Source organism: Lutibacter sp., assembly GCF_041562875.1.
Taxonomy (GTDB): domain Bacteria; phylum Bacteroidota; class Bacteroidia; order Flavobacteriales; family Flavobacteriaceae; genus Lutibacter.
In genome coordinates, this window is sequence record NZ_JBFFOE010000010.1 from 1 (window position 1) to 46,042 (window position 46,042).

Here is a 46,042-nt window from a genome sequence, read left to right on the forward strand (position 1 = left end):
ACTAAAAAAGCTGAACCTAAAGTTGAAGAAGTTGCACCAAAAGCAATTGTATCTGATGATTTAAGTTCAATGAGTGTTGCTGAATTAAAAGCTTTAGCTAAGGAAAATGGTATTGAAGGATACACTTCTTTAAAGAAAGCTGAATTAATTGAAGCATTAACTAAATAAAAAATTCAATTTTAAAACCATAACATCATGGCACATAAAAAAGGAGTAGGTAGTTCGAAGAATGGTAGAGAATCAGAATCGAAACGTCTAGGAGTAAAAATATTTGGTGGTCAAGCTGCAATTGCAGGTAACATTATCATCCGCCAAAGAGGAACTACACATCACCCAGGTGAAAATGTGTATATGGGAAAAGATCATACCTTACACGCAAGAGTTGACGGGTTGGTAAAATTCCAAAAAAAGAGAGATAACAAATCTTATGTTTCTATTGAGCCTTTTGAAGCTTAAGAAATAGATTTTTATAAAATTAAAACTCCCAAACGTAAAAGTTTGGGAGTTTTTTTATGTGCTTATTTTGTACATTTGTACGCGTATGTATTTTATATATAATATACTTGTTTTAATTGCTGGTTTTTCTTTAAGAATTGTAGCACTGTTTAATAAAAAAATAAAACTTTTTATTAAAGGTAGAGAACAAATTTTTCAAAAATTAGTCAGTGTTATTTCTAAGAACGATAAAGTAATTTGGTTTCATTGTGCATCACTTGGTGAGTTTGAGCAAGGGCGACCAATACTTGAAAAATTAAAAGAACAACACCCAACTTATAAATTTGTTTTAACTTTTTTTTCACCATCAGGTTATGAAGTTAGAAAAAACTATAAAATGGCAGATGCAATTTGTTATTTACCATTAGATACAAAACTGAATGCTAAGAAATTTTTGGATATTATTAATCCAACATTGGTTGTATTTGTGAAATATGAGTTTTGGCCAAACATTTTAAAAGAACTAAAAGTTAGAGAAATTAAAACGATATTGGTTTCAGGAATTTTTAGAGAAAATCAAGCTTTTTTCAAATGGTATGGCGGTTGGATGAGAAAATCATTAATAGCGTTTGACCATTTTTTTGTTCAAGATGAAAATTCAAAATTGCTACTAAACAATAGCAACTTTTTAAATGTTACTGTAAGTGGCGATACACGTTTTGATCGTGTTTATGAAATAACAAAACAAGATAATCAGTTATCTTTTATTGAAAATTTTAAAGATAATAAATACACTTTAGTTGCAGGAAGTACTTGGAAAGATGATGAAGAACTATTAATTGAGTATATTAATAATGAAGCTTCAGAAAATGAAAAATTTATTATTGCTCCACACAATATTAATTCAGACGCTATTCAAAAGCTTAAAAATTCCATAACTAAAAAGGTGATTTTGTTTTCAGAAAAAGAAAACTTAAATCTTACAACTTATCAAGTATTTATAATTGATACAATAGGAATTTTAACAAAAATATATAGTTATGCTAATGTAGCTTATGTTGGTGGAGGCTATACTAAATCAGGAGTTCATAACGTTTTAGAACCAGCAACTTTTGGAATTCCAATAGTAATTGGTCCGAATTATCATAAATTCAATGAAGTTAAAGAATTGATAAAAGAAGGAGCTTGTTTTGTTGTGAATGATTCTGAAAAATTATCCGTACTTTTAAAAAAAATATTTCAGTTGAAACAACACAGAGAAAAAGCAGGGAAAAGCGCTTTAAAATATGTAATTGATAAAACTGGAGCTACTAGTAAAATTTTATATTATTTAAGAAAATGAGAGAAAAATTAGAAAACTACTTTTCATTTGTATTTGAGAAAGAGTTGTTAGATGAGATTGAGCAAGTTGGCACTTATAAAAAACTTCGTGAAAATGAACTTTTAGTTGATTTAGGTGATAAAATGAAAGGAGTACCTTTATTACTTGAAGGAGCTATTAAAATAGTAAGAGAAGATAAAAAAGGTGAAGAAATTTTGCTGTATTTTTTAGAGCGAGGAGATACATGTGCTAGTTCATTTGCAAGTGCAATATCAAATGGGAAATGTGGTATTAGAGCAATTGCTGAAAAAGAATCTGAAATTATTTTTCTGCCTGCTTCAAAACTTGATGAATGGCTAGTTAAGTATAAAACGTGGAGAAATTTTGTAATTGATAGTTATAATATTCGTCTAAATGAAATGATGGAAACTATTGATACACTTGCATTTATGCGAATGGACGAGCGTTTGTATAAATATTTGAAAGACAAAGCTCAAATAATGAGAGAAATGTCACTAAACACAACGCATCAGGAAATTGCATATGATTTGCATACCTCAAGAGTTGTAATTTCAAGATTGTTAAAACAACTTGAAAATGAAGGTAAAATTAAGCTGAATAGAAATAGAATAGAAATTTTAGAATTTTAAATTCTGTGATATTTGTTACAAATCAGCATAATTTATATAATATTTTTAAAAGACTAACTAAAATTAATAAATTATGGAATTTATAACACAGCCTTGGGCCTGGTATGTTGCTGGTCCTATTATTTCAGTTGTTATGTTTTTGCTTTTTTTCTTTGGTGAACGTTTTGGAGTGTCATCAAATTTAGAAACTCTATGTTCTATTGGTGGAGCTGGTAAATTTGTTGATTATTTTAAAATTGATTGGAAGGAAAACATCTGGAATTTAATTTTTGTCGCAGGTTCTATTGCCGGTGGCTTTATAGCTTCTTATTGGTTATCACCAACAGATGTTGTTGCCCTTAATCCACAAACAATTCAAGATTTAGCGGATATTGGAATTGTAAATGCAGGATCCTCTTACTTACCTGATGAAATTTTTAGTATTGAAACCATGTTAACCTTTAAAGGCTTTTTTATTTTACTAATTGCTGGAATAATGGTTGGTTTTGGTGCACGTTGGGCTGGAGGATGTACATCTGGTCATGCTATTGTAGGATTGAGTAATTTAGAGATTCCTTCATTAATATCTGTTATTGGATTTTTTATTGGAGGTTTAATAATGACTTGGTATATTTTACCACTAATATTCTAAGATTATGAAATATATAAAATTTTTTTTAATAGGTATTCTTTTTGGAATAGTTATGAGCAAAGCAGAAATAATTTCATGGTATAGAATATATGAAATGTTCAAATTTCAATCATTCCATATGTATGGTATTATTGGTTCTGCTGTTTTATTAGGAATAATAAGTATGTTTCTTTTTAAGAAAAAAATGATTAAAACTTTTGAAGGTAAAGAAATTCACGTAAAACCCAAAAAAGGTGGAATATATAGGAATCTATTAGGTGGAATTCTTTTTGGTTTAGGTTGGGCTTTAGCAGGTGCTTGTCCAGGACCCATGTTTGTTTTAATAGGAAAAGGAGTCACTTCTATTTTAATTGTAATTTTTGGAGCAACTTTAGGGGCATTTCTATATGGTTTGTTTAAAGATAAAATTCCTCATTAAAACTTCATAGAGTATAAGATTAAAATAAAGTTAATGAAACTAGACGAGATTGTTAAAGCTAATTTTTCTAATTTATTCGAGGATAGTTTACTTCATGAAATTTGTATTAATGGTATTTTAAAATACGCAGAACCCGAAAAAATAATATTAGAAATTAGAAGAGAAATTACTTTTATTCCTTTAATTGTATCTGGTATTGTTAAAGTTATGCATAGAGATGGGAAAGGAAACGGTATTTTTTTACACTATTTGTTAGAAAATCAAACCAGTGCAATTGCTATTTCGTATGCTTTAGAAAATAAGAAAAGTGAAATTAGGCTTGAATCTCAAAGTAATATAACATACATAGCAATACCTTCAAAAGTAGTAGATTCGTGGTTTTTAAAATTTCAATCTTGGAGAGCTTTTTATTTTAAATTAAATAGGCAACAAACATCATTTTTAATTGAAACAATTGATGATATTGCTTTTACAAGTTTAGAGAATAGATTGTTGAAATATTTAGAATATACCAGCTTAATAAGTAATAACAATACAATAAGTAGGAAGCATTTTGATATTGCTCGTGATTTAAAAGTTTCAAGAGAAGCAATTTCAAGAATTTTAAAAAAACTGGAGAAAGAAGAAGTAATATCTTTAGGTAGAAATAAAATAACACTCAATTAATGGAGTTAAGAGATAAGTTTGGAAGAAGAATCAGCTATTTGCGATTAGCCATTACAGATCGCTGTAATTTACGTTGTCAATATTGTATGCCAGCTAACGGAATTGATATTGTAGATAGAAAAGAATTACTTTCATACAAGGAAATGTATAGAATTACACGTGTACTTTCTGAATTAGGTGTAAATAAAGTGCGTTTAACTGGTGGAGAACCTTTTGTTCGTAAAGATTTTGTGAATTTCTTAGAATCACTTTCTTTTAACGATAAATTAGATGAAATTAACATAACAACCAACGGAGCATTAATTTCAAATCATATAGAAAAATTAGAAGAATTAAATATCAATGCAATTAATTTAAGTATTGATAGTTTACAAAGAGAAAAATTTGCTAAAATTTCACGTCGAGATGTTTTTGTTGAGGTTTATGATACCTTTGAAAAATTAGAAAAAAGTAACTTGAAATTGAAATTAAACGTGGTAGTTCAATCAGGGTTTAATACTGATGAAATTATTGATTTTATAGAACTTTCAAAAAATAAAGACATTGCGGTTCGGTTTATTGAAGAAATGCCTTTTAATGGGAAAGGGCAACGGGATATGAAGGAAGAATGGAATTTTGAAAAAATTATACACCATGTAAAAGAACATTATTCAGAAGTGGAAACACTTCAAGATAAAAAATCTTCTACTTCACGAAATTTTAAAATACCCAACTACATAGGCACTTTTGGAATAATACCAGCTTTTACACGTACTATTTGTAACGATTGTAATAGAATTAGAATTACCGCAACCGGAATGTTTAAAAACTGTTTATTTGATGGTGGGGTTTTTAATGTAAGAGACTTTATGAGAGATGGAGCAAGCGATGATGAATTAAAACAGCTATTTATTGATACTGTTCATAAAAAACCTGAAAATGGTTTTATTGCTGAGGCAGCTCGCGGAAACAATGTTTCAGAAAGTATGTCTACAATTGGTGGCTAATATAAATGATAACAAATAATGAGTTTAATAACAGCAAGTGAAGCATTAGAAATAATTTTAAAAACTTCAGAAGATTTTGGGACTGAAGAAGTTAAATTTTTAAAATCATTAGGAAGAACTTTAAAGGAAGATATTGTAGCAGATCGTGATTTTCCACCGTTTAACAGAGTAAGTATGGACGGAATTGCAATTGATGTAGCAGCTTTTAATAACGGACAAAGAGCTTTCAAAATTGAAGCAGTTCAGGCGGCTGGAAGCGAGCAATTGACAATGCAAAACCCAACAAATTGTATTGAAGCTATGACAGGTGCAATATTGCCAAAAAACACGAATGCTGTCATTCAATATGAATTATTAACTATTGAAAACGAAATTGCCACCATAAATTTAGAAGCAGTAAAAAACCTTCAAAATGTTCATTTAAAAGGATTAGATAGAAAACAAGGTGACATTTTAATTTCTAAAAACAAATTAATTTCACCTGCTGAAATTGGTGTGTTTGCAACGGTTGGAAAAACAACTGTAAAAGTTGCAAAGCGGCCAAAAGTAATGATTATTTCTACGGGGAATGAATTAGTAGGAGTTTGCGAAACGCCTGAAGAACATCAAATTAGAAGAAGTAATGTTTACACGTTGGTTTCACTTTTAGAAAAATTGAATATTCAAGCAGAAACAGCACATATTTCAGATGATAAAAATTTACTTTTAAGTAAAATAAGTTCTTTTTTGAACGATTTTGATGTGTTGTTATTTAGTGGAGCAGTTTCAAAAGGAAAATTCGATTTTATCCCTGATGTATTAAATGAGTTAGGTGTAAAAAAATTATTTCATACCGTTAAACAACGTCCTGGTAAACCATTTTGGTTTGGAAAAAAAGGAAGTAAAACTGTTTTTGCTTTCCCAGGAAACCCAGTTTCAACTTTTGCTAGTTGTTTAAAATATTTTTATCCTTGGTATTATAAATCTATGGGTTTAAATTTTGAAAATAAAAATCAAGCAATTTTAACTGAAGATTACTTTTTTAAACCAGATTTAACGTATTTTTTACAAGTAAAAGTTACCTCAAAAGAAGGTAAAATATTTGCAACTCCAATTACTGGAAGAGGATCTGCAGATTTAGCTAACTTAGTTGATTCTGATGCTTTTTTGGAATTGCCAGATGATAGAAGTAATTTTACAAAAGGAGAAGCATTTCCTTTAATAACATACAGATAAAAACCGTCATTGCAAACGTAGTGAAGCAATCTCTAAATATGGAAGAAAAATTTTCACACATAAATAAAAAAAACCATCCAAAAATGGTAAATGTTGGGGATAAAAAAGTTACTAAACGGATGGCAACTGCAAAAGCAACCATGTTTTTAGGTGCTGAAATTATTTCTCATTTTGAACATAAAGAATTAACCACTAAAAAAGGACCGGTTTTTCAAACAGCTATTATTGCGGGTATTCAAGCTGTTAAAAAAACTTCAGAATTAATTCCAATGTGTCATCCGTTATTAATTAACGGTGTTGATATTGATATTGAAATTATTGACAATGAACATATAGAAATTTTTTGCACAGTTGCAATTGAAGGAAAAACAGGTGTTGAAATGGAAGCGCTTACAGGTGTAAATATTGCTGCATTAACGGTGTATGATATGTGTAAATCTATTTCTCAAAAAATGGTTATTAAAGAAGTTAAATTGGTCGAAAAATCTGGAGGGAAAAGCGATATAAAAAATGGGTAAACATCAAAAACACGCAAAACTAAAATTAAGAGATAACGATAATTTTGCTCCAAATGAAATTGCCTTTGTTGGAACAAAATGTGATGTTATTTCAAATTTGGTACATCAAGTTTCTGAAAATTTATTAAACTATAAATTAGCTTATTTTGATGCTTCACATAATAAGGATATAGAACCAAAACCTGTTGAAACTTTTGTATTTCATCATAAAGGAATGGCCGCTATTTCAATAAATTATGAAGTGAATAAATTCAATCAACGTGTTCAGTTTTCACAGTATGATTTTGTTTTTATTAATGGAAATCATTATGAAGGAGCGAAGCAAATTTTAATTTTAGATAAGGATAAAGAAGCTTCAGTTTTAAAAAGATTGGATCAGTTAAACAATATTCAGTTTGTTATAAAATTAACGGATGATGTTGATTTTTTCGATTTTTTAGAAGAAAAAAAACCTCAAATCAAAAATTTACGTTGTTACCATATCAATGAAATTGATAAAATATCAAAGCATATTGAAAATTTAATCAAAGAAAAAATAGCACCCATTCAAGGTTTGGTTTTGGCTGGTGGAAAAAGCACTAGAATGGGAATCGACAAAGGGACTTTAAATTTTTACGGTAAAAATCAGCGAGATGTAGCTATTGAGTTGCTAGAAAAAAATAAATTAAAAACATTTTTATCAGTTAGAGATGAGCAAGAAATTGAGATAGAGAATAAAATTACCGATAAATTTGTTGGTTTAGGTCCGTTTGGAGCTATTTGCTCGGCGTTTCAAGAAAATCCTGATGTTGCTTGGTTGGTAATTGCAACCGATTTACCTTTTGTGAATGATGAAGTAATTCAATTGTTGTTAAAACATAGAAACCCTTCAAAAGTTGCAACTGCAATTAAAGGAAAAAATCAACAATTTTTAGAGCCGTTAATTACAGTTTGGGAACCTAAAAGTTATACTTTATTGCTAAATTATTTAGCGCAAGGGTACTCTTGTCCAAGAAAAATATTGCTAAACTCTGATGTTGAAATTGTTGAAATTGAGGATTCATTTATAAGAAATATTAATACACCAGAAGATTTTAAAGCTGCTCAGAAAGAAATAAATGAATAAAACACTTCATATACTTAATGGAGATAGTTCATTACCTATTTTAGAGAACTCTGGAATTAAAGGAGATGTTGTTATATGGCGTGAAATGCTGTGTGAAGGATCTGTACTTAAAGAAGTAGGTAGTGATGAATTTTGGACTAAAAGATATACTTTTTTTGAAGAAGAATTTGGAATTGGCAGATTAGAATACTATGACAAAACCATTAAAGAAATTGTAAAATTAGAAAATGTTTCAGGTTATAATGAAGTGATTTTATGGTTTGAATTCGATTTGTTTTGCCAAGTAAATCTTTTAGCCCTTTGCTCGTATTTATTGAATAATTATGTGAAAAAGACCAATTATTATTTAATTTGTACAGGGAAAGTGGAAGGCAAAGAAAGACTACAATCATTATCAGATTATTCACCTTTAGAATTTAAAATATTATTTGAAAATAAAATTGCACTGAGTAAGTCAAATCTAGAATTTGCAAAAGAAAGCTGGGAATTGTATGTTGAAAACGATTTAAATAAATTTAACGAATTTAACTTCAATCAAAATTCAAAATTTCAATATTTACAAGCAGCAATCAATCAACATTTGAATAGATTTCCTGCTAAAAATGGATTGAATCAAATTTCAACTAAAATTTTAGAAATTATAAACTCTAATTTGTTTTCAGAAAATGAGATTGTAAGAAATCTATTAATTTGGCAACAAAATGAGACTGTTTATGGGTTTGGAGATTTACAGTATTTTCAATATCTTAAAAAGTTAAATACCTATTTTAGTATAAAAGATTCACTTTATTATTTAAATGAAGTTGGTAAAACTGTAGTTTTGCAATAATGGAATTAACAAGAGAAGATTATTTTAAAAGACAAACTACTTTAGCTGAATTAGGTAAAGAAGGACAAGATTTATTGCAAAAAGCTAAAGTTATAGTTATTGGCTGTGGCGGATTAGGAAATCCAATTGCAATTTATTTGGCAACAAGTGGTGTTGGAGAGCTTCATTTAGTAGATTTTGATACGGTTTCTGTTTCAAATTTACATAGACAAGTGTTTTTTAAAGTTGAAAATATTAAGCAACCAAAAGTAGAAGTTTTAGCGAATGAAATTAAAAAAAGAGCTCCTTTTACTAAAGTTACTTTTACAAACGAAGCGATAAATAAAAATTCTATTTTATTGTTAGTCTCCAAATTTGATGTCGTTGTTGATGGTACAGATAATCTTAAAATTAAATATTTAATAAATGATGCCTGCGTACTAACCAAAAAGCCATTAGTGTATGGTTCTTTATATAAGTTTGATGGTTATGTGGCAACATTTAATGTGTTAAATGGCGAAGGTGATTATACATGTAATTTAAGAGATGCTTTTCCAAAGATTGCAACAGATATTCCAAACTGCGAAGAAGCTGGAACTTTAAATCCAATAGTTGGAATTATTGCATTGTTACAAGTAAATGAAGTGATAAAAATAATTACTAAAATAGGTAAATTATTAACAAATCAATTGTTAATTTACAATGCGCTTGAGAATTCGCAATTCAAAATGAAATTGAAAAGAAATGATTCAATTGATATTGAAGCAATTTTTAATGCTTCAAGTTATGAAGCTGATAATTGTGAAATACAAGATACTAACTTATTAATCTCTTCTTCAGAATTAAAAAATAAATTGAATTCCAAAAATATTGAAATTATTAGTATTTATAATGATTTAGATAAAATACTGCCTTTTAATGTTCATCAAAAAATACCTCACAAGTCATTTACTGTTGAAAATTTCATTCCAAATTATGAAAAACATTATGTAATTGTGTGTGAAAAAGGAATTACAAGTTATAATGTAACTCTAAAATTAAAGGAAAGATACCCTTCTTTACATGTGTTTAGTTTGTTTGAAGGAATAAAAAATTATTAAATGCAGAAGCCATTAGAATTTTATACAACTCAAAAAGTATTTTTTGAGCAAGAATTAAAAACCTTAAAAAAGAAATTAGCAGTTTCCAGTTCATTGCGTCTCTTCATTTTTTTAAGTGCAATTTTCGGCATTTATTTCTTTTTTGGGAATGTTAAAATTGTAATTTTTATTGTAGTGATATGGATTATTTCATTTGTCTATTTAATAATGAAGCATACCAAATTACAATACAAGAGTAATCTAAATAAAGCATTCATTGAAATAAACAAAACAGAAATAAAGGTTTTAAATAGAGATTATTTTTCATTAAATGTTGGAAATGAATTTATTGACCCAACACATCCTTTTAGTTATGATATTGATTTGTTTGGGAAAGGATCTTTTTTTCAATATTGTAACAGAACAGTTACAAATGAAGGCAAACAACAGTTTGTTGAAAGACTTACTAATAATGATATTTCAAAGGTCGTTGAAAGGCAAAATGCTATTAAAGAATTAAGTAAAAAAACAAAGTGGAGACAGCAATTTTCAGCACTTGCTAGTTTGGTAAAGGTTGAGCATCCAGCGAAAGAAATTGTAGATTGGATACATAATTATAAATCAGTTTTCCCAAAATTTACAGCCTTTCTACCAAAAGTATTTTCTGTTGTTTCAATAGTGTTAATTATACTTGTTGGTATGCAAATTATTGCTGAACAAATTTTGTTACTTTGGTTTTTGGTTGGATTAGGAATTTCTGGAATATATCTCAAGAAAGCAAATGAATTATACAACGATGCAAGCAATGCTAAAGATACTTTTAAGCAGTATCATAAATTATTGAATGAAATTGAAACAGCAACATTCAATTCAAAAATATTAAAAGAAAAACAGCAAGAGATTCAAACCGAAACACAAAAAGCATCTACCATATTCGCTAAATTCTCTAAAGTATTAGATGCTTTTGATCAGCGTAATAATTTAATAGTTGCAGTATTAGGAAATGCTTTTTTATTGCGTGATTTACAACAAGTTTACAATGTTGAAAAATGGATAAATAACTATAATAATAAAGTAGAAAATTGGTTTAGTGTTATTGCTTTTTTTGATGCTCAAAATTCTTTAGCAAATTTTGCATATAACCATCCAAGTTATATTTTTCCTGAAATTGATAAAAATAAAGAGGTAATTACTTCAAAAAATCTAGGTCATCCTTTGTTGAAAGAATTGCAAAGAGTTGATAACAATTTTTCAATTGAAAATCAACAATTTTTTATTATTACGGGTGCAAATATGGCGGGGAAAAGTACTTTTTTAAGAACTGTTTCATTGGCTATTGTTATGGGAAATATGGGCTTGCCAGTTTGTGCATCAGCATTTAAATACAATCCTATAAAGTTAATTACAAGTATGCGTACTTCAGATTCTTTGACTGATAATGAATCTTATTTCTTTTCTGAATTAAAACGATTAAAATTTATTGTTGATGAAATTAAAACAGAAGAATACTTTATCATTTTAGATGAAATATTAAAAGGAACCAATAGCACAGATAAAGCAATAGGATCTAAAAAATTTGTACAAAAATTGGTAAGTTCAAAGTCTACAGGAATAATAGCTACACACGATTTAAGTTTGTGTGAAATTGAAGAAGATTTATCTCAAGTTAAAAACTATTATTTTGATGCCGAAATTATAAATGATGAATTAAATTTCGATTACAAATTAAAAGATGGTATTTGTAAAAATATGAACGCTTCTTTTTTATTGAAAAAAATGGAAATAATTTAAGGATGTGAATTTACCCATACTTCACCATCTTCAAAATGTTCTTTTTTCCAAATAGGAACCGTATCTTTTAAAGTATCAATAGCAAGCTCACAAGCTTCAAAAGCTGCTTTTCTATGAGCCGATGAAACGGCAATAATTACTGGAATAGCACCAATTTTTAATTCTCCAACAGCATGATGAATAGCAATTTTATGAATTGGGAATTTCTCTAATATGATATTAGCAATTTTTTGCATTTCTTTTAAAGCCATAGGCTCATAACCACTAAAATCTAGAAGAGTAACCGTTTTGTTTTTTGTTGAATCACGAACAGTGCCAACAAAAGTAACAATACCACCACAAGAATCATCTTCAACAAAATTAGTGCAATCTTGTAAGCTCAATATTTCTGATGTTATTTTTATAGATGTTCTTTGTGTCATTCTTTTAACTATTATTTGGCAAATTTAACAAATCTAAAGGCTATTTTCGCAAAATATTTAATTTTAAGGAATTCAAATGAAAAAGGCATTTAGAGTTATTAGTTTATTGGAAGGATTATCTTTTATCGTTTTATTATTTATTGCAACTCCAATTAAATATTTCGGAGAAAATGATTCATATGTAAAAATGTTTGGAATGCCACACGGAATTTTATTCCTATTGTATGTTGTATTTGCAATTATGTTGAAATATGAATTAAAATGGAAATCAAAAACCTTTTTGGTGATTTTGGGCGCTTCCTTAATTCCTTTCGGAACTTTTTATATTGATAAAAAATATTTAAGAAATTAACCTCCACTTACTGGTGGAATAATTGCAACCACATCACCTTCATTAATTATTAAATCGTTATTTGCGTATTCTTCATTTACAGCAATCGCAAACTCATGAATATTTTTTAAATTAGGGTATTCTGTTTTAAGCAGATTTTTCAACTCTTCAATTGTTATTTTTCCCTCAGATGTATAGCTTAATGAATTTTTTTTAACTAAATCCGTAGTAATTCCAAAAAATAAAATAGTAAAATTCATAATAAAGAGTTAAATTAGTACAAAAGTAAATTATTTCTAATTATTAAATGAATTATCTTATTTAAATTGATTCTAAATAATATATTGTGTAATCTTCATCACAAAGATAGTACAGTCAATAGCTAAATTTGTTTAATTCAAAATTTTATAAATTAACTATGAAGTATGGTTTTATAATTGACAATCGAAAATGTATTGGTTGTCATGCTTGTACAACAGCATGTAAATCAGAGCATGATGTAGCTGTTGGAGTTAACAGAACATATGTTAAGCAAGTTGAAAAAGGTGAATTTCCTGATACGCGTAGAATTTTTTCAGTAATGCGATGCAATCATTGCACGGATGCTCCTTGTGTGGAAATATGTCCGGTTCAAGCATTGTATACTCGTGAAGATGGCATTGTAGATTTTGATAACAACCGTTGTATTGGTTGTAAATCTTGTATGCAAGCTTGTCCTTATGATGCATTGTACATTGATCCAGACACAAATACAGCGGCAAAATGTAATTATTGTGCACACAGAGTTGATGTTGGTAGAGAACCTGCTTGTGTCGCTGTTTGTCCAGAACATGCAATTATTGCTGGTGATATGCACAATCCAACTACTGAAATTTCACAATTGTTAGCACGTCAGGCAGTGAAAGTTCGTAAACCTGAAAAAGGAACCAATCCAAACTTATTTTATATTGATGCAGATGACGCATCATTAGTTCCTGAAGCAACAGATAAATCTGGGCCAGGTTTGTGGAATTCACAAGCACGTGGCGTAGGACATTTTGCAAAAGCTGCAGAAAAAATGATGCACACCAATGATGATGTGGATTTATTGCAAATGACAATAAATAATGAAATTGAAGCGGCATATCAAAGAAAGGATTCTGAAAATCCAAATTATATAGATGTATTAACTGGAAAAGCGCGTAGAGTTTATGACACACCAGATAAAGGAATTTTATGGGGATGGGAAGTTTCAACATATGTATTTACAAAAGCAATTGCCGCTGGCGCATTTTTAATTCCATTTTTAGCAATTATGTTAGGCTATGAAGTTTCTATAACTGCTAAATTATGGTCTGCAGGTATTTCATTAACATTTTTAGCTTTAACAGGATTATTTTTGGTGATGGATTTAGATAGACCAGATCGTTTTTTAAACGTTTTATTGCGTCCACAATGGAATTCGTGGTTGGTTAAAGGTGGTTATACCATTACTATTTTCGGATTGTTAGTAACAGTTTGGGGAGTAATGACATTCTTCGAAATAAAAACAGGAGAGATCGTATTATTATGGATTACAGCTGTTTTTGCAGTTTTATTAGCAGTTTATACAGCATTTTTATTTGCGCAGGCAAAAGGACGTGATTTCTGGCAAAGTCCAACGTTACCATTACATATGCTAGTACACAGTATAATGGCTGGAGCCTCAGTTTTTGTAATTGCAGGATTTATTTTTGGATATGAAAACTGGATGGATATTTTGAAAATCACAATGGTAATTTCTTTGGCGGTAAACTTATTTACATTAATTGCTGAACTAACAATTACACATCCAACAACTGCAGCAAAAACGGTTGTAACAATGATAACTAAAGGCCGTTATAAAAATTTATTTTGGACAGTAACGGTATTGATGGGAAATATTATTCCATTATTATTTATAATATTTGGGAACTCCCATTTTTTATTAATTGTTGCTTCAGTTTTAGTTTTAGTAGGAATTTTAATTACTGAAAAGATTTGGGTGGAAGCACCACAAAGAATTCCATTAGCTTAATTTAAAATAAAAAAATCATGGGTTATAAGAAACCATCGTTTATAGAAAATATAGCAGAAAAATTAGGAATTATTCCAAATCTGCATAAAGAAGGATATCAAGAATTTGATAGCGATATGCGTCAATTTACTGATGAACAAGTGGCACAAATGTATGAGAATTTTCCACCACCTGAAAAGTGGGATAATTGGGTTGAATACAATCCAAAAGTTTGGCCTAGAAAAGAGAAAAAAACCTATCAAATTGTACCAACAACTTGTTTTAACTGTGAAAGTGCTTGTGGTTTAACAGCTTTTATTGATAAAGAAACACAAGAAGTTAAAAAGTTTGAAGGAAATCCTTATCATCCTGGAAGCAGAGGTAGAAACTGTGCAAAAGGTCCTGCTACTATTAATCAAGTTACAGATCCAGATAGAATTTTATTTCCTTTAAAGAGAAAAGGAAAACGAGGTGAAGGTGAATGGGAACGTGTTTCTTGGGATGATGCTTTAGATACCATTGCAACTCGTATTAGAAAGGCAATTCTTGAAGATCGTCATAATGAAATAGCATACCATGTAGGAAGACCAGGAAATGAAAAATTCATGAATTGGATTTTACAAGGTTGGGGAATTGATGGTCATAATTCACACACAAATATTTGTTCTTCAGGAGCACGTTTTGGATACAATTTATGGTATGGTTATGATAGACCATCACCAGATCACGCTGAAGCAAAATTTATATTATTAATTTCTGCACATTTAGAGTCTGGGCATTATTTCAATCCACATGCGCAGCGTATTATTGAAGGAAAAATGAAAGGAGCTAAATTGGCCACCATGGATCCTCGTTTATCAAACACAGCTAGTATGTCAGATTATTGGTTGCCATCGTATCCAGGTACTGAAGCAGCAGTCTTATTAGCAATGGCTTTAATTATTTTGGAAGAAGGATTGTACAATAGAAATTATTTAGAAAATTGGACCAACTGGCAAGAATATTTAAGAGCAAGACACAGCGATAAAGAAATAACTTTCGAAAACTATATTGCTGCAATGATTGCAGAGTATAAAGAATTTACTCCTGAATATGCAGAGAAAGAATCTGGTGTAAAAGCTGAAATGATAATTGAAATTGCCCACAAAATTGGGGAGGCTGGTGAACGTTTTGCATCTCATAACTGGCGTGCTGCAGGAGCTTCAAACCTTGGAGGTTGGGCAGTTGCACGTTGTTTGCATTTTTTAACTGTTCTAACTGGAGCAGTTGGAGCTAAAGGAGGAACCTCTCCAAATTCTTGGAATAAATTTAAACCAACTCAACCAAATCCACCTGCGCCTCAGAAAAAATGGAATGAATTACATTTTCCAAAAGAATATCCGTTGGCATTCTTTGAAATGAGTCAACTATTACCACATTTCTTAAAAGAAGGTAGAGGCAAAATGGATGTTTATTTTTCAAGAGTATTTAATCCCGTTTGGACCTACCCTGATGGATTTACATGGATGGAAATGTTTTCTGATGAAACTAAATTTGGATTGCACGCTGCATTAACTCCAACCTGGAATGAAACAGCATTTTTCGCAGATTATGTATTGCCAATGGGATTGGCATCTGAACGTCATGATTTAAATAGCTACGCTACACATGGTGGAACTTGGGTTGCTTTTCGTCAGCCAGTATTAAGAGAAGCTGCACGTAGAAATGGGAAACCCGTAAAATTAACATATGAAGCCAATCCAGGTGAAGTATGGGAAGAAGATGAATTTTTCATTGAATTATCTTGGAGAATTGATCCTGACGGAAGTATGGGAATAAGAAAAACATTTGAATCACCATATAGACTAGGAGAAAAAATCACGATAGATGAGTATTACCAATATATTTTTGAAAGAATTAAAGGTTTAAACGAAACTGCAAAAGCAGATGGATTTACTGGCCAATTTGCAGCATTAGAATACATGAAAAAATATGGTGCTTATGAAATTGAAAAAGGTGAATCATACAAAATGAATGAAAATCAATTGAGTGAAGAACAATTGAAAGGCACTAAGGTTGATCCAATAAATGATGTTATTTCTAAAAACGGAAAACCAATAGGTGTTATGATAAATGGAAAACCTTGTGTTGGTTTCCCTACACCATCTCGTAAAAATGAGTTTTATTCACAAACCATGGTGGATTGGAAATGGCCAGAATATGCAACACCAACGTATATAAAAAGTCATATTCATAATGATGTATTGAACAAATCAAAAGGAGAATATGTATTAGTTCCTACTTTTAGGTTGCCAACTTTAATTCATTCTCGTTCTGGAAATGCAAAATGGCTGGTTGAAATATCAAATAGAAACCCAATTTGGATGCATCCAGATGATGCTAAAAAATGGGGATTTCAAACAGGTGATTTGGTGAAATTAAATACCGACATAGGTTATTTTATTGATAAAGTTTGGGTAACACAAAGTATGAAACCAGGCGTTGTTGCTTGTTCACATCATATTGGCAGATGGAGGCGACCACAAGATCAAACAGGTAACCGTTGGGCAACCAATACGGTAAATATTGAAGGTGACGGAAAAGGAGGTTGGAGAATGAACACCATTTCAGGCATAAAACCGTTTGAATCTAGTGATAAAGATTCAAAACGAATTTTCTGGAAAGATGGAGGTGTGCACCAAAATATCACACACGCGGTGCATCCTGATCCAATAAGTGGGATGCATACTTGGCATCAACGTGTTAGAATAGAAAAACCAAAAGAAGGTGAGAACTATGGAGATATATTTGTAGATACTAATAAATCTCATGAGATTTATAAAGAATGGTTAGCAATGACTCGTCCAGCACCTGGACCAAATGGAGAAAGAAGACCCCTTTGGTTTAATAGAGCATTTAAACCAGATGAGTCTGTTTATTATATAGATGAAAATAAAAAATAATAACACAAAAAATCCCTCAATAGTGGGGTTTTTTTGTGTTATTGCATAGAAGAGTAAGGCAGTTTGTTCCTAATTATTTTTAGTTTATTAATCTGAATTTATGAGTGCTTTATTTTACCCTTATTAGGGTAATGTGTTATTGTATAGAAATATATAATATTATAAAAAAAGCAAACTTATTATTAAAAATTTATAAAAAGTGTAAAATAATATCATTCAGAGTATTTTATATGTAACATTTGTGCGTTTAAAAATGATAATTATCATATAAGGCATGTCATATATGATTAACTTTGCATTACAATATACATAAATCATAAATATCATGAGTGATTCTAAATTCAGAGACGAAGCATTAAAATATCATCAATACCCTACTCCAGGGAAAATACAAGTTGTTCCTACTAAAAAGCATGCCACCCAAAAGGATTTATCTTTAGCCTATACTCCAGGGGTTGCAGTGCCTTGTTTAGAGATTGAAAAAGATCCAGAAAATGCATATAAATATACATCTAAGGGTAATTTAGTAGCTGTAATTTCTAATGGTACCGCTGTTTTAGGATTGGGAGATATTGGAGCTTTAGCAGGAAAACCAGTGATGGAAGGAAAAGGATTGCTTTTTAAAATATTTGCAGATATAGATGTTTTTGATATTGAAGTAGATACACACGATGTTGAAAAATTTATAGAAACGGTAAAAAATATTGCACCCACTTTTGGAGGAATTAACTTAGAAGATATTAAGGCTCCTGAAGCTTTTGAAATTGAGCGTAGGTTAAAAGAAGAACTGGATATTCCTGTAATGCATGACGATCAACATGGAACAGCAATAATTTCTGCTGCAGCATTAAAAAATGCGGTTGAAATAACCGGGAAAGATATTTCTAAAGTTAAAATTGTAGTAAGCGGCGCAGGTGCTGCAGCTATTTCTTGTTCTCGATTGTATTTAGCTATAGGCGCAGAAAGAGAAAATTTAGTAATGTGTGACAGTAAAGGAGTTATTAGAAAAGATGCAGAAAACCTAACTGAACAAAAAACGGAATTTGCAACTGATAGAGATTTACATACTTTAGAAGAAGCAATGATTGGTTCAGATGTTTTTATAGGATTATCTAAAGGACATATTGTAACTCCAGAAATGTTAATGACTATGGCTAAAGACCCAATTGTTTTTGCTATGGCAAATCCAACTCCTGAGATTGAATATGAATTAGCCATAAAAACACGTAAAGATATTATTATGGCTACTGGAAGATCTGACAACCCAAACCAAGTGAATAATGTTCTTGGTTTTCCGTTTATTTTTAGAGGAGCCTTAGATGTTAGAGCTACTGGTATTAATGAAGAAATGAAAATTGCAGCAGTTCATGCATTGGCTAATTTAGCTAAAGAAACAGTGCCAGAACATGTAAATATAGCATATGGAAAATCTAATATGCAATTTGGTAGAGAATATATTATACCTTCTCCTTTTGATCATAGGCTAATTATAGAAGTTCCCCCAGCAGTTGCAAAAGCAGCAATGGATTCTGGAATTGCAAAAAAACCAATTACAGATTGGGATGCATACAAAGAAGAGTTAGCAGAAAGACTAGGATCTGGTAATAAATTTATTCGAATGCTGATGTCAAAAGCAAAATCAAAACCAAAAACAATCATTTTTGCAGAAGCAGATCATTTATCTGTTCTTAAAGCTGCTCAAATTATACATGAAGAAGGAGCGGGAATCCCCATTTTGTTAGGAGACAAAAGTATTATCAAAGAATTAATGAAGGAAATTAATTTTGATGCAAATGTAACAATTATTGATCCAGTAGCTTTAGAAGAGAAAGAACGAAGACATAAATTTGCTCAAGTTTATTGGAAAAAAAGACAACGCAAAGGAATAACGTTGTTGGCAGCACAAAGATTAATGCGTGGGCGTAATTATTTTGCAGCAATGATGGTAAATGAAGGTGAAGCAGATTCATTAGTTACAGGTTATTCTAGAAGTTACCCTGCAACTGTTAAACCAATGATTGAGTTAATAGGGAAAGAAGAAGGCGTTAAAAAAATAGCAGCAACAAATATTATGATTACCAAAAAAGGACCTATGTTCTTTTCTGATACAGCCATAATAATCAATCCTACAGCTGAAGAACTAGCCGATATTTGTTATATGACAAGTGAGTCCATGAAAATGTTTGGGTTTGATCCTAATTTAGCGATGTTATCTTTTTCTAACTTTGGGTCTTCTAACTCTGAAGCAGCCAGAAAAGTTGCTGAAGCAACAAAAATAGTCCATTCAAAATTTCCAAATTTGGTGGTTGATGGGGATATACAAGTTGATTTTGCTTTAAACCAAACTATGTTAAAAGAAAAATTTCCTTTTTCTAAATTGAATGGTAAAAAAGTGAATGGTTTAATTTTTCCAGGATTAGAATCAGCAAATATTGGTTATAAATTAATGAGAGAGTTTAACAATATTGAATCTATTGGTCCAATAATTATGGGACTTAAAAAACCTGTTCATATTATCCAGCTTGGAGCAAGTGTAGATGAAATTGTAAACATTGCATGTGTAGCGATTATTCACGCTCAGGAAAAATCGAAAATTAAATAATATTTTATTACATTTGGGGTTATTACAAAAGTGAAATATGATAACTCAAATAAGAGGTAAATTAACAGAAAAAAACCCCACTTACGTTGTAGTAGATGTAGGTGGGGTTGGTTATTGGCTAAACATTTCTTTAAATACTTTTTCACTTTTGCCAGATGATGAAGCTGTATTGTTATACACACATTTATCAGTAAAAGAAGATTCACATACCTTATTTGGTTTCATAAACAAAACAGAACGCGAAATTTTTAGATTACTTATCTCAGTTTCAGGAGTTGGGCCAAGTATTGCACGCACCATGTTATCTTCTATGACTACTGACGAAATTCAACAGGCAATTGCTTCTGGAAATGTTGGTGTTATTCAATCGGTTAAAGGAATTGGAACCAAGACAGCCCAACGAGTATTAGTAGATTTAAAAGATAAAATTTCTAAAACATTTGCTATTGATGAAGTTTCTTTTGCAGAAAGCAATACGAATAAAAATGAAGCGTTATCTGCTTTAGAGGTTCTGGGATTCAACAGAAAACAAGCAGAAAAAGTAATAGATAAAATTTTATTAGAAGATAAAACAGCACGTGTTGAAACTTTAATAAAAAAAGCGCTTAAAAACTTATAAGATTTGGAGAAGAAACAATTTATATTCAGAATATATATAGTACTTTTTTTATTGTTGTTTATTCAATCAGCAGTGAAAGCTCAATCAACTTCAGTCATAAAAACAGCAGATACTATAAAAGTAGCTAAAGTTAGTGATACCTTAAAATATCCTTTTAAAAGTGACCAATCTGGAAGTTTGTATTTAACAGATCCATCTGTATCTGAAATTATTTACGATGCTGAGTCAGGAAAATATATTATTCTTGAAAAAATGGGTGATTATTATGTAAAACGCCCAATTTACATGACTCAAGATGAGTATAAAGAGTACAAGCTTAAAAAAGATATGCTTGAGTATTACAAAGAAAAAATAAGTGCTACAAACAGTAAAAAAATTGGTAGTGACGATGCTCAAAAAAACTTATTACCCACCTATTATGTAAACTCAGGATTTTTTGAATCTCTTTTTGGAGGGAATACAATTGAAGTAAATGCACAAGGTTCAGTGTTGGTTAAATTAGGAATGTTGTATCAAAAAGTTGATAATCCTCAATTATCAGAACGTAATCGTAGTAGTTTTACCTTCGATTTTAATCAAGAAATAAGTGCAAGTATTTCTGCAAAAGTAGGAACTAGATTAAAAGTTGGAGCACAATATGATACACAATCAACTTTTAACTTTCAAAATCAAATAAAATTAGAATACACTCCAACGGAAGATGATATACTTCAAAAAGTAGAAGTTGGAAATGTGAGTATGCCCTTAAAAAATTCATTAATTGTTGGTGCTCAAAGTTTATTCGGAGTTAAAACGCAATTAAAATTTGGAAATACTTCAGTAACGGGTGTATTTGCAGAACAAAAATCTCAAACAAGATCTGTAGCAGCTCAAGGAGGTTCAACCATACAAGATTTTGAATTACAAGCATCTGATTATGATGCAAACCGTCACTTTTTTCTAGCGCAATATTTTAGAGATGCTTATAACAATGCATTAAAAGAATATCCATTAATTAACAGTTCTATCAATATTACAAAAGTAGAAGTTTGGGTAACCAATAGAAGTGCTTCAACAGTTGATATTAGAAATATTGTGGGTGTTGCAGATCTTGGAGAAGGCGATCCCTCAAATATAGGGCCTGCAAATGTAACTCCTGTTCCAGGTTCATTATTACCCTTTAATGAAGCAAATGATATTTCATCTATATTAACAACAACAAATCCTGTTCGTAAAATAGCTACAGTAAGCGATGGATTATCACCTTTTGCAATGCAGCAAGGTAGAGATTATTCGGTTTTAGAAAATGCTATAAAATTAAGACCTGATGAATATACAATTCACCCTCAATTAGGTGTTATTTCGTTAAATAGAAGATTGGCAGATTCAGATGTGCTTGCAGTATCTTTTGAATATACAATTAGTGGAGATCCTAGAGTTTATAAAGTTGGGGAATTCACAAGTGATGGTATTATAGCCCCAGAGAATATTGTAGTAAAATTATTACGTAGTGAAATTATTAGTACTCAAATACCAATGTGGGATTTGATGATGAAAAACATCTATTCGTTACAAACCTATAGAATGCAACCTGATGGTTTTAGATTAGAATTGTTGTATGCTGATGATGCAACTGGTGTACCTGTAAACGTACTGCAAAATGCGCAAACTTTAGGTATTGCGGATAAAACATTGTTAAATTTATTAGATATAGATAGGTTAGATCAAAGTCAATTTTTAACACCAGAAGGTGATGGTTATTTTGATTATGTTGAAGGTGCAACCGTAAATTCAGAAAAAGGCTATATTATTTTTCCAACGGTGCAACCATTTGGTGAAGATTTAGAATCTAAATTAACAGATCCAGCTGATGCAACGTATGTATTTAATGAATTGTATGAAATTACCCAATCTGAAGCTAAGAATAATTTTCAGCAAAAAGATAAATATTTAATAAAAGGATATCATAAATCAGAAAGTGCGAACGGAATTCCGTTAGGTGCATTTAATGTGCCACAAGGTTCAGTGAGAGTGACTACAGGAGGTAGAGAATTGGTTGAAGGAGTTGATTATGTTGTTGATTATCAAATGGGTAGAGTTCAAATTGTGAATCCAAGTTTGGAAGCTTCAAATGCGCCAATACAAGTTTCAGTTGAAAATAATGCTGCATTTAATCTTCAAACAAAACGATTTTTAGGAATTGATATTGAACATAAATTTTCTGATAATTTTATTGCAGGGGTAACCATTTTAAATTTAAATGAAAAACCAATCACTCAAAAAGCATTGTTTGGGCAAGAACCTATAAACAATACTATTTTCGGTTTAAATGCAAGTTATGGAACGGAAGTTCCAAAATTCACAAAATGGGTAAATAAACTACCAAATATTGATACAGATGTTGCTTCAAACTTTTCAATTAGAGGAGATTTAGCGTATTTAATACCTGGTTCACCTAAAAGAATTGAACAAAATGGGGAAGCCACTTCATACGTTGATGATTTTGAAGGCTCTCAAATTCCTTTAGAAATTAAATCAATTCAGCAATGGCATATGTCAAGTACACCACAATATCAAACAAATTTTGATTTTGGAGGCAATGCTACAGATTTATCATATGGTTATAAAAGAGCACGATTAGCATGGTATATTATTGATCCATTATTTTATGGTGGATCTTCATTAAAACCTAGTAATATTAATAACGAAGAGCTTTCACGTGCTGAGGTTAGAACGGTGCGATATGAAGAATTATTCCCTGAGCAAGATTTAGATTTAACACAATCTACCATAGTTAGAACCTTAGATTTAGCCTACTTTCCAAATGAAAGAGGAAGTTATAATTACGATACTAATAATGTAGGTGGCGATGGTAAATTCACAAATCCTGAAGATAGATGGGGAGGTATAACAAGAGCATTAACAACAACCAATTTTGAGCAATCTAACGTAGAATATATTCAGTTTTGGTTAATGGATCCTTACGATCATTATTCTATAACAAATGCAGAAGGATTACCAACAGGAGTTAACCCAAGCGATATAGCAAATCAAGTAGGAGATTTATATTTTAACCTTGGAAATATTTCTGAAGACGTTTTAAAAGACGGAAGAAAAATGTATGAAAATGGGTTGCCTATAAATGCATTAGATACAAATTTTGATGATGTTGATTGGGGAAGAGTTCCAACAAGACAATCTTTGTTATACGCATTTAGTGATAGTGATAGCGAACGTTTAGCACAAGATATTGGTTTAGATGGGATAAATGATGAAGAAGAAATTCAAAAGTTTGGTACTGGATTTGGATTAGACCCAGCAAATGACAACTATTCTTATTTTAGAAGCTCAGAATATGATACAAATGATGCTTCTGTTTTAACACGTTACAAAAAATATAATAATACTCAAGGAAATTCACCAACAAACAATTTATCAACAGAAAGCTATCCAACTTCTGCTACTACGTATCCCGATACCGAAGATATTGATAAAGATCAAACAATGAATTCAGTTGAAAGTTATTATCAATATAAAGTCTCATTAAATAAAAACGACTTAGTTGTAGGACAAAATAATATTGTTGATGAGAAGATTGTAAATGTTCAACTTGAAGATGGAAGTGAAAAACAATTTAGATGGTTACAATTTAGAATTCAAGTAGGTACACCAGATGAGGTAGTGAATAATATTTCAGGTTTTAATTCAATTCGTTTTATGCGAATATTTTTAACCAAATTTAAAATGCCTATCGTTTTACGTTTTGGAGAATTAGAATTAGTTCGTGGTGATTGGAGACGTTATACAAAAACATTAGATGAGGCTATAGTACCACCAATAGATTTAACAAACCCTCAATTACAAAATTTTGAAGTTGGAGTTGTTAATATTCAAGAAAATGAAGGTAGAAACCCAATACCTTATGTGTTACCTCCAGGAATTGAACGTGAAGTTTTAAGAGGAAGTACTACTTTACAACAACAAAATGAACAGTCACTTTCTGTAAAAGTTACAGATTTAGCTTCTGATGAAACTAGAGCCATATTTAAAAATGTAATTGTTGATTTAAGAATGTATAAACATTTAAAATTGTTTTTACATGCTGAAGGAGTTCAAACACAATCACAAGTTCAAGATGATGAATTAAAAGCCATTATAAGAATAGGTAGCGATTTAAATGATAACTATTACCAAATAGAAAAATTACTTAAAATTTCTGATTATGGTGTAACAACACCACTTGAAATTTGGCCTGAAGAAAACAATTTAGATGCCTTTTTAGAATATTTTGGGAAGCTTAAATTGTTGAGATTAGAAGCTGCTATTGCTCCAAATGTATTGTACCCAGCTGTAGGTATGCCATCACCAATTGAAGGATTGGAAGGATATGATATTAGAGTAAAAGGAAACCCAAACTTATCAAACATTAAAACTATTATGTTAGGTGTTAAAAACGTTTCAGATACCAACCAAAGTGCTGAGGTTTGGTTTAATGAAATGCGAGTTTCTGAGTTTGATAATGACGGTGGTTGGGCAAGTGTTGTAAGTGCTGATGCCAATTTTGCAGATTTTGCCGATGTTTCAGTAACAGGAAGAATGGAAACTAAAGGTTTTGGAGGTATTGAGCAACGTGTAAATGAACGTAGCCAAGAAGATACTAAACTATACGATATTGTAACCAACGTGAATATCGGTCAGTTATTACCAAAAAAATGGGGAATTAAATTACCATTAAATTATAGCATTTCAGAAGAATTTAAAGATCCAAAATACGATGCACAATACCAAGATGTATTATTTGAAGATGCTAAAAATATAAACCCTAACAGTAGTAATTCAAGAGATTACACAAAACGAAGAAGTATCAGTTTCATTAATGTTAGAAAAGATTACAATCCTCAATCAACAAAGAAACAGCGCTTTTATGATGTAGAAAACCTGTCGGTTTCCTATGCTTATAATGAAACGTATCATAAAGATTATAATGTTCAGAGATATGTAGATCAAAATGTAAGAGCATCAGCAAATTATAACTATAGTTTTGAACCCTTAAGTATTGAGCCATTTAAAAATTGGGAAAGTTTAAGTAGTAAATTTTTAAAACTGATAAAAGACTTTAATGTAAATTTAATGCCTTCAACAATTTCAGTAAATTCAAATATTATTAGAAGATATAATGAACAACAATCAAGAGATTTAATTGATATAGGTTTAACACCACTACCGGTTTTAAAACAACGTCATTATATGTTTGATTGGGATTATAGCATAGGTTATAATTTAACAAAATCGTTGCAATTTAATTTTAGGGCTGCCAATAATTACATATATGATGATTTTGAAGCTTCAGATGATATACAATTAATGGATAAGTTTTTTAGTCTTGGAAGACCAGATCATTATCATCAAACACTAAACGGAACCTATAAAATACCATTAAATAAAATTCCTTATTTAGATTTTGTAAATGCAGATTATGCCTATACAGCAGATTTTGATTGGCAAGCAGCATCACAATCATATGTTTCTAAAATTGGAAATGTAATTCAAAATGCGAATACAAACACTATAGGTGCCGATGTTGATTTTAATAAGTTTTATAAAACAATAGGATTAGAAAAACTGTTTAGTAAAAAAAGTAAGAGTGCCCCAAAAACAAATTCAGGGGTTCCAAGCACACCGCGAAGCACTGTAGCTAAAAAGCAAAAAACGATAGGAGGTGAAATAGGACAAGGATTTTACAGTGTTTTAACTTCAATAAAAAAAGCACGTGTTAATTATTCAGAGAATAATGGTACTTATTTACCAGGTTATTTACCAGAAATAGGGTTTTTAGGACGTGATAATTTTAGCGGAAGTCCAGCACCAACATTTGGTTTTGTTTTTGGTAGCCAAATAGATATTAGACAAAGAGCAGTTGAAAATGGTTGGTTGCTATCTAGAAGCGAAGATGATCCATATTATAATAAAACGTATAGTAAAACCCATTTTAATAAATTAGATGGTACAATTACGGTGGAACCTTTTAAAGATTTAGATATTGATTTAAGAGGAAGTAGAACGTATACTAAAAATGCTTCACAACAATTAGATGTTGTTGATAATGTTTTAACAAATTCTCCAATAACAGAATTTGGAAACTATAGTATAAGCTTTAATATGTTAAAAACTTCATTTAAAAATAGTGATGTAAATTTTGAAGAATTTAAAGCGAATAGAGCAATTATAGCACAACGTTTAGCCTCTGATTCAGGGCAACCAATAAGCGGTTTTGGAGATACAAGTCAGCAAGTTGCACTTCCTGCATTTATAGCTGCTTATTCAGGTCAAGATGCTTCTAAAGTAAGTTTGAAAACATTTAAAAGTGTTCCAATTCCAGGATGGAAATTGAATTATAAAGGTTTTATGAAACTGAAATGGTTTAAAAAACATTTTAGAAGTTTTTCTCTATCACATAGTTATAACTCTTTATACTCAATTACTAGTTTTAGTAATAACTTAGAGTATAATGTAGATGCTCCGTATGCTGAAACTGATATTGTAGGGAATTATTTCAACAAAACACTTTTTACAAATGTTAATTTAATTGAAGAATTTTCTCCACTTTTAAAAGTTGATGTAAAAATGAAAAATTCATTTTCTTTCAGCGGTAGAGTTAATAAAGATAGAGGGCTAACATTAAATTTTAATAACAATACTATTACGCAAATAAAAGGAACTGAATATGTTATTGGTTTAGGATACAGAATTAAAGATTTAGCAATGAAATTTAATTTTGGAGGAGAGAAAACTAGATTAAAAGGAGACTTAGATTTAAGAGCTGATTTATCTTTAAGAGATAATATTACAGTTATTAGAGCAATTGATCAGGATAATGATCAAGTAACGGGAGGACAACGTTTATTATCATTAAAGTTTTTTGCAGATTATGCTTTAAGTAAAAGTTTAACAGCATCTTTCTATTTCGACCAAAGCTCTTCACAATATGCAATATCAACAACTTTTCCAAGGCAGTCAGTGAGTTCAGGGTTAAGCATTAGATATATTTTAGGAAATTAAATAATAAGATAAATAACAAATAAAAATGAAAATACCAGCAGAATTAAAATACACAAAAGACCACGAATGGGTTAAAATAGAAGGAAATACAGCTATAATTGGCATCACGCAATTTGCACAGAGTGAATTAGGAGACATTGTTTACGTTGATGTAGATACACTTGATGAAACTGTTGAAAAAGAGGAAGTATTTGGGTCTGTAGAAGCAGTAAAAACTGTATCAGATCTATTAATGCCATTAACAGGAGAAGTAATAGCTTTTAATGAAATTTTAGAAGATGAACCAGAACAAGTAAACAAAGATCCTTATGGAAAAGGGTGGATGATTAAAATTTCAATCGCTGATCCATCTCAAATAGAGGAATTATTATCTGCAGACGATTATAAAGAACTTGTTGGGGCGTAAATTATATTTATTTATAGCAATTTTTTTAACAATAGCAATAACAATTGGAAGTTTAATTTCAATTCAAAACGTTATTGAATTGCCTCTTGTTCATAATTTTGATAAAATTTTACATACTTCGGCTTATTTTCTATTAACAATAAGTTGGCTTTTGGTATTTAAAAAAAGCTATAAGTTACAAAACAGATATGCTTTAGTTATACTAATTATATTTGTTTATGGCACAATTATTGAAGTTTTACAAGGAAGTTTAACTACCTATAGACAAGCAGACTTGTATGATATGTTTGCCAATTTAGGAGGTATATTAATTGCTTATGTGTTTTTTAACATAATTTTTAAAAGAAATTAGAACGAAATAAAAAAATATACTTGTATAACATATTAAAATTATTAAATTAGCAACCTATAAAATATTTAACAAATGCAAACCAAAAAGAATCCAAAAGCAAATCTAGAAAACTACAGCAAGTTATTTATGCAGTTAGGTTTAGTTTTAGCGCTATTAATAGTGTATTTAGCTATTGAAAAAAAGACGTATGACAGAGTTATTGGTGAGCTTGCTGCCTCAACTTTAAACGTTGAAGACGTTGAAGAACAATTAGAACTTGATATAATTAAGCCACCTGAACAAGCACCACCACCACCAGTAGCACCAGATGTAATTGAAGTGGTAAAGGATGAAGAAAAAGTTGAAGAAACTGTAATTGAATCTACTGAAACTGATGAGAATGATGTTGTAGAGGTAACACAAATTGTTGAAGTTGATGAAGAAGAAGATGTTGTTGAAGATGTACCTTTTGCTATTATTGAAGATGTTCCTGTGTATCCTGGATGTAAAGGTACTAAAGCTCAATTAAGAGAATGCTTACAAGAGGAAATCACAAAACATGTAAATAGAAAATTTAATTCAGAATTAGCATCTGACTTAGGATTAGCACCTGGAGTTAAGAAAATTTTTGTGATGTTTAAAATTGATAAATCGGGTAATATTACTGATGTAATGGCTCGTGCTCCTCACAAAAGATTACAAGAAGAAGCAATTAGAGTTGTTAATTTGTTACCTAAAATGACACCTGGAAAACAACGTGGACGACCAGTTGGTGTAAAATACAGTTTACCAATTGCATTTAAAGTAGAGTAAAAAAGTTTACTATATAATAATTAAAAACTCAACCATTTGGTTGAGTTTTTTTTAACCTTAAATCATTGCTTTCTATTTAAATATTTTGTAAATTTAGTATGATAATAATCTTGCAGGATTTTGCTTTATTATTAGTTATTTCCAATTTCTTGCATTATAAATAATACTGTAAAACAGTTATTACAAATAGTTCTTGTTTAATTCTAAAACAAGTGAAATGCAAATTAAAAAATATCCAAACGCTACTCTTGAAAATTATAGTAAAATATTAATTCAATTAGGATTAGTACTAGCACTTTTTATTGTTTATCAATTCATGAATATGAAATCCTACCCTAGTTCTGTAAAGGAATTAGTAGGCAGTTTTGTTACTACGGAAAATCTGGAAGAAATAGTTGAGATTAAAATAGTTGAACCAGAAATTAATCCCATTACAAAAGTAGTTTTACCAGATAAAATTATTCAAGTAGAAGATCAAGTTGAAGTAATTGAAACTATTATAGAATCAACTGAAACAGATGAATCAGAAGCGGTGTTTATAAATCTTGATAAAGATGTAGTTTCTGTTGAAGAAGAGGAAGAGATGGTTGAAGATGTGCCTTTTTTGGTGATAGAAAATGTTCCAATTTTCCCAGGGTGTTCGGGTAATAATACTGAATTAAGAGCTTGTTTTTCCTCAGAAATGTCAAAATTTGTTTCAAAAAGATTTAATGCAGAGTTAGCATCAGATTTAGGATTGCCACAAGGCAGTACTCAACGTATTTTTGTATTATTTAAAATTGATAAAAACGGAAATATTGCAGATATTCAAGCAAGAGCTCCACATAAAAAATTGCAAGAAGAAGCCATAAGAGTTATTAATTTACTTCCAAATATGACTCCTGGAAGGCAAAGAGGAAGACCAGTAGGTGTTAGGTATGGGCTTCCAATTGTTTTTAAAGTAGTGTGAATTAAAACAGATACTTTGAAAAATCCCGCTACAGTGGGATTTTTTTATGAAGTAATGTTTAATAATAAACTATTATGTTTTGTAAATTAGTATTTTCGTAAAATAAAATTCATAAAATGAAAGTAAATCAATATTTAGACTCAACGTATTTAAAAACAGCTATTCAAGCCAGTATTTCAGAAGAAGAAACAGAGACAAATGTTAAAGATCTTGTAAATGAAGCAATTGAAAATAGTTATAAATTGGCTATGATTCGTCCAGAATTTGTTGCAATGGCACGTGAAATGGTTAAAAATGCAAATTCTGAAACATTAATTGGTACCGTAATTGGTTTTCATGAAGGGACTTATAGTACAACTAAAAAATTAATTGAGGCTCAAAAAGCTATTGAAAATGATGTAGATGAGTTAGATTTTGTAGTAAATTATATTGCGTTTAAAGAGGATAAAATTAATTTGGTAAAAGCGGAGGTTTTTAAAGGGACCAAATTAGCGTTAGATAATAATAAAGTTGCAAAATGGATTATTGAAATAGCAGCATTAACAAATGATGAGATAATTTCTTTAACACAACTAATTCGTGATGTTGTTTTAGAAAATTTTGGTGAAGAAAATGCTGAGAAAGTTTTTGTAAAATCTTCAACAGGTTTTTTTAAAACTGAAGAAGGTAAACCAAACGGAGCTACTTTTGAAGCTATGCAGCTTATTGTTGAAAATGCAAAACCTTTACCAGCAAAAGCAGCAGGTGGAGTTAGAAATTATGATGATGCTGTTAAAATGGTAGAATTAGGTGTTACACGTATTGGTACATCATCAGCTAAAGCTATTTCTGAAGGTGGCAATGCAAATGAAGGATATTAAAATGGAAGATTATTTTGTACACGAAACAGCCGTAATTGATAAAGGTTGCGAAATTGGGAAAGGAACTAAAATTTGGCATTTTAGTCATGTGATGCCAAATTCAAAAATTGGTGAAAATTGTAACATTGGTCAAAATGTAGTAATTTCTCCCGATGTAGTTTTGGGCAAAAATGTAAAAGTGCAAAATAACGTATCCATATATTCAGGTGTAATTTGTGAAGATGATGTGTTTTTAGGACCATCAATGGTGTTTACAAATGTTATAAACCCTAGAAGCGCCATTGTTAGAAGAGGTGAATATTCAAAAACTTTAGTAAAAAAGGGTGCTAGTATTGGCGCAAATGCTACAATTGTTTGTGGAAATGATATTGGAGAGTACGCTTTTATCGGAGCCGGAGCAGTAGTAACAAAAGAAGTTTTACCATATGCATTGGTTGTTGGAAATCCTTCAAAACAAATTGGTTGGATTAGTGAATATGGACATCGTTTAGAATTTGATAAAAATGGGTTTGCAACCTGCTTAGAAAGCGGTGAAAAGTATCAATTAAAAAATAATAAAGTCGAAAAAATCGCATAAAAACAGGTATGAAAAAAATAGTTTCCAGTTTTATTTTCCTTTTTTTGTCAATTTCTGTTTTTTCGCAAATAGAAAAGTATCCTATTTTTAAAGAATGTGACTCTTTAAATGTTTCTGAAATACCTTTTTGTTTCAAGAATCAAGTTAAAAATTTGATATTAGCAGAAATAAAAGTTCCAGAAAACATTCAACAAGAAAATTTTATTGGAACTATTAATATTGTTTTTTTGGTAAATACTTCAGGTAATTTTAATGTTATTTATGTCAATTCTCCATATAAAGAATTAAAAGAAGAAATAGAACGAGTTTTTACTAAATTTCCAAAAATAACGCCCGCAAAATATAACAATCATCCAATTGAAATGCAATTTGTATTTCCTTTATCAATTCCTTTAGAAAATATTGTGAATGAAGAAATTGTAAAAAAGGAAGTTAAAGTTGAAACAATTCAACAGAGAGAAGAATTGTTAGATGTAGTCACTAAAAACACCTTATTCCCTGAACATAAAAGTGAATTAAATATCCCTTTTACGCATGCAGAATATAGTTCATATGATTATTATTTAAATCAGGTGAACAATTCACATACAGCAGTAAAACCATATGTATATTCTGAAGTAGAAAAATATATTGATTTAGATGCACAGAAAAATAAATTGATAAAACCCAAAACAACTTGGTTTGGCAAGAAATTATTGAATGAGCATATGGCTTTTGTAAAGGGCAACGATTTTTGGTTTACGGTAGATCCTGGGGTAGATTTACAATTAGGAAAAGATAGTGAGGGTATAAAAACGTTTAACAATACAAGATCTGTACATATTAATGGAGGATTAGGGAAAAATTTTAATTTTTCAACCAGTTTTTATGAAAGTCAAGGACGATTTGCTAATTATGTGAATCAATATGCTGAATCCATAAAACCTGATGGTGGAAATCCTGCAATTATTCCAGGTAGAGGAATTGCAAAAGAATTTAATTCAGACGCCTATGATTATCCAGTAGCAGAAGCTTATTTATCTTATACCCCAAATAAAACGTTTAATTTTCAGTTTGGAAATGGTAAAAATTTTATAGGAGATGGTTATCGGTCTTTATTCTTATCAGATGTTGCTTCACCATATCCTTTTTTCAAAATTAACACCAATTTCTGGAAAATTAGATACACCAATCTTTGGATGTGGATGCAAGATGTTAGACCAGAATTAACGGTTGATGGGGCATACAAACAAAAATTTATGGCTATTCATTATTTAAGTTGGAATGCAACTAAGAAACTAAATATAGGATTGTTTGAAACGGTAATTTGGGAAGATACAAATAATAGAGGTTTTGATGTGAATTATTTAAATCCGCTTATTTTTTATACTGCCGTAGAATTTTCTACAGGATCAAGAGCAGGTAACACGTTACTTGGACTTAGTTTAAAATATAAGTTAAAAGATTTTAGCCTTTATTCTCAATTGATATTAGATGAATTTAGAGCGGGTGAAATTACAAGTAGTAATGGTTGGTGGGCCAATAAATATGGAATTCAACTTGGGGTAAAGTATTACAACGCATTTCATATTGAAAATCTATATCTGCAAGCAGAGTATAATGCAGTGAGGCCTTACACATATTCTCATGACGAGTTAAATTTAAATTATGGACATAATAACCAGCCTTTAGCACATTTATGGGGTTCAAATTTTAAAGAAGTTATTGGTATTGCAAGGTTTACAAAAGACCGATGGTTTGCAAACGCAAAAATAATTTTAGGTAAAAAAGGGTTTGATTTTAATAATGGAACTGATACTTTTAGTTATGGAGGAAATGTTTTTGAAGACAATGACAATAGAGCATCAGATTACGGAAATGAAATTGGTCAGGGAAATACAGCTAATATATTTATTGGTAATTTACAAGTAGGTTATTTGGTAAATCCCGCAACTAATTTAAAATTATTTGGAGGGTTAACATTTAGAGATTTTAATCCTGATGCACCAACAGGTGTATTTGATAAATCGAATTCAACTTGGATTTCGTTTGGTTTAAAAACGGATTTATTTAATTGGAATTTCGATTTTTAATCAGAGTCATTAGTATCTAATTCATTTAGCTCATCAAGTTGCATAAGAATATCAAAAGTTTTTTTTGCTTCTTCTTCATCAATGGTAGAAATTGCTGCACCAACATGAACCAGCACATAATCTCCCACATTAGCTTCAGGAACTAAAGTTAAACTTACTTCTTTAATTATGCCATCAAACGATACTTTTCCAACTCTAAAAGTTTCATCTAATTGAGATGTGATTTCTATTAATTTTCCGGGAATTGATAAACACATAATGGTTGTTGGTTTTTAGTAATTGGTATCTGGTAGTTAGTACATTTCAAATATTTTTTTAGCAAACTTTAAGCTTTAGCCTTTAAACTTTCACTTTGATCTTTCAACCAGTTATACCAAGCTTCCATCCCTTCACCTGTTCTTGCTGAAACTTCAAAAAATTTCAAATTTGGATTTACCTTTAAAGCGTAATCTTTCAGTTTTTGAACATCAATATTTACATAAGGCAACAAATCTATTTTATTGATAATGCAAATATTAGAAGTATAGAACATATCAGGATATTTAATTGGCTTGTCTTCTCCTTCTGTGGTACTAATAATAACAACGCGTTTACTTTCTCCTAAATCAAACATTGAAGGACAAACTAAATTCCCAACATTTTCAATCATCAATATGGAATTATCTTTTATTTCCAATTTTTTAACGGCATTGTACACCATATCACTTTCTAAATGGCAACCTTTCCCTGTATTTATTTGAACAACCGGAATATTTAATGCGTCAATTCTATTGGCATCATTCATTGTTTGCTGATCGCCTTCAATTACATAAAAGGGTATTTTAGCTTTTAAATCGGCTAGAGTTCGCTCTAAAATAGACGTTTTCCCTGAACCAGGTGAACTAACTAAGTTTAGTGCAAATATTTTTTTTGCTTCAAAATAACCTCTGTTTCTTGCCGCTAAAACCTGATTATTTTGTAAAATATCTTGTTCAATTTTTAAAACTTTATGATTGTGGTCATGAGAATGATCGTGTGTATGTGAATGTCCATCATGATGGTGACCTTCGTGAGAATGCTCATGAGTATGTTCTTCATGAGAATGTTCATGCTTTTCTTCTCCAGGTTTTAAAATTGTAGGACCTTTACTTTCAGATCCACAGCCACAAGTTCCACACATATTTTTAGGTTTTAAATTACTTCTATTGCCTTAACTCTTAATTCTTTTCCTTTTAAAATGCCTTTAAAATTACTTCCACATTCAGGGCAACAATCATAAATATTATCCATCTCAAATTCAGTATCACAATCTATACATTTTCCTTTTCCTTCAATAATTAAGATTTCCTTTTCAGCATTTTCAAGCACTGTATCTTGTACGGCAGAACTCCAAACAAAATTCAATGAATCAATTTCCACACCTGCTAGAACACCAATTTCTAATTCAATTTTTGTTACCTTTTTAGCCTTCGCTTTTGCAGTCTCATCTTCTGCGATTTTCACAATTCCTAAGGCTATGGATAGTTCGTGCATGGGTATTAAAGGATTTACTCTCAAAGTTACAAAATATATAAAAAGAAAACATATTATAATGATCAGTAAAAATCACCTGTAACAAATTGTTACTACTAGGGATTGTTTTGTCTTATTTTAAAACGTTCTAAATTAGGGTGTTAGTGTAATTTACATTGAATATTTTACTAAATTAGATACATGCTTTTTTAAGTGAAAATATTTCAATGTAAGATTCTCTTTTATTTCTAAATTTTTTAATTATGTCTGCTAATAATGAAAAACGAAACACCTACTACGAAACCATCATAAAACAAGGTTATAGCCGTAGAGATTTTATGAAATTTTCTACCTACATGGCTGCTTTTATGGGACTTGAAAATTCAATGGTTGGTCAAATAGCTCAATCATTGGAAAACACACCTCGGTTGCCAGTTATTTGGGAGCATTATCAAGAATGCACGTGTTGTAGCGAATCTTTTATTAGATCAAATCATCCAATAGTAGCTGACATTATTTTAGACCGCATATCATTAGATTATTCTTTAACATTAATGGCTGCATCAGGCCATCAGGCAGAAGCTGCAAAAGCTGAAACCATGAAAAAATATTATGGTGAATACATTTTGTGTGTTGAAGGTTCTATACCACTTGGAGATGATGGTAATTACTGTTGTATTGCAGGAAAATCTGCCAAAGAGACATTTTTAGAAGCCGCAGCTGGGGCGAAAGCAATAATTGCTTGGGGAAGTTGTGCATCAAACGGATGTGTACAAGCTGCAAAACCAAATCCAACAGAAGCGACTCCAATTCATAAAATAGTAAAAAATAAACCTATAATTAGAGTTCCTGGTTGTCCTCCAATTGGAGAAGTTATGGCTGGTGTAATTATGCACGTTGTTGCATTTGGTCGTTTACCAGAATTAGATCGTTTAGGAAGGCCAAAAGCATTCTATGGAAAACGTGTACATGATACGTGTTACAGAAGACCTTATTATGATGCAGGTTTGTTTGCTGAAACATTTGATGATGACAATGCTAAAAAAGGATATTGTTTATATAAATTAGGTTGTAAAGGACCTATGACTTACAATGCTTGTGCAAGTATGAAATGGAATAATGGTGTAAGTTTCCCAATTCAATCTGGTCATGGATGTATTGGTTGTAGTGAAGAAGAATTTTGGGACAATGGACCTTTTTATGAAAGAACAACAAAAATACCTGGGTTTGCAGTTGAAAGCAATGCAGATACTGTGGGTAAAGTTGCTGCAGGTGTTTTAGCTGGTGGTATTGCTTTGCATGCTATTGGAGCAAATATTTCTAAAAGAAAACAACTCATGAAAAGAATAAAAAGCGACAAAAAAAATGAACAAGATATTGATTCTTAAAATGTATAACAATGGCAAATAGAATAGTAGTTGACCCAATTACACGAATTGAAGGTCATTTAAGAATAGAAGCAGAAATTAAAGATGGTGTTATCGTAGATGCCTTTAGTTCAAGTACCATGGTTAGAGGTATTGAAAGCATTGTTAAAGGACGAGACCCTAGAGACGTTTGGGCTTTCGTACAGCGTACTTGTGGTGTTTGTACAACGGTGCACGCACTAACATCAGTAAGAGCTGTTGAAGATGCTTTAGGAATTGCTATACCTCCAAATGCCGAAATGGTGCGTAATATTATGGAAGGTGCTTTATATATGCATGACCACGCAGTACATTTCTATCATTTACATGCACTGGATTGGGTTGATATTGTAAACGCTTTAAAAGCTGACCCAAAGAAAACTTCTGAAATAGCACAAAGTATTTCCAGTTGGCCAAAAAGCTCAACTGGCTATTTTTCAGATGTACAAAAGCGAGTTCAAAAATTTGTTGAAAGCGGACAATTAGGAATTTTCGCAAACGGTTATTGGGGACATTCTCAAATGAAATTACCTGCTGAAGTTAACTTGTTAGCCGTTGCGCATTATTTAGAAGCGTTAGAATGGCAAAAAGAGATAGTGAAAGTTCATACCATATTTGGAGGTAAAAATCCACATCCAAACTACTTAGTTGGAGGTATGGCTTGTGCCATAAATTCAGATGGTGCCGGTGGTTTAAATGTCGAACGTTTAATGCACGTTGAAAAATTATTAAAAGAAGGTAAAGAATTTATAGATAAAGTTTATATCCCAGATTTATTAGCAATTGCTTCATTCTATAAAGATTGGGGAGGAATTGGTAAAGGAATTGGAAACTACATGTCTTATGGAGATTTCCCTACTAATGGATATGCCGATTTATCGAGTTTTAAATTCCAACAAGGAATTATTTTGAATAATGATTTATCTAAAGTACATGATGTAGATCATAGAAGTACAGAAGAAATAGAAGAGTTTGTAAACAATTCTTGGTATGATAATTATGCGGAAGGTAAAGATAAAGGAAGACATCCTTGGGAAGGCGAAACAAATATTAAATATACTGGACCTAAACCACCTTACGAACATTTAAATGTTGAAGAAGCATATAGCTTTATTAAAACGCCGCGTTGGAAAGGAATGCCTATGGAAGTTGGTCCACTTGCTCGTTTATTAGTGGGGTATGGAAGAGGTAATGAAGAAATTCAAGGTGCTGTAAATGGCGCATTGTCTCATTTAAATGTTCCTGTAGCTGCTTTATTCTCAACATTAGGAAGAACGGCTGCTCGTGGAATTGAAACACAATTAGTGGCTAACTGGACATTAGAATTCTTTGATACTTTAATGACAAACATTAAAAATGGTGATGAACGTATGGCAAACACAGACAGTTGGGAACCATCATCTTGGCCAAAAGAAGCAAAAGGCGTTGGTTTTTGTGAAGCTCCAAGAGGCGCATTAGCACATTGGATAAAAATTAAAGATGAGAAAACAGAAAATTATCAATTAGTAGTTCCTTCTACTTGGAATGCTTCACCTCGTGATCCAAAGGGACAACGTTCTGCATATGAAGAAGCTTTAATTGGTACACCAGTTGCCGATCCTAATTTACCATTGGAAATAATACGAACAATTCATTCATTTGATCCTTGTTTAGCGTGTGCAGTTCATTTATATGATGAACATGGAAATCATATTTCACAAGTTCAAAACATAGCAAGTTGTGATAGTTAAAACTTAAGTTATGAGAGATCGAAATTTTAAACGAGTAATGGTTTGGGAACTTTCCGTTAGATTATTTCATTGGATAAATGTGCTCACAATTATAGTACTAACCTTAACTGGATTTATAATAGCCAATCCACCAGCATTACAATCAAGTGCAGAAGCAACTAATTTGCATTCTTTTGGAATTGTGCGTTTTATACATTTTGGAGCTGCCTATATTTTCTTTTTTAATATGATTTTAAGAATATATTGGTCTTTTGTTGGTAACCAATTTTCTAGTTGGAGAGCATTTTGGCCATTTAGCAGAAAAATGTGGAATAATTTTTGGCATGTAATGAAAATTGATATTATGCTGTTGAATGAAGATCATCCAGATGTAAAAAACATAAGTATTGGCCATAACAGTGTTGCATCATTTTCTTATGTAGTATTATTTTTAATGGCGTTAATTCAAGTTTTTACAGGTTTTGCGCTATATGCAGATACTTCAGGTTGGTGGTTGCCAAAATTATTTACTTGGGTTAGCCCATTTTTCGGTGGCGATTTTATAGTAAGAACCATACACCATATTACCATGTGGATATTTATTTTCTTTAGTTTGGTACATATTTATTTAGTTTTTTATCACGATTGGTTAGAAGGTAGAGGTGAAGTTTCATCAATGTTTGGTGGCTATAAATTTGTACGAACTGATCGTTTTTTAAAACACGAAAAACAATCTAAAAAAGATAAAGTAGAAAAATAATTAACATAAATATTTAAAATAAATTCATTCAATTGTTATAAATTAAACCTTTGAATGAATTTATTTTTTTTAATACCATATCTATGAGTGCATCAGAAAGACCTCCAGTAGCCATTAGCAGTGATTCATATTTTTTCGAAAAAGATAAATCCAATAATATTTTAGTGATGGGAGTTGGAAATTATTTAATGGGTGATGAAGGAATTGGTGTTCAGGTTATTCAAGAAATGGTAAAATATAAATTACCTGAATATGTTGATATTTTAGATGGTGGAACAGGTGGGTTTTTATTATTGAATTGTTTTGAAGCTTATAAAACCATTATTTTTATTGATGCCACAATGGATGGAAAACCAGCTGGAACAATTTCATTAATTCGTCCAAAATTTGCTTCCGATTTCCCTTCAGCATTAAGCGTACATGATGTTGGTTTAAAAGATATGATTGAAGCGGTATATTTAATGGAAAATGTGCCCGATATTCATTTATTCACAGTTTCTATTGAGGAAATAGTACCTATGACACTTGAATTAAACCCAAAAGTAAAGGAGTCAATTCCTTTACTTATTCAAGATATTTTAATGCATTCTGAAGAACTTCACTTAAAAAAAGTGTAAATTTATAGTGATTTTCAAATGTATAAATTGAATGTTTAAAACCTATAAAATTACAGTTTCTGGGCAAGTACAAGGTGTAGGTTTTCGACCATACGTTTATAGTTTAGCTTCAGAATTTTACTTAAATGGTACCGTTTCTAATAATGAAGAAGGTGTTGTAATTTATGTCACTGGTTTTGAAAAATCGATACATGATTTTTATTCGAAGTTATTACAATTTCCACCACCAATTTCTCGAATAAAAAATTATTCAATTACTTCAATTGAATATCAAAAATTTGAAGATTTCAAAATTATTCAATCTAAAAAGAGTGGAAACTTGAATTTACCATTAACGCCTGATTTTGCTATTTGTGAAGATTGTAAAAAGGATATTGAAAATTCAGAAAACCATAGATTTAATTATGCGTTTACAACTTGTGTTAATTGTGGTCCCCGTTGGGCAATAACTCAAACATTTCCGTTTGAAAGAATTAACACAAGCATTGATAATTTTCCAATGTGTGATGAATGTAAAAAAGAATATATTTCACCTATAGATAGAAGATTTCATTCACAAACAAACACCTGTTTAACTTGTGGAATTGAATTAAATTTAATTACTTCTGAAGGAAAAATTATTAAAACGTCAAAAGAAAATATATTTAAAACAGTTGCAAATTTACTTTTAGAAGGAAACATTATAGCCATTAAAAACACAAGTGGCTATTTGCTATGTTGTAATGCTGATGATGAAACAGTTATTTCCAAACTTCGAACATTAAAAAATAGACCAAATAAACCATTTGCCGTTTTGTTTCCTTCATTAAAACAGCTTAAAAAAGAATTTGATTTAAGTGAAAAGGAAACAAAATCACTCAGTTCAACTGAAAGACCAATCACAATTATTTCGTCCAAAAATTATATAGGAAAGCTTGCTAAAAATTCGGTTGCTCCAAGTTTAAATCAATTGGGTGTTATGTTGCCTTATACCGGAATTTTACAGCTATTGGCAAATCAATTAAATTTCCCAATAATTGCTACAAGTGGTAATATTCATGGCTCGCCAATTATCAGTAAAAACAAAGATGCTTTAGAGAAATTAAATAATATTGCTGATTATTTTTTGCAGCATAATTTACAAATCATGCATCCACAAGATGATTCAGTTGTTAAGTTTAGTAGCAGGTTTCAAAAAGAAGTATTATTTCGTCGTTCACGTGGTTACGCTCCAAATTATTTGAATATCAATATAAATTCTGATGAAAAAATAATAGCAATGGGAGCAGATTTAAAAAGTAGCATCGCCTTTTATCCAAACAATTATTTATACGTGAGTCAGTATTTAGGGAATCTTAAAAATTATGATGTTTACAATAGGTTTACTTTTGAAGTAAACTCATTCATAAAAATATTTGAACAACAGCCAGAAGTTTTTTTAATTGACAAACATCCATTATATCACAGTTCACAATATGGTAAAGAATTTGCTGAAAAAACGAATGTAAAATTAGTTAAAATTCAGCATCACAAAGCGCATTTTTCAGCTATTTTGGGTGAACATAATCTTTTTAATGAAAAAGTTTTAGGAGTTGTTTTTGACGGTACTGGTTTTGGTGATGATGAACAAATTTGGGGTGGAGAATTTTTCAATTATGAAGCTAATAAAATGGAGAGAATCAATCATTTTGAATATTTTGATTGGTTGTTGGGTGATAAAATGTCTAAAGAACCAAGACTTTCTTTACTCTCGTTAGCTTCAGAAGAAATGGAAACTATTTTAACTGAAAAATTCACTTCAAACGAAGTAAAAACCTATCAATATTTAAAGAATGAAAATAAATTAAAAACTTCTTCAGTAGGGAGGTTATTTGATGCTGTTGCTTCATTATTAAATATTACGGATTTTAATTCATATGAAGGCGAAGCCGCAATTTTACTGGAAAATATAATACTTGACTATGATTTAAAAGCTTGTAAAAGTTATTTAAAAACTATTAAAACTAGAATTTCTTCCAAAGAAATTATAAAAAATATAGCTGTAGATTTTAAAAACGGAGTGTTGAAAGAAACCATTGTTGTAAATTTCTTATTTACATTGGCCAATATAATTATTGAAGTGGCAAAAATTAATAATTACAAGCATATTGCAGTAAGCGGAGGTGTTTTTCAAAACACAACATTGGTTGATATGTTACTAGAATTAGCGCCAAGGGAAATGAAACTGTATTTTCATAAAGAATTATCTCCAAATGACGAAAATATTTCTTTTGGACAACTCATATACTATTTAAACATAAAAAATTAAAGTATGAAGTACCTAAGTGAATACCGAAATTTTGAGGCCACTAAAAAGGTTTTAGATCAAATTCATAAAATCACTACGCAAGTATGGAATATTATGGAAATTTGTGGAGGTCAAACTCATAGTTTGGTAAAAAATGGTATTTTAGAATTACTTCCTGAAAAAGTAAGAATGATTCATGGGCCTGGCTGTCCGGTTTGTGTAACGCCACTTAATTTAATTGATAAAGCCATAGAATTATTAGAACAAGGCGTAATTGTATGTTCATTTGGAGATATGATTAGGGTGCCAGGAAGTAAAAAAAGCTTGCTAGAAGCAAAAGCACTTGGAGGTGATTTAAGAATATTATACTCACCTATTGAAGCCGTTTCAATAGCCAAACAAAATCCAAAAAAAGAGGTCGTTTTTTTTGCTGTTGGTTTTGAAACTACAACTCCTGCCAACGCGTTATCTGTTTTGCATGCCGAAAAAGAAGGAGTTAATAATTATTCAATTTTAGCCTCACACGTGTTAGTTCCACCAGCAATGGAAGCTATTTTAGATGATGAATTGTGCAGTATTGATGCTTTTTTAGCGGCTGGTCATGTATGCGCCATTATGGGAATAAAAGAATATTATCCTTTAGTTGAGAAATATAAAATTCCAATAGTTGTCACAGGTTTTGAACCATTAGATTTGGTTCAGGGTATTTATATGGCTGTGAGACAGTTAGAAGAAGGACAATATAAATTAGAAAATCAATATTCACGTGTAGTAAAAGAACATGGAAATAAAGCAGCCATTGAGGTAATTCAAAAAGTATTTAAAGTTGGCAATAGAGAATGGCGTGGCATTGGTGAAATTCCAAATAGCGGTTATGTTATTAAAGATGCTTATAGAAAATATGATGCCGAAGCAAAATTCAATATCAGTTATATAAAAGTACTTGAAAATGCTAGTTGTATTGCAGGTGAAATTTTAAGAGGCATAAAAAAACCAAATCAGTGTGACCAGTTTGGTAAAACATGCAAACCAGCTAATCCGTTAGGGGCACCTATGGTTTCATCAGAAGGTGCATGCGCAGCATATTATCATTTTTCAACTAATTTAATAAACTAAAAAATGAATATAGAAGATATTGGATTTGAAACTATTAATTTAGGACATGGAAGTGGAGGTGAACTTACCCGAAATTTATTGGATAAAATTATTTTTAAAACTTTTAGCAATCCGTTTTTAGATCAAAAACACGATGGTTCAATTGTGAATTTTAATAGTAAGATTGCAATTTCAACCGATAGTTTTGTAATCACTCCTATTTTTTTTAAAGGTGGAAATATTGGTAGTTTAGCTGTTCATGGAACTGTAAATGATGTTGCTATGTGCGGTGCCATTCCAAAGTATTTATCATTGGCTTTTATTATTGAAGAAGGACTAAAAGTTTCAGAATTTATAAAAATTGTACAATCCATAAAAAAAGCAGCTGATGAAAGTGGTGTTTTGATAATTACTGGCGACACCAAAGTTGTTGAAAGAGGAAAAGGTGATAAAATTTTTATCAATACCACAGGTTTTGGAGAAGTGCATCCGAAGGCCAATATATCAGTTCATAACATAAAAGGAGGAGATAAAATTATAGTAAACGGATTTATTGCCCAACACGGAATGGCTATTATGAGTGAACGTGAAGGGTTGCAATTTGAATCTACTATTGAAAGTGATTCAACCAATTTAAATTTTTTAGTAAAGGATTTGTTAGACGAATTTGGAAATAAAATAAAATTATTTAGAGACCCAACTCGAGGTGGTTTAGGAACTGTTTTACATGAAATAGCCAATGATATTTCAAAAGGAGTATTTTTAAAAGAAGAATTTATTCCATTAGAAAAACAAGTTGCTGCTGCTTGTGAAATGTTAGGTTTAGATCCTATGTATGTTGCAAATGAAGGTGTTTTTTTAGTAGTAGTTGACCCAAGTATTGAAGCTCAAGTTTTAACCTTAATGAGAAATCATAAAAAAGGAAAAAATGCAGCTTTAATAGGTGAAATTACAAATGAACATCCCAATAAAGTGGTGATGCAAAGTTTAATTGGCGGAAAACGGATTGTAAGTCCGTTGGTTGGAGAGCAACTGCCAAGAATTTGTTAGTTGAAATTAGTTCGCTACAATCCAATAAATACCCAAAATAAAAGCAAACAATCCGCTTGCTAATCTAATCCCTTTAAAAAAGGTGTCATTATGATCTTGTTTTGAAAATGTTGGAATATTTCCTATTACAAAAGCAAAAGAAATCATTGCTATTAATGTACCTAGTCCAAAACCAACAATATATTTTGTTGAATCTATAATTGAAACAAATCCAATAACAGGCAGAAATAACAAAAAATGAGCTACACCAGCCAAACCATGAACAAACCCAACAGATAAAGAAGCGATGATACCTTGTTTTAATTTAGGGTGGTTATGCTCATGTTTTTTTTCTAAATTATGGACGTGTTCATGCTTATGAATTACTTGACTCTCTTTACTATGTACATGTATATGTTTATGATGTTTTTCTTCTTTAAAAATCCGAACAAAAATCCAGATTCCTAATAAAATCAGTATAACACCTACAAATTGTTCACTGTGTTTAGATATTTTTTCAATAGGAATTAAATCTTTGAAAAGTAAAAATAATACACCGATGGAAAGCATTCCTAATAAATGACCAATTCCCCAAAAGAGCCCAACTTTCCATGCTTTCTTTTTACTTTCAATAGCAAATGGTGTTACAGCAGCTAAATGATCTGGTCCAGAAATCACATGCAATACAGCAGCAATAATACCAGCAAATAAAGGAAAGGCTAACTCCATATAAATTGATGCTTTAAAAATTAAATTTACAATTTTTAGATGAATTAATGCATTTTAGCAATAGAAATTTTAGTGAATTAAAGAAGGTGGAACTTAACTAAAAAAAGAGTAAAACCAAAAAAAAACCGTTGATAATCAAACGATTATCAACGGCTTTAGTACAAGAGGCGGGAGTACCTTGATTGTTTTATCAGTTTTATTCAAATTTAACTCATTGATACTTATTCCATTATGTTTATGTTATAAATTTAAATCTACTTTTATTAATTTATTTAATTATTTCACCCCCTATTTAGTCCCCTGTTAAATATACTTTTGTATATTTGAGTCATTATGAAAGTTTCATTTAATTTAAGAAAGGACAAGATAGATAAACTAGGATTGATGCCAGTTAGGATGGTAGTTGTCCATAATGGTATACGAATTAGAAAAGTTGTTCCAAATGTAAAAGTTAAAGAAAAGGATTGGATAAAGAAAAATCAAAGAGTAAAAGCTCCTTTAAAATCAGAAGAATACAATTATCATATTGAGTTTAATAAGATTATTGAGGGTTTAGATTCAAGAGTTAAAGAGATTTTTAGATTTATTCTTTTAAATAATATTAATCCTACTGAAGATTATCTGCTAAAAAAAATTGAATCAAAGGAGGAAGTATATTTAACATTTGATTTTATGACTTGCTTTCAGGAATTTATTGATAAAAATAAAAGCATTAGAGCAGAGCGTACAATTAAATCATATGTTACAACCAAAAACTATATTCAAGGTTTTATGGATTACTTTGATACTTCTTTAAATTTTGAAGATATAGATTTTGATTTTTTTGAAAAATTCAGGATTTATTCTTTTGATGTCAAGAATACTAAAAACAATTACTTCTCTAATCTTATTGCAACCATAAAAACATTTATGAATTGGACTTATGAGAAAGAGTATCATGCGAACTTAAGTTTTCAGAAATTTAAAGCTAAAGAAGATGAAACAGAGGTTATATTTTTAACAATGGATGAATTGATGAGTCTCTATAAATTTGATTTTGAATCTGACAGATTAAGTCATGTGCGTGATGTTTATTGCTTTGGGTGTTTTAGCGGTCTGAGATTCAGCGACTTATCGCAATTAAGACCATCTAATATTTTTGAAGATCATTTAATGTTGAATATTGTAAAAACTAAAACAATTGGACATAAAGTACCACTGAACCAATATTCAAAATCTATTTTAGAAAAATATCAAGATACAATTTACGAACCTTTACCAGTTATTTCGAGTCAGAAGTTTAATGAATATATAAAAGAATGTTGTAAAGAAGTTGAAATAAATACTCCTACAACTATTACA

Annotated in this window: 41 protein-coding genes; 35 read left to right on the forward strand and 6 right to left on the reverse strand. The window is 30.5% G+C overall.

What is annotated here, in order from left to right; genetic code table 11:
• Nucleotides 1-69: 69 nt before the first annotated feature.
• From ABY863_RS02705 to ABY863_RS02770, 14 genes are all read left to right on the forward strand, one after another.
• On the forward strand, nucleotides 70-168 hold the full coding sequence (locus tag ABY863_RS02705) for a Rho termination factor N-terminal domain-containing protein (RefSeq protein ID WP_372792761.1): 99 nt from the start codon (nucleotides 70-72) through the stop codon (nucleotides 166-168).
• 27 nt (nucleotides 169-195) lie between these two features.
• Nucleotides 196-456: a 50S ribosomal protein L27 gene (rpmA, locus tag ABY863_RS02710; RefSeq protein ID WP_299522552.1), complete on the forward strand. Its 261-nt coding sequence runs from the start codon at nucleotides 196-198 to the stop codon at nucleotides 454-456.
• A gap of 85 nt (nucleotides 457-541) precedes the next feature.
• Nucleotides 542-1,777: a 3-deoxy-D-manno-octulosonic acid transferase gene (locus ABY863_RS02715; RefSeq protein ID WP_372792723.1), complete on the forward strand. Its 1,236-nt coding sequence runs from the start codon at nucleotides 542-544 to the stop codon at nucleotides 1,775-1,777.
• Nucleotides 1,774-2,406 (forward strand): Crp/Fnr family transcriptional regulator, encoded by a 633-nt coding sequence (locus ABY863_RS02720; protein ID WP_372792724.1) that lies wholly within the window; start codon nucleotides 1,774-1,776, stop codon nucleotides 2,404-2,406. Before ABY863_RS02715 ends, ABY863_RS02720 begins: the two co-directional genes overlap by 4 nt.
• Before the next feature lie 73 nt (nucleotides 2,407-2,479).
• Nucleotides 2,480-3,037: a YeeE/YedE family protein gene (locus ABY863_RS02725; protein WP_372792725.1), complete on the forward strand. Its 558-nt coding sequence runs from the start codon at nucleotides 2,480-2,482 to the stop codon at nucleotides 3,035-3,037.
• Between the two features lie 4 nt (nucleotides 3,038-3,041).
• Nucleotides 3,042-3,455, forward strand: coding sequence for a DUF6691 family protein (locus tag ABY863_RS02730; protein ID WP_372792726.1), 414 nt, complete (start codon nucleotides 3,042-3,044; stop codon nucleotides 3,453-3,455).
• A gap of 33 nt (nucleotides 3,456-3,488) precedes the next feature.
• A complete protein-coding gene (locus tag ABY863_RS02735) occupies nucleotides 3,489-4,121 on the forward strand; it encodes a Crp/Fnr family transcriptional regulator (protein WP_372792727.1) in 633 nt (210 codons plus the stop codon).
• Nucleotides 4,121-5,107: a GTP 3',8-cyclase MoaA gene (gene moaA, locus ABY863_RS02740; RefSeq protein WP_372792728.1), complete on the forward strand. Its 987-nt coding sequence runs from the start codon at nucleotides 4,121-4,123 to the stop codon at nucleotides 5,105-5,107. The genes ABY863_RS02735 and moaA overlap by 1 nt, the downstream gene beginning before the upstream one ends.
• A gap of 18 nt (nucleotides 5,108-5,125) precedes the next feature.
• The gene (locus ABY863_RS02745) at nucleotides 5,126-6,322 is read left to right on the forward strand and encodes a molybdopterin molybdotransferase MoeA (RefSeq protein ID WP_372792729.1); all 1,197 of its coding nucleotides are present in this window, start codon (nucleotides 5,126-5,128) and stop codon (nucleotides 6,320-6,322) included.
• A gap of 38 nt (nucleotides 6,323-6,360) precedes the next feature.
• Entirely contained in the window at nucleotides 6,361-6,840 is a 480-nt protein-coding gene (moaC, locus tag ABY863_RS02750) for a cyclic pyranopterin monophosphate synthase MoaC (RefSeq protein WP_372792730.1), read from the forward strand.
• Nucleotides 6,833-7,945 (forward strand): NTP transferase domain-containing protein, encoded by a 1,113-nt coding sequence (locus tag ABY863_RS02755; protein ID WP_372792731.1) that lies wholly within the window; start codon nucleotides 6,833-6,835, stop codon nucleotides 7,943-7,945. The genes moaC and ABY863_RS02755 overlap by 8 nt, the downstream gene beginning before the upstream one ends.
• Nucleotides 7,938-8,774 carry a hypothetical protein gene (locus ABY863_RS02760; protein ID WP_372792732.1) on the forward strand — a complete coding sequence of 279 codons (837 nt, stop codon included), beginning with the start codon at nucleotides 7,938-7,940 and terminating at the stop codon, nucleotides 8,772-8,774. Before ABY863_RS02755 ends, ABY863_RS02760 begins: the two co-directional genes overlap by 8 nt.
• On the forward strand, nucleotides 8,774-9,853 hold the full coding sequence (locus ABY863_RS02765; RefSeq protein WP_372792733.1) for a ThiF family adenylyltransferase: 1,080 nt from the start codon (nucleotides 8,774-8,776) through the stop codon (nucleotides 9,851-9,853). The genes ABY863_RS02760 and ABY863_RS02765 overlap by 1 nt, the downstream gene beginning before the upstream one ends.
• Complete coding sequence (locus ABY863_RS02770) at nucleotides 9,854-11,623, forward strand: DNA mismatch repair protein MutS (RefSeq protein WP_372792734.1); 1,770 nt, start codon at nucleotides 9,854-9,856, stop codon at nucleotides 11,621-11,623.
• Here the strand turns inward: ABY863_RS02770 and ABY863_RS02775 are convergent.
• Nucleotides 11,620-12,045 (reverse strand): molybdenum cofactor biosynthesis protein MoaE, encoded by a 426-nt coding sequence (locus tag ABY863_RS02775; RefSeq protein WP_372792735.1) that lies wholly within the window; start codon nucleotides 12,043-12,045, stop codon nucleotides 11,620-11,622. The two genes, ABY863_RS02770 and ABY863_RS02775, sit on opposite strands and share 4 nt — an antisense overlap.
• Before the next feature lie 76 nt (nucleotides 12,046-12,121).
• Between ABY863_RS02775 and ABY863_RS02780 the strand changes: the two genes are divergently transcribed.
• Nucleotides 12,122-12,397: a DUF3817 domain-containing protein gene (locus ABY863_RS02780; RefSeq protein WP_372792736.1), complete on the forward strand. Its 276-nt coding sequence runs from the start codon at nucleotides 12,122-12,124 to the stop codon at nucleotides 12,395-12,397.
• Here ABY863_RS02780 and ABY863_RS02785 read toward each other — a convergent pair.
• Nucleotides 12,394-12,636 carry a MoaD/ThiS family protein gene (locus tag ABY863_RS02785; protein ID WP_372792737.1) on the reverse strand — a complete coding sequence of 81 codons (243 nt, stop codon included), beginning with the start codon at nucleotides 12,634-12,636 and terminating at the stop codon, nucleotides 12,394-12,396. The genes ABY863_RS02780 and ABY863_RS02785 overlap by 4 nt on opposite strands.
• A gap of 158 nt (nucleotides 12,637-12,794) precedes the next feature.
• Between ABY863_RS02785 and nrfD the strand changes: the two genes are divergently transcribed.
• The 12 genes from nrfD (at nucleotide 12,795) to ABY863_RS02845 (ending at nucleotide 33,599) form a co-directional block, all read left to right on the forward strand.
• Nucleotides 12,795-14,411, forward strand: a complete 1,617-nt coding sequence (gene nrfD, locus ABY863_RS02790; protein ID WP_372792738.1) for an NrfD/PsrC family molybdoenzyme membrane anchor subunit — start codon at nucleotides 12,795-12,797, stop codon at nucleotides 14,409-14,411.
• 17 nt (nucleotides 14,412-14,428) lie between these two features.
• Complete coding sequence (locus ABY863_RS02795) at nucleotides 14,429-17,332, forward strand: molybdopterin-dependent oxidoreductase (RefSeq protein ID WP_372792739.1); 2,904 nt, start codon at nucleotides 14,429-14,431, stop codon at nucleotides 17,330-17,332.
• A 325-nt stretch (nucleotides 17,333-17,657) separates the two neighbouring features.
• The gene (locus ABY863_RS02800) at nucleotides 17,658-19,934 is read left to right on the forward strand and encodes an NADP-dependent malic enzyme (RefSeq protein ID WP_372792740.1); all 2,277 of its coding nucleotides are present in this window, start codon (nucleotides 17,658-17,660) and stop codon (nucleotides 19,932-19,934) included.
• 37 nt (nucleotides 19,935-19,971) lie between these two features.
• The gene (ruvA, locus tag ABY863_RS02805; protein ID WP_372792741.1) at nucleotides 19,972-20,553 is read left to right on the forward strand and encodes a Holliday junction branch migration protein RuvA; all 582 of its coding nucleotides are present in this window, start codon (nucleotides 19,972-19,974) and stop codon (nucleotides 20,551-20,553) included.
• 3 nt (nucleotides 20,554-20,556) lie between these two features.
• Nucleotides 20,557-27,591: a cell surface protein SprA gene (gene sprA, locus ABY863_RS02810; RefSeq protein ID WP_372792742.1), complete on the forward strand. Its 7,035-nt coding sequence runs from the start codon at nucleotides 20,557-20,559 to the stop codon at nucleotides 27,589-27,591.
• 25 nt (nucleotides 27,592-27,616) lie between these two features.
• On the forward strand, nucleotides 27,617-27,997 hold the full coding sequence (gcvH, locus tag ABY863_RS02815; RefSeq protein ID WP_372792743.1) for a glycine cleavage system protein GcvH: 381 nt from the start codon (nucleotides 27,617-27,619) through the stop codon (nucleotides 27,995-27,997).
• Nucleotides 27,987-28,349 (forward strand): VanZ family protein, encoded by a 363-nt coding sequence (locus tag ABY863_RS02820; protein WP_372792744.1) that lies wholly within the window; start codon nucleotides 27,987-27,989, stop codon nucleotides 28,347-28,349. Before gcvH ends, ABY863_RS02820 begins: the two co-directional genes overlap by 11 nt.
• Nucleotides 28,350-28,421: 72 nt before the next feature.
• Entirely contained in the window at nucleotides 28,422-29,141 is a 720-nt protein-coding gene (locus ABY863_RS02825) for an energy transducer TonB (protein ID WP_372792745.1), read from the forward strand.
• A 217-nt stretch (nucleotides 29,142-29,358) separates the two neighbouring features.
• Nucleotides 29,359-30,090: an energy transducer TonB gene (locus ABY863_RS02830; protein WP_372792746.1), complete on the forward strand. Its 732-nt coding sequence runs from the start codon at nucleotides 29,359-29,361 to the stop codon at nucleotides 30,088-30,090.
• A gap of 116 nt (nucleotides 30,091-30,206) precedes the next feature.
• Nucleotides 30,207-30,950 carry a deoxyribose-phosphate aldolase gene (deoC, locus tag ABY863_RS02835; RefSeq protein WP_372792747.1) on the forward strand — a complete coding sequence of 248 codons (744 nt, stop codon included), beginning with the start codon at nucleotides 30,207-30,209 and terminating at the stop codon, nucleotides 30,948-30,950.
• A gap of 1 nt (nucleotide 30,951) precedes the next feature.
• Entirely contained in the window at nucleotides 30,952-31,527 is a 576-nt protein-coding gene (locus ABY863_RS02840; RefSeq protein WP_372792762.1) for a DapH/DapD/GlmU-related protein, read from the forward strand.
• An 8-nt stretch (nucleotides 31,528-31,535) separates the two neighbouring features.
• Nucleotides 31,536-33,599: a gliding motility protein RemB gene (locus tag ABY863_RS02845; RefSeq protein ID WP_372792748.1), complete on the forward strand. Its 2,064-nt coding sequence runs from the start codon at nucleotides 31,536-31,538 to the stop codon at nucleotides 33,597-33,599.
• On the opposite strand, the gene ABY863_RS02850 is transcribed toward ABY863_RS02845, so the two are convergent.
• The 3 genes from ABY863_RS02850 to ABY863_RS02860 form a co-directional block, all read right to left on the reverse strand.
• Entirely contained in the window at nucleotides 33,596-33,856 is a 261-nt protein-coding gene (locus ABY863_RS02850) for a HypC/HybG/HupF family hydrogenase formation chaperone (protein WP_372792749.1), read from the reverse strand. The genes ABY863_RS02845 and ABY863_RS02850 overlap by 4 nt on opposite strands.
• 68 nt (nucleotides 33,857-33,924) lie before the next feature.
• Nucleotides 33,925-34,758, reverse strand: a complete 834-nt coding sequence (hypB, locus tag ABY863_RS02855) for a hydrogenase nickel incorporation protein HypB (protein WP_372792750.1) — start codon at nucleotides 34,756-34,758, stop codon at nucleotides 33,925-33,927.
• Nucleotides 34,759-34,769: 11 nt separating this feature from the next.
• Nucleotides 34,770-35,111, reverse strand: coding sequence for a hydrogenase maturation nickel metallochaperone HypA (locus ABY863_RS02860; RefSeq protein ID WP_372792751.1), 342 nt, complete (start codon nucleotides 35,109-35,111; stop codon nucleotides 34,770-34,772).
• Nucleotides 35,112-35,353: 242 nt separating this feature from the next.
• Here ABY863_RS02860 and ABY863_RS02865 point away from each other — a divergent pair, with 242 nt between their 5' ends.
• The 7 genes from ABY863_RS02865 (at nucleotide 35,354) to hypE (ending at nucleotide 43,993) form a co-directional block, all read left to right on the forward strand.
• Nucleotides 35,354-36,478: a hydrogenase small subunit gene (locus ABY863_RS02865; protein ID WP_372792752.1), complete on the forward strand. Its 1,125-nt coding sequence runs from the start codon at nucleotides 35,354-35,356 to the stop codon at nucleotides 36,476-36,478.
• An 11-nt stretch (nucleotides 36,479-36,489) separates the two neighbouring features.
• Nucleotides 36,490-38,226, forward strand: coding sequence for a nickel-dependent hydrogenase large subunit (locus ABY863_RS02870; RefSeq protein ID WP_372792753.1), 1,737 nt, complete (start codon nucleotides 36,490-36,492; stop codon nucleotides 38,224-38,226).
• 10 nt (nucleotides 38,227-38,236) lie between these two features.
• A complete protein-coding gene (gene cybH / locus ABY863_RS02875; RefSeq protein ID WP_372792754.1) occupies nucleotides 38,237-38,965 on the forward strand; it encodes a Ni/Fe-hydrogenase, b-type cytochrome subunit in 729 nt (242 codons plus the stop codon).
• Nucleotides 38,966-39,048: 83 nt separating this feature from the next.
• The gene (locus ABY863_RS02880; protein ID WP_372792755.1) at nucleotides 39,049-39,582 is read left to right on the forward strand and encodes a hydrogenase maturation protease; all 534 of its coding nucleotides are present in this window, start codon (nucleotides 39,049-39,051) and stop codon (nucleotides 39,580-39,582) included.
• A 31-nt stretch (nucleotides 39,583-39,613) separates the two neighbouring features.
• Nucleotides 39,614-41,869 (forward strand): carbamoyltransferase HypF, encoded by a 2,256-nt coding sequence (gene hypF / locus ABY863_RS02885; protein ID WP_372792756.1) that lies wholly within the window; start codon nucleotides 39,614-39,616, stop codon nucleotides 41,867-41,869.
• A 3-nt stretch (nucleotides 41,870-41,872) separates the two neighbouring features.
• On the forward strand, nucleotides 41,873-42,964 hold the full coding sequence (gene hypD / locus ABY863_RS02890) for a hydrogenase formation protein HypD (RefSeq protein ID WP_372792757.1): 1,092 nt from the start codon (nucleotides 41,873-41,875) through the stop codon (nucleotides 42,962-42,964).
• Nucleotides 42,965-42,967: 3 nt separating this feature from the next.
• Nucleotides 42,968-43,993: a hydrogenase expression/formation protein HypE gene (hypE, locus tag ABY863_RS02895; protein ID WP_372792758.1), complete on the forward strand. Its 1,026-nt coding sequence runs from the start codon at nucleotides 42,968-42,970 to the stop codon at nucleotides 43,991-43,993.
• 6 nt (nucleotides 43,994-43,999) lie between these two features.
• On the opposite strand, the gene ABY863_RS02900 is transcribed toward hypE, so the two are convergent.
• Nucleotides 44,000-44,701 carry a sulfite exporter TauE/SafE family protein gene (locus ABY863_RS02900; RefSeq protein WP_372792759.1) on the reverse strand — a complete coding sequence of 234 codons (702 nt, stop codon included), beginning with the start codon at nucleotides 44,699-44,701 and terminating at the stop codon, nucleotides 44,000-44,002.
• A 333-nt stretch (nucleotides 44,702-45,034) separates the two neighbouring features.
• Between ABY863_RS02900 and ABY863_RS02905 the strand changes: the two genes are divergently transcribed.
• The coding region (locus ABY863_RS02905) for a phage integrase SAM-like domain-containing protein (protein ID WP_372792760.1) at nucleotides 45,035-46,042 on the forward strand (1,008 nt) is incomplete at its 3' end.

Excerpts from the sequence above, each read along its gene's own strand:
- ABY863_RS02705 (WP_372792761.1), top strand. The coding sequence starts at position 70 with ATGAGTGTTGCTGAATTAAAAGCTTTAGCTAAGGAAAATGGTATTGAA.
- rpmA (WP_299522552.1), top strand. The coding sequence starts at position 196 with ATGGCACATAAAAAAGGAGTAGGTAGTTCGAAGAATGGTAGAGAATCA.
- ABY863_RS02715 (WP_372792723.1), top strand. The coding sequence starts at position 542 with ATGTATTTTATATATAATATACTTGTTTTAATTGCTGGTTTTTCTTTA.
- ABY863_RS02720 (WP_372792724.1), top strand. The coding sequence starts at position 1,774 with ATGAGAGAAAAATTAGAAAACTACTTTTCATTTGTATTTGAGAAAGAG.
- ABY863_RS02725 (WP_372792725.1), top strand. The coding sequence starts at position 2,480 with ATGGAATTTATAACACAGCCTTGGGCCTGGTATGTTGCTGGTCCTATT.
- ABY863_RS02730 (WP_372792726.1), top strand. The coding sequence starts at position 3,042 with ATGAAATATATAAAATTTTTTTTAATAGGTATTCTTTTTGGAATAGTT.
- ABY863_RS02735 (WP_372792727.1), top strand. The coding sequence starts at position 3,489 with ATGAAACTAGACGAGATTGTTAAAGCTAATTTTTCTAATTTATTCGAG.
- moaA (WP_372792728.1), top strand. The coding sequence starts at position 4,121 with ATGGAGTTAAGAGATAAGTTTGGAAGAAGAATCAGCTATTTGCGATTA.
- ABY863_RS02745 (WP_372792729.1), top strand. The coding sequence starts at position 5,126 with ATGAGTTTAATAACAGCAAGTGAAGCATTAGAAATAATTTTAAAAACT.
- moaC (WP_372792730.1), top strand. The coding sequence starts at position 6,361 with ATGGAAGAAAAATTTTCACACATAAATAAAAAAAACCATCCAAAAATG.
- ABY863_RS02755 (WP_372792731.1), top strand. The coding sequence starts at position 6,833 with ATGGGTAAACATCAAAAACACGCAAAACTAAAATTAAGAGATAACGAT.
- ABY863_RS02760 (WP_372792732.1), top strand. The coding sequence starts at position 7,938 with ATGAATAAAACACTTCATATACTTAATGGAGATAGTTCATTACCTATT.
- ABY863_RS02765 (WP_372792733.1), top strand. The coding sequence starts at position 8,774 with ATGGAATTAACAAGAGAAGATTATTTTAAAAGACAAACTACTTTAGCT.
- ABY863_RS02770 (WP_372792734.1), top strand. The coding sequence starts at position 9,854 with ATGCAGAAGCCATTAGAATTTTATACAACTCAAAAAGTATTTTTTGAG.
- ABY863_RS02775 (WP_372792735.1), bottom strand. The coding sequence starts at position 12,045 with ATGACACAAAGAACATCTATAAAAATAACATCAGAAATATTGAGCTTA.
- ABY863_RS02780 (WP_372792736.1), top strand. The coding sequence starts at position 12,122 with ATGAAAAAGGCATTTAGAGTTATTAGTTTATTGGAAGGATTATCTTTT.
- ABY863_RS02785 (WP_372792737.1), bottom strand. The coding sequence starts at position 12,636 with ATGAATTTTACTATTTTATTTTTTGGAATTACTACGGATTTAGTTAAA.
- nrfD (WP_372792738.1), top strand. The coding sequence starts at position 12,795 with ATGAAGTATGGTTTTATAATTGACAATCGAAAATGTATTGGTTGTCAT.
- ABY863_RS02795 (WP_372792739.1), top strand. The coding sequence starts at position 14,429 with ATGGGTTATAAGAAACCATCGTTTATAGAAAATATAGCAGAAAAATTA.
- ABY863_RS02800 (WP_372792740.1), top strand. The coding sequence starts at position 17,658 with ATGAGTGATTCTAAATTCAGAGACGAAGCATTAAAATATCATCAATAC.
- ruvA (WP_372792741.1), top strand. The coding sequence starts at position 19,972 with ATGATAACTCAAATAAGAGGTAAATTAACAGAAAAAAACCCCACTTAC.
- gcvH (WP_372792743.1), top strand. The coding sequence starts at position 27,617 with ATGAAAATACCAGCAGAATTAAAATACACAAAAGACCACGAATGGGTT.
- ABY863_RS02825 (WP_372792745.1), top strand. The coding sequence starts at position 28,422 with ATGCAAACCAAAAAGAATCCAAAAGCAAATCTAGAAAACTACAGCAAG.
- ABY863_RS02830 (WP_372792746.1), top strand. The coding sequence starts at position 29,359 with ATGCAAATTAAAAAATATCCAAACGCTACTCTTGAAAATTATAGTAAA.
- deoC (WP_372792747.1), top strand. The coding sequence starts at position 30,207 with ATGAAAGTAAATCAATATTTAGACTCAACGTATTTAAAAACAGCTATT.
- ABY863_RS02840 (WP_372792762.1), top strand. The coding sequence starts at position 30,952 with ATGGAAGATTATTTTGTACACGAAACAGCCGTAATTGATAAAGGTTGC.
- ABY863_RS02845 (WP_372792748.1), top strand. The coding sequence starts at position 31,536 with ATGAAAAAAATAGTTTCCAGTTTTATTTTCCTTTTTTTGTCAATTTCT.
- ABY863_RS02850 (WP_372792749.1), bottom strand. The coding sequence starts at position 33,856 with ATGTGTTTATCAATTCCCGGAAAATTAATAGAAATCACATCTCAATTA.
- hypB (WP_372792750.1), bottom strand. The coding sequence starts at position 34,758 with ATGTGTGGAACTTGTGGCTGTGGATCTGAAAGTAAAGGTCCTACAATT.
- ABY863_RS02860 (WP_372792751.1), bottom strand. The coding sequence starts at position 35,111 with ATGCACGAACTATCCATAGCCTTAGGAATTGTGAAAATCGCAGAAGAT.
- ABY863_RS02865 (WP_372792752.1), top strand. The coding sequence starts at position 35,354 with ATGTCTGCTAATAATGAAAAACGAAACACCTACTACGAAACCATCATA.
- ABY863_RS02870 (WP_372792753.1), top strand. The coding sequence starts at position 36,490 with ATGGCAAATAGAATAGTAGTTGACCCAATTACACGAATTGAAGGTCAT.
- cybH (WP_372792754.1), top strand. The coding sequence starts at position 38,237 with ATGAGAGATCGAAATTTTAAACGAGTAATGGTTTGGGAACTTTCCGTT.
- ABY863_RS02880 (WP_372792755.1), top strand. The coding sequence starts at position 39,049 with ATGAGTGCATCAGAAAGACCTCCAGTAGCCATTAGCAGTGATTCATAT.
- hypF (WP_372792756.1), top strand. The coding sequence starts at position 39,614 with ATGTTTAAAACCTATAAAATTACAGTTTCTGGGCAAGTACAAGGTGTA.
- hypD (WP_372792757.1), top strand. The coding sequence starts at position 41,873 with ATGAAGTACCTAAGTGAATACCGAAATTTTGAGGCCACTAAAAAGGTT.
- hypE (WP_372792758.1), top strand. The coding sequence starts at position 42,968 with ATGAATATAGAAGATATTGGATTTGAAACTATTAATTTAGGACATGGA.
- ABY863_RS02900 (WP_372792759.1), bottom strand. The coding sequence starts at position 44,701 with ATGGAGTTAGCCTTTCCTTTATTTGCTGGTATTATTGCTGCTGTATTG.